Raw genomic sequence first — 57,671 nt, forward strand, 5'->3', positions numbered from 1 at the left:
GGTCGGCAACACTCTATCTACAAATTTAAGTATCTCATAAAAATAGATACTCTTGGGTTTATAGGTACATCCCGTCCCTAAAAAACCTAACTTAATCATACGAGGAGGTGAAAAAAGTGGGAAGTTAAACTTTTTAATATTTTCTTTACCTACCATAATCTTTAGGAGTTATTTGTAAACTATTCATAAAAGGGGAGTTGTAGAAATGGGTAATTTAAAAAATATTAAGGCTGCTGATTTTAATTTAGAAGAGAGTTTTGAAGATGATATTTTTATGGAAGTAAACGGTGGAGGAACTTCTTCAGCGGAATGGGGTACAAATTTACCAAGTATTATAACTGGGCTTACTGCACTAACTGGAAACTCTAATGCATCTAATACTTATACGGAATTAGGTTGCTGCAGAGCATAATGAGGATACTTTGTGTTGTTGAAGTTGAATATTAATATTCAACTTCAACAATTACATGAGGAGGGGGAAAAAGTGAAAATAGTAGTATTAACACATTCAAGCTATAGTCATATTAAAGCAATTCAAGAATTTTTAGACGAATTAGTAATAGATAATGAGGTTTATTGTTTTTTAGACAAAGATTATGATTCATTTTGCCGAAATGAAAAGATAAATTATAAATTTTATAACGAAAATTGTGAAAAAGAATGTAATAAAATTATACAAGAACATAATAAAATGCTATGGTCATATATCGATCCTAATGAGAAAAAAGATATAAATGAATTGTTGATTGAAGTGGAGAAACCTCTTGAATATATGTTAAGTGGTGCAAAGGTGTATGAAAAATACTTACTTCCATTGATTCAGGAAATTAATCCGGATTTAATTATTCGAGATGCTTGTGCACTTTATGGAAGATTTATAGCTGATAAATTGAATGTAAAATTAATAGGATATGCTACAAGTATGATATATAATCATGATCACCTGATAAATAATCCAAGAGAAATTTTATCGGGCTATTTCCATTGGAATTTAGATCATTTTATGGATGATGAAGTTCAAGAGTTATTGTTAAAAACTGAAGAAATTACATTAAATTTATGCGAAAAATTTAATGTAAGGCCATTTTCCCCACTTTGTACCACTGACCCGGGAGAAGAATTTAATTTCTGTTTTGGAGGTACTCTGCTTCAGCCTGAATTAAATGAATCGAATACTATGATTGTACAACCCATGAAATTTAAAAATATTAGAGATTTTAATGACTCTAAAGAAAATGTTATTTTGATTTCGTCTGGTACTGTAGGTGTAAATAAAATGACATTTTATAATTATGTAATTAATGCTTTTGCGAACACAGATTATGAAGTTATTATTGGTTTCCACTATGCAAATGCTCCATTTATAAAAACAAAAACATTGCCAAATAATATTAGAATAGAATCTTTTGTTAATCAGGAGGACATTTTAAGAAAAGCAAAATTATTTATCACACACGGTGGCTATAATAGTATATTGGAATCTTTATACTATGATGTACCGATTCTTGTTAATCCTTTAATGAGTGAACAGTTTCTAAATGCTCAACAAATTAGTGAAAAACAAATCGGTATAAATTTAAAAACATATCCAATTAACTCCAATAGTTTGTATTCTATCAGTAAATTTTTAATAGAAAATGATGATTTAAAAGAGAATATTAAATTAATAAAACATAATTTGGAAGAAAGTCATAGTGTTAAATATTTAGTATCGCATATAAATTCATTGAACGAAGGAATGAATTAATTTATGGTTAAAAAGATTCTCCAACAGGATAGTCGAGATTGTGGTCCGGCGTGTTTAGCAATTATTTGCCGTCATTATGGCTTAAAAAAGAGTATATCCTTTATTAGAAGTATTGCTGGTACTGACCGAATGGGAACTAGTGGTTACGGGATGTTAAAGGCTGCAAAAGAGTTGAATTTTAATACGAAAGGGTTATTTATCAAAGATAAAAATCAGGTAACTGATTTGCAGTTCTACCCTTTTATAGCACATTTAGAACCATTGAAAGGTATGAATCATTATGTAGTGATTAATAAGATAAAAAATAATAAAGTGTATATTTCTGATCCGCAAGTTGGATTAAGAATCCTCTCTCTTACTCAATTTAATGAGTTATGGACAGGTTATGTTTTACTATTGGAACCGGATGCTAATTTCAAAAATCAAAAAGATGATAATAGTATATTTAGCTTATTTTTTGAGCTTATTGTTGGAGAGAAAAAAATATTATTTTTAATTTTTTTATTTTCAATTATTTCTACAACATTAGCCATTGTTAATTCTTTTTATTTTAAATATTTAGTGGATAAAATATTACCTTTAAATCAAGTTAACAATCTGAGATTTTTATCTTTAGGTATAATTTCTGCAGTAGTTGGTAAAGCGATAATTGATTTTAGTCGCCAGTATATGATTTTTATTTTTTCAAAGCGTATTGATATTCCTCTTATGTCAAAGGTTTATAATCATGTTACTAATTTACCAATGAATTTTTTTTCAAACAGAAGGGTAGGAGAGGTAATTTCAAGGTACCAAGATGCATCCGTTATTCGAGATGCTCTTTCTTCAGCAGCTATTGGATTCATGATGGATACAATTCTTTTAATTAGTGGTGGAATTGTGCTCTATCAGTTGAATTCATCCCTTTTTTATGTATCCTTGATTCCTATTATTTTGTATATTGTTTGTATTATTTCTTTTAAAAAAGTATTAGAAGTGAAAAATAGGGATACTCTTATTTCTGAATCTGAAGTCAATGGGTATTTGGTAGAAACCCTTAATGGTATTGAGTACGTAAAATCTTTTAATATAGAAAATAGTGTTATTGCAGATTTAAAAATAAAATATAGAGATTATATTAATAAAGTCACTAAATTTGCAGCAACTGCTAGTTTACAGATAACGATACAGCAATGTATAAAAGGTGTTTTTACTATTATTATATTATGGATAGGGGCTTTAAAAGTCATAGATCATCAAATATCTTTAGGAACATTAATTACATTTAATTCATTGTTAATTTATTTTTTTAGTCCTATTGAAAGCTTATTAGGTTTACAGCCGAAAATTCAAAGTGCATTGGTTGCCGGAGATAGACTTAAGGAAATGTTGGATTTAGAAATAGATAAGATAAATGAGAACTCGCTTCAATCTTTAAACACTATTAAATACATTGAAGTTAAAAATGTGGATTTTAGATATGGATCAAGAGATTTAGTCCTTTCAAATGTAAGTTTTAAAATTAAGTCTGGCGAAAAAGTTGCTTTTGTAGGTGAGAGTGGTTCTGGTAAAACAACGATTGCTAAGCTGTTGTTAAATTATTATTCAATTGAAAAAGGGAATATATTGATTTCAGGGAAACCAATAAACAATTTTAAAAAAACAGATCTTAGAAACCAAATTGTATATATGTCACAAGAAAACTTTTTCTTTAGTGGAACAATTAAGGAAAACTTGAAAATGGCGAATAATGATATTACCGATGAGGAAATTATTGAAGTATGTAAAAAGGTGGCTTTAGAAAATGTTATAGAAAAATTACCACATAAATATGACACTTATTTAGAAGAGAAAGGTGCAAATTTATCGAGTGGACAAAGACAAAGGTTAGCTATAGCTAGATGTTTGTTAAAAAAACCTTCTATATTTATATTGGATGAGGCGACATCTAATTTAGACTCTATAACGGCAAAAAAAATAAATGATTTATTGGACAATCTTGATGATTCTATTACTACTATTAATATAACCCATTCATTAAGGTTTGTTACTAATTGTTCAAAAGTTTTTGTAATGAAAAATGGTTGTATTATTGGGGAAGGAGATCATCAAAGTTTATTGAAAACGAATTCGTATTATACAGAATTATGGAGGGAACAAAATTATTTATAATAGAAAAGGTGTTTGTTATGAAGGAGTTTTTTAAGCAGGAAGTTATACATAATGTTATTAATGATACTGTGAAGAAAATTTTATTAAATAAAATACCCAGTAATGATTTATTATCAGTTTGCTTACTATTTAATGAATTAAGCAGTATTAATAGCGAATTTAATAAAATAAACATTCAAATTTTATCACGTGTAATGAATCCTAAAAACAAAGCTATTAATGGCATATCTTTTTATAGTGGCTTACCTCTTTTAAACTTTTGCTTATATAATGTGAATGGAGAGGTACAATTAGTAAAAGATATGAATAAGGTAATTATAGAGAGTGTTATTAAATCAAATAATTATAAAAAATTTTCTATGAAGAATCTTGAGTTAGTAAATGGTTTGACAGGTATTGCAAGATATTTGTTACATTTTAAAAGGAATGATGAGTCCTTAAGACTTTTAAAAGACATTTTAAATAGGATAATTTCTATATATCATGATTTTAATTCAATAAATTCGATAAAAAATTCTGAGATAGCCAGTTCAGTTAATAAAAATTTTTGGGGGGAATATGTTGATATAGGTATATCTCATGGTATATCTGGCCTGATGAGTTTACTTGCTATTTGTGGCCAACAAGGTGTTGAAGTTGCTAATCAAAAAACTGCGCTTAAAACATTAATTAATTTTTTAAGACAGATAAAGTACGATGATAATACCTGGCCGGAAAAAGTTATCTTATCGGAAGGTAATAATTATAATAAAGATAATACTTACAGGCCTAGTTGGTGTTATGGGAATAGTGGAATTGCAAGTACATTATATTTGAGTGGTAGGTATCTCGGAGAATCTACAGTAAAAACATTAGCTCTAAATGCTCTTTTATGTAATGCTCCATCACAGAGGAAAGAGAATATTAATTTTGATTCTCCCATGTTTTGTCATGGCTATGCTGGTTACATGCATATAGCATTAAAGTTATATCAAGAAGAAAAGGATGTTAGATTATTAGAAATTATAAAATTTTGTTTGTCTAAAATTTTAAGTTATTATGATGATTCTCTGCCTATGGGGTTTAAATCTGATGATGCACCTATAGTTGATTTATCTTTTGTAACGGGTATAGTCTCAATTTTATTACCTCTTTTAGATTTATTAAAATCCGATACAAATAAATGGGACTCAATATTTTTATTAAGCTAAATGAATATTACTATACTTACTTATATAGCTAATACCTTTCATATATCATGAGATTTGTTAATAGTTTGTGTAGAAATGGATATAAATACTCATTTTATAAGATGAATTCTTCTTTGATTTTAAATTATGTGATAAAAAGTATTAGTCGTCTTTTTAACGTGTGAACATTTCGTATATTTAATAATATGGATACCTAATTTCATGTTAGATATTTCCAGGTTGATTGTCAGTAGGATTATTTGATAAGTATACTAATAATTTTGATAGCATAAGAAATATTTTTGATTTATATTATTGATTCTGGTAAATATGAAATGATTAATTTTATAGAGTAATTTTCTTTTTTCCTATAAGGAGGTTTATAGGGGGAAAGAAAATTACTCTATATTTTTTTGAATAATATCAAGTGATTTTTATATAAAGTACATTCTTATCTATTTGTTTTTAGAGATACCAAAGTAAGTACATTTTTGTTAAATATTTTAAGAAACGCAAGGGAGAATTTTTTTAATGTTTATCATATTAAAGGTAAAAATAAGTTGTAAAAGGAAAAATAAAGGACGCCTAATGGAAGTAAGGGAAATATTGAATTTATAAATAAGAAAGAATACTATTGTACTTGCAACTAAACACTAATCTATTTTCATACAGTTATGTGTTAAAAGTGTGTTGTTTTATAACACACTGTGTGATTTTTGAACGACACACCAATTGAAAACGTTAACACACAAAGAAAATGCTTGGAAAAGCACTGATTTTATTGATTTTAAAAAGTTGGCACGCTAATTGCATTGGTAAATAGCGTAAAGAAAAATAAATAACATAAATTTTTTATACTATACAAGGGGGATTTTCAAATGAATATTTTATTATGTTGCTCAGCAGGGATGTCTACAAGTTTACTAGTTACAAAAATGGAAGCGGCTGCAAAAGCTCGCGGTTTAGAAGGCAAGATTTGGGCTGTATCTGGGGATGCAGTAAAAACGAATATCGATCAAGCAGATGTATTATTACTAGGACCACAAGTTCGTTACATGCTCTCTTCAATGAAAACGCTTGCTGATGAGAAAAACGTTGGAATCGACGTTATCAATCCAATGCACTACGGCATGATGAATGGAGAAGCAGTTTTAGATCACGCATTAACACTTAAAAAATAATTAGGGGGGAAGCGAAATGCAAAAGTTTATTGCATTTATGGAGAAGTATATTGTTCCTGTCGCTGGCAAAATCGGATCGCAACGTCATTTAGCTGCGATCCGAGACGGATTTATTGCAGTTATGCCACTTATTTTAGTAGGTTCGATGGCAATATTGGTTAATGGTTTACCAATTCCGGCGTTCCAAGATTTTATGAAAGATTTATTCGGTGAAACGTGGAAACAAATTGGTGGTGGCATGTGGACAGGTTCCTTCGGGGTATTAGCTTTGATGGTTGCGGTAACTACGAGTTACAATTTAGCAAAATCATATGGAGTTGACGGATTGTCAGCGGGGCTTATTTCATTTGGTGCGTTAATTATTTTTACACCAACAACTCCTAAAGAAGGTGGACTAAGTTTTCTTTGGACAGGTGCACAAGGGTTATTTGTATCATTAATTGTTGCAATTTTTGTTACAGAGGCGTTTCGCTTTTTTGTACAAAGAAACTTTACAATAAAAATGCCAGAGGGTGTTCCACCTGCAGTAATGAAATCATTTGCAGCGTTAGTACCAGCATTTGTTATTTTAACTTTGGTTGCAAGTATTCAATTAGCGGTGAAATTATCAGGTACTAGTGTTCATGAATTTATTTTTAATACACTACAAGTACCATTACAAGGTTTAGTGGGAACATTACCAAGTGCAATTGTAATTGCTCTATTACTACATCTTCTTTGGTTCTTTGGTTTGCATGGACCCAATATTGTTGGAGGGATTATCGAACCGTTATATTTGCCAGCATTGGAGAAAAATATAAGTCTATTCCAAAGTGGGACATCCGCATTTGAGGTTCCCAATATTGTTACAAAACCATTTTTTGATACTTTTGTATACCTTGGTGGTTCGGGTGCAACATTAGCATTTCTGGTAGTAATATTAATTATAGCTAAAAGTGCACAACTACGTGGGGTATCAAGGTTATCGCTTGGACCAAGTGCATTTAATATTAATGAACCAGTCATCTTTGGTACACCAATTGTCTTAAACCCAATTTTGTTTATTCCATTTATTTTAACACCAGTTATTTTGGTTATTACTTCTTACACAGCAATTTACTTTGGTTGGGTGCCAAAAACTGTTGCAATGGTTCCTTGGAACGTGCCACCGATTATTAGTGGTTATCTTGTAACAGGTGGACATATTTCAGGTGCCATTTTACAAATATTTAATTTTATACTTGCAATGATAATCTATTTCCCATTTGTTGTCGCATGCGATCGTTCAGTTATCCGTACTGAGAAAGCAGCACAAGGAAACAACAACTCTGTACCTATGTAACATAGTAATTGTTCTCACAGGCAACAGTGTCTGTGAGAACAATTACCTTTATATCATGTTCAAAAAGATGAAAAACATCTATATGAATACTAAACTATCATTAATAAATTCATACTTTAATAGACATGTTCAAACTGAAGGGGTATTTAAATCGGTTGAACCTTATAGAGAGGGCGGTAATTATAATGACTACAGCAGAACAAATTCCATTCCAATTGATTTTAAATAGTGGTAACGCACGAAGCTTTGCGATGGAGGCACTTCAATTTGCCAAACAGGGGAAAATGGTAGAAGCAGATGAAGCGATGGTAAAGGCAAAAGAAGCGATTAATGAAGCGCATCATTTCCAAACAGAGCTCATACAATCAGAAGCAAGAGGAGAAAAAACAGAGGTTAGTGTTCTTTTAATTCACGCACAAGATCATTTAATGAATGCGATTACAGTGAAAGAATTAGCAGCAGAGTTTATCGATCTTTATAAAAAACTTGAAGCGAAAGGGGAATAAAGCATGACTGGAATTAAAATTGCTACAATCGGCGGTGGATCTAGTTATACACCAGAGTTAATTGAAGGATTTATTAAGCGTTATGATGAGCTTCCTGTTCGTGAAATTTGGTTAGTAGATATTGAGGCAGGAAAAGAAAAGTTAGAAATCGTTGGTAACTTAGCAAAACGTATGGTAAAAAAATCAGGTTTACCAATCGAGGTACATTTAACACTTAATCGCCGTGAGGCATTAAAAGATGCTGACTTCGTAACAACACAACTTCGCGTTGGTTTATTAGAAGCACGTGCAAAAGATGAAGCAATCCCGTTAAAATATGATGTAATCGGTCAGGAAACAAATGGTCCTGGTGGTCTATTCAAAGCGTTGAGAACGATTCCTGTTATTTTAGATATTTGTAAAGATATGGAGGAGCTCTGTCCGAATGCATGGTTAATTAACTTTGCAAATCCAGCTGGTATGGTAACAGAGGCTGTCCTTCGTTATACAAATATTCAAAGAGTAGTTGGTCTATGTAACGTTCCAATCGGAATCCGCATGGGTCTTGCCAGATTACTTGAAGTAGATGCAAGTCGTGTTCACGTTGATTTCGCAGGTTTAAATCATATGGTATACGGACTAGATGTATACTTAGATGGCGTAAGTGTAATGGATCGTGTGTTAGAGCTTGTGACAGATCCAGAAAAACAAATTACGATGGAAAATATCGCAGCGCTTAACTGGGAACCAGACTTTATTCGCGGCCTTCGTGCAATTCCATGTCCATACCATCGTTACTACTACAAAACACGTGAAATGTTAGAAGAAGAGAAAGAGGCTTCTGTTGAAAAAGGTACACGTGCAGAAGTAGTAAAACAATTAGAAAATGATTTATTTGAGTTATATAAAGACCCGAACTTAGATATTAAACCACCACAATTAGAAAAACGTGGCGGAGCTTATTATAGTGATGCAGCATGTAGCTTAATTACGTCTATTTACAATAATAAAGGTGATATCCAGCCTGTTAATACACGAAACAACGGAACAATTGCAAGCTTACCACATGATTCAGCTGTTGAAGTGAACTGTATTATTACGAAAGAAGGCCCAAAACCAATTGCAGTTGGAGATCTTCCAGCACCAGTTCGCGGTTTAGTACAACAAATTAAATCATTCGAGCGCACAACAATTGAAGCTGCTGTTACAGGGGATTATCATAAGGCGCTGCTTGCTATGACAATCAATCCACTTGTACCATCAGATAAAGTTGCAAAACAAATTTTAGATGAAATGTTGGAAGCACATAAAGAGTATCTTCCACAGTTCTTTAAAAAGGTAGAGAAGTAAAAGCGGCGCTATTTAGCCCGCTTTTTTTATTCTATTAGGAGGTATTATGATGATTAAGTTAATTGTAAATGCAGATGATTTCGGTCTTACAGAAGGTACAAATTACGGCATTATTGATGGGCATATAAATGGACTTGTAAATTCAACGACGATGATGATGAATATGCCAGGAACAGAGCATGCGGTACGCTTAGCGAAAGAGTATAACCTACTCGGAGTAGGCGTACATCTCGTATTAACAGCAGGGGAGCCACTTCTTGGAGACGTACCATCACTTGTAGGTAGCGACGGATCGTTTCATAAACAAAGTGTTGTAAGGGAAGGGAATATAAATCCAGAAGAAGTTGAGAGAGAGTGGACTGCTCAAATTGAGAAATTCCTATCTTACGGATTAACACCAACTCATTTAGATAGTCATCATCATGTACACGGATTACCGATCTTACACGATGTTCTTGAGAGATTAGCAGCTAAATATAATGTTCCAATTCGTCGTTGTGGGGAAGATAGAGCGGTGCATCCATTTTCTGATGTATTTTACAGTGACTTTTATGCGGATGGTGTGACGGAAGATTACTTTGTGAAGTTAATAGAAAGAGTACAAGGTGAACAAACGGTAGAAATTATGGTTCATCCAGCTTATATTGATCCAGAGCTTGTGAAGCGTTCTTCTTACGTAATGGATCGTGTGAAGGAATTGCGTATTTTAACAGAGAGTGAGTTGCCTGAAGGGATAGAACTTGTGAAGTTTTAATAGAAAAACGACGGCTACATCATGCCGTCGTTTTTTATTTACAAAATGGATAGAATATATCCGCCAAAAGCTCCAAGTATAACGATAACCGAAGGCGGTGCTTTCCAAAAAGCTAGTAAGCAAAAAAGAAGCGAAGCGAAAACGAAATCTGAAGCATTTATAATTGTACTCGTCCAAATGGGATCGTAAAAAGCGGCAATTAAAATACCAACAACTGCGGCGTTAACACCAAGTAGTGCGCCTTGTATGAATGATATTTTTCTCACATTGTTCCAAAATGGTAAAACACCAATAACGAGTAAGAAAGCAGGGAGGAAAATCGAAATTGTTGCGATTATTGCCCCAAGCGTCCCGTTTAACACTGCTCCTATATAAGAGGCGAATGTAAATAGTGGTCCTGGTACTGCTTGTGTTAATCCGTATCCAGCTAGGAACTGTTCTTTCGTCATCATTCCGTTTTGTACGAACTCACCTTCAAGAAGGGGCAGCACGACGTGTCCTCCTCCAAATACAAGTGCGCCAGAGCGATAGAAACTGTCAAATAAAGCGATGTAATAAGAGAACGGTCTTAATATTGGTAGCAGTAGTAATAGTCCAAAGAATAAGACGAGGCAAGAAACTGCTATCTTTTTTGAAATAGGTACTCTTATATTTTGAGATTGGCTAATTGGTTGGTTGCGATATAAAAACCAACCGATAAAGCCACATATTATAATAAGGATGACTTGTGTCCAACTACTTGGCCATAATAAGGCGATTGCGGCAGTTAGAATCGCAATCGTTGCACGATTTCGATCTGGAGTTAACTTTCGCGCCATTCCCCATATGGCATGAGCGACAATAGCGACTGCTACAAGTTTTAGTCCATGAATCCAGCCAGCACTTCCAAGATCGAACTGATTAAGGAATGAGGCGAAGAAAACTAAAACAAGCACAGACGGTAAAGTGAATCCAATCCATGAAATAATAGCTCCTAAAAGCCCGCCCCTTAATAATCCAACCCCCATACCGACTTGACTGCTGGCAGGACCAGGAAGGAATTGACATAGCGCTACTAAATCTCCATAGCTTCGTTCATCCATCCATTTTCTTTTTTGCACGTATTCGTGGTGAAAATAGCCGAGGTGAGCGACAGGACCGCCGAATGAAGTAAGTCCTAATTTAAATGAGACGAGAAAAATCTCTAATAATGCGTGAAAGATGTGTTTGTTTTTTTTCAAAATAACCTCCTATAATGTTTTTCTATGTGCATTATACAAGAGACTTTCAATCTACAGGAACGATTTTAATGTAAAGATTTTGTGAATCTTTTCTTTGTAATTAAAATTGAAAAAGTCATAAATGATTATGTCTAAACCATAAAGTAGTAGAAGTAGTACTGGGAAATTTATATAAGGAGAATGCCTTATGACAACACATTTCTTTGCTAGGTTAACAGGTAAGAGGGAAGTGCCTCCTGTAAATACAGAAGCTTTTGGGGTAGCAGAGTTTATTTTTAGTGATGATTTAACGAAATTGCATTACAGAGTAATACTAAAAAATATAGAAAAGGTTACATCGTGTCAAATTCATTTAGGGAAGTCTACTCAAATTGGTCCTGTTGTTTTATATTTGTATGGTCCACTGGAGCAAGGAATTAGCTTGAACGAGGGAGGTATTACTGGTGTAGTGAATGTAGAGGATTTTGAGGGACCTTTACAAGGGAAATCATTTGTTCATTTACTTCAAGAAATTATTCAAGCAAATGTATATGTTAATGTCCATACGAAATCACAAAAAAGAGGAGAAATAAGAGGGCGAGTTAGAAAAGTAAAGAAGTAGAGGAAAAGGCTGTCCATATGTTGGAACAGCCTTTTCTCATTATATAAGGTGCTAGTTTTAGCGATTATTGTCGGTAAATCGATATATTTTGAAAATCGCTGATATAATCTGGGTTGCGCCGATATATTTTGAAAATCGCTGATATAATCTGGGTTGCGCCGATATATTTTGAAAATCGCTGATATAATCTGAGTTGCGCCGATATATTTCAATAATCACTGATATAACTCACGTTACGGTCGATATTTTTAAAAACGGCCTCGATTAATTTTTCACAGGCTGATTTTTAATAAAGAAGTCCATAACATAAAATACTTCGTCATCAGGTATTTGTATTTCAAATGTGTTTTCAATTGGTTGCAACGCTTTTTTTACTTTCATATACATCCAGTACTCATCTTGTCTTCTTTTCTCTTTATCAGGGTGAGGAAGAAGGCTTTCTCCTTTTTGAAGACGGTCAACCATACAGCTCATATGCAGAATAACACCCATTAAGCTATCAGGAGTTAGCTGTAAGGAAATTAATTCCTGAATTGTATTTAATGCGTAACGAATTGTTTTGATAAGTAATGCTCCATCGTTACGCTGCATTTGTTGTTCAAGAATATCCGCCATTTTTGCATATGTTTCTTCATACGTAATTAATTCTTGAATTGGCTGAATCGCTGTGTAGTTTACGATGTCTTGGAAATGATATGTTAAGCATGGTACTTGCACATCGAAATTCGTGACAATACAAATGATGTTACGCTCTTTTTTTATGTTCTCAATCATTTTCGTTAAATCTTTTTCATGGACGATACTAATTGGAATAATTTCAATTAAGTCTTTATCAAATCGTAAATAGTTCTCTAACATTTTTTGAATAGCTAAAGCACTTCCTTCACCAGTTAAGCAAGCTGTTAAAATAACAGATTTCATTGGAGAGAGAGGTTTTTTCTTTTCTTCTTGTACGTTTAAGTAAAATGGTGTTAAATTTTTTACTGTTTCATACAGCGCATCTAATGAATAACCGAGCTGAGCTTTTCGAGCTGCTTCTAGTGCGTGTGGTGTGCTCGTCATCGAGAGAACACGTACAGGGATTTTGAACTCCGTTTCTAATATGTCACCGATATAAGCAAGTGACCCCATATCGACAAGTAAGAGAAGCCCATTTACATTTTGTAGTGTTTTCATATACACTTTCACACGTTCCAAGAAATCTTTCGGTGATTCGTGTAACGGCATATCAATACCGGTTACTTCCTCAATGCCGAGAAGTTCGTTTGCGACGTTTGCCATTTCAGTTGCGATGCCATTACCGTGTGCTAATATTAATACTTTTACTTCTGTTTGTGAGGCAGGAATTGGATCAACAACGAAGAACATTGTTAAAAAGCCAGCTTCATCAATAGGCATTGTTATTTGTAATTCTTCCTCCAGTAGTTGAATGCATTGCATAGCTACGGAAAAAGTTTCTTTATATTTCGTACGAATTTGATTTAATTGTGGGTGATGTATTTGTTTGCCGCTTTGTAAACGTTGTAGAGTTGTCTGTACATGTAAACTTAAAGCGAGAAATACTTTTTCATCAAACGTCTTAGATAAATGCTTTTCAGCAAGTTCCGCTATTTTTTCACATACGGAAACGATATTACGATCCACAATTTTAAAAACATTTTCATGGCTTGTTTTTTTTGATATTTGGTTAAAATATTGTACGAAAAAGCTTTGAACATCATTTTCTATTAGTAATTCTAATTCTTCCTCTTCAATACCACGTGCTTGAAGTTCTTCGTATTTATAATCAATATAATCGTAAATAGAAGAGCGTTTTTCATCTTCTGTTTTATGATTACTCCAACCTTCCTCACCTGTAAATACAAATGTTTCATTTGGTATTTGGTATAAGTGACGGCTCTTCCTTTCAATGAACAACCCTTCTTTCATATACCAAGGTAAATCTGTACTTGAAACATAGACAGAATCACGTTTCTTTGTGACCAAATCAGAATAGGCTTTCGCACAGGCAATTTGAACATCTGTTTTTAATTGACCAATGTTATTGGGACAATTGTAAAAGACGAAAGCACGCATTGCATTTGGGCTAACGTGAATGTCTTTTCGCAGACGAATTGCTTCATTTGTGAAAAATCGCTGTAGTAAAGCAAAGCGCTCTTTATGTGTACGCTCACGAAGTGGTGGCAGCGTAACAGTCATTGGTATACGTCTTGTAAATGTTTTTAATAAAAATGAATTTGGTTCTTCTGTTGTTGCAGTAATGATTAATACTTGTGCTTTACGTTCGTTCTCTGTTTCTCCAAGGCGGCGGTACACTCCGCGGTCAATAAAGGTGAAAAGCATTTCTTGTCCCTCTGGAGGCAGGCGATGTACTTCATCTAAGAAAAGAATTCCTTCATGTGCTTTTTCAATTAACCCTTTTTGATCACTTGCTCCTGTATAAGCTCCTTTTTTAATCCCAAATAATTGCCCGAGTAGTAACTGTGGATTATTTGCATAATCAGCACAGTTAAATACGATAAATGGTGCATCTTTTGGAAGCTGTTCAACTTCAATTGCATATTCGTGCATTAAAGAAGCAAACATAGACTTTCCGACCCCTGTTTCTCCCAGTAGTAAAGTATGCATACCGTTTGGAGGATAGAGAATAGAAGCTTTCGCTTTTTCAATTGCAATTTTAAGGCTCGTATTTTCAATTGCAAATGTATCTAATGAAGTTATGTCTTTTGAATGCGTTTCCAACGAAGTGTTCGTTTGTATGTAAAAACGAACAGGTCGCGTATTTGTTTTTAATAAACGTTTATCTTTTACAAGTTTGTTTAAATCGCTACTTACATTGGCGCGATCTAGTTGCAGAAATGTAGCGAGTTCTGATGCGGTTACACCTTCTGTATAATTGCCTTTTTGTATTGCGTTAAAAATGAGATCTATTCGTTTCATTTCTATTCACCTCGAAACTTCATCACTATTTAAAATTTTACACAAAAATGGGAAGGGTGGGAAGAGAAAAATAAAACAGCTTTAGCACATAGGTGCTAAAGCTGTTACAATCTTGTGTCTTTCCAAAAATTCACTTTGAGATGAGAAGAAGGATTATAGGGAAGAAGTTTGTATCCTTGTGACTGTAAGTAATCAATTACTTTTGGCAGTATTTGTACGGTTACACTCGAATCATGCATTAAAATGACTTCGACTTGTTCATCACTTTGATTACGTACTCTTTCGAGTATGGCAGAAGGATTGTCATAGCTTTTCCAGTCGTATGTATCGATCGTCCAATCCCACATTTTATACTGGGCCGATACAAGTGCGTCACGGTAATTCTTTTTTAAATAAGGCATACTACCATATGGAACGCGAACGAGATGTGTATTTAATTTCGTAACTTGCTGGACAATGCTTTGTGTTTGCTCCATTTCTGCAATTAAAGTGGAAGGGTCACCAGTGTAAAGGCGTTTTACATCATGTGACATGCTGTGGAGCCCGATATAATGTCCTTCTTTAATTAATCGTTGCATCGTTTTTGTGTAATGTGGCACTTTTCCGCCAATAACAAAGAAAGTTGCTTTTCCGTTCTTTTCTTTTAAGATGTTTAAAATTTGTGTAGTATATTTGTTTGGCCCGTCATCAAATGTTAAGTACGCAATTTTTTGTGTAGGAGAAGTTGTTTCAGTATTTGGATGATATTCAGCAGGAATAACAGTTGTTGCTTCAGTATTAGATGATACGTACATAGTAATCGTTAAAAATAAAATAATACATTGAAATACTCGCTTGATCATAACATTCACCCTCAGTTTGACAATCAAGATGTAAAAAAGAAAACTTGATACTTTTCTTATTATGTATAGCTTTCTCCAATAGAGGAACTCTCAAACAATCTATATTTTGGAAATATAAAATGAGAATAAAAAATAGCATCCTCTTATAAGAAAGAGGATGCTATTTGAATATTTCATAATTGAAAAGGCTATACTACAATTAGTCTTCGCGTTTTTTCACTTTTTTATAAAAGGAAATGATTGGTTTGTAGCGTTCATGTACAAGCCCGATTATTTCAGCGATGATTTCTGTGAAGAAAATCAAAGCGAAAAGAAGAATAATGGATAACCATAACGTTGCACTAGTGAAAATAATGGCATTTACACTAAAGAAAATACCGAATGCGTATATAATTAGTACCGTTTTGCGATGAGAGAATCCCATTGCAAGTAAGCGGTGATGTAAATGTGATTTATCTGGTGCTGAAATAGGTTTTTTATTTACGATACGACGGATGATTGCAAATATCGTATCAAATATAGGTACACCTAAAATGATAATTGGAACGATAAAACTGAATAACGTTACACTTTTGTATAATCCAAGTAACGATATAACAGAGATACAGTATCCTAAAAATAGTGCTCCTGTATCTCCCATGAAAATTTTTGCTGGATGGAAGTTGTAGAATAAAAATCCAATTGTACTTGCTAATATAATTAATGCAAGTGGCAAGATAATAGCTGTTCCAGTACCCCATGGGCTAGTGAAGGCCATATATGCTAGCGTTGCAAGTACGATAGATGAAATCCCAGCAGATAATCCATCTAAGCCGTCAATTAAGTTGATTGCATTCGTAATACCTACAAGCCAAAATACTGTAATTGGATAAGCAAGCCATCCAAGTTCAGTATCCCCAAGGAATGGGATATATAATACTTGCACTAATAATCCACTTTTTACAATCATAATGGCAACTAACAGTTGCCCACCGAATTTTACTCTCGCAGATAACTCGTACATATCATCTAAAATTCCGATGATTACAATGATAATCGCACCTAGCGTTATCGATAACATTCTTTGTTCATATAAGCCGCCGACAACAAATCCTACAGCTACACCAATAAATATTGCCAACCCGCCAAGACGTGGCATAATCTTTTGGTGCACTTTACGTGCGTTTGGCTTATCTGTCGCTCCTATTTTAAAAGCTAATTTAATAACTAAAGGAGTAACGACGAGTACAGTGATGAATGATGCCAAAATGGCATAAATCACTTGTGAGTCCATTAATACCCCACCCTTTATAGTCTAACGTAATTTTTTTTGAAAATATATTTATCTGAAAATTATGATGTTTATTTACAGGCTCATAACATATGGTATCACAAAAAGATTAGAATTCAATCTTTTTTTCTTTTTACGGTTAATGGAAACGGATAGAATATATGACAATTGTATATAGAATGTTGAATCATATAAGAAGGTTAATTGTACTGGGCTTTGGAATGTAACATTTCCTCTTTTTCTTCAATAGTGAATACTTTTATTTCAGTATTATAAGTGTTGCACGTAGAAATGAGTAAGTTTCGTGTTAAAATGTGGGAATTTATCACGCGTGAACGGGCAGCCGGATTCTCATTGATTAAGTTTTACTTTATAGTGCATTTAATTTTACAAAAACTTTAAAAAAAATAAGGGAAGTAATTCATATAATGAAGAAGGAAAAGGGTTTTCTCATTTTTAATATGAGAGGGGGAAGCGCAGGGAGAGTTCTATATTTCATATCTTTTCTATTGTAAATTCCTGTGCGAAAAGGAAATGAAAATTACGATAGTAGGTACTGGATATGTTGGATTGATTACAGGAGTAGGATTGGCAAAATTAGGGCATTCAGTTACATGTTTTGATATAGATGATGAAAAAATTGAACGGATAAAACAAGGGGATTTACCTATTTATGAGGCCAGATTACATGAATTAATAAATTATGCATATGAGAATAATGCTTTAACTTTTACATCAAATAAAGAAGAGGCATTTGATGATGTAGAGTTTATATTTATTGCAGTTGGAACACCACCTTTATTAGATGGGACGGCAGATTTAACGTATATTCAGAGTGCTTGTAATGATATTGGATTATATGCGACGAACGATATTATTGTTGTTACAAAAAGTACAGTTCCAGTAGGTACAAATGATGTAATGAAGGGATGGATTGAGGAGAAGTTAAAAGGGAGGCATACAGTACATATCGTATCGAATCCAGAGTTTTTGCGTGAGGGTTCAGGTATTTATGATTTCTTTCATGGAGATCGTATTGTAATTGGAGCGGATAGTAAGGAAGTAGCAAGAAGAGTAGAGAGTTTGTATAGTCAATTATGCTTAGAAACGTATGTTACAGATATTAAAAGTGCGGAGATGATTAAATACGCGTCGAACGCCTTTTTAGCTACAAAGATTAGTTTCATTAATGAAATTTCAAATATATGTGAGAAGGTAGGCGCGAATGTATTGGATGTTGCCAAAGGGATGGGAATGGATAAGAGAATCGGTGCATCTTTTTAAATGCGGGCATTGGCTACGGAGGGTCGTGTTTTCCGAAAGATACGAAAGCACTGGTACAAATTGCGGGAAATGTTGCTCATGATTTTCGTTTGTTAAAAGCAGTTATTGAAGTAAATAATAAGCAACAGTTGCTATTGATTGAAAAAGCGAAAAAAGTTATGAACATGAATAAAAAGCGGATTGCAGTTCTTGGCGCATCCTTTAAACCGAATACGGATGATATTAGAGAGGCATCATCTCTTATTATAATAGAAGCATTAATTAATATAGGTGCAGATATTGTTCTTTATGACCCAAAAGCAATTCAATATGTAAAGAATATATTTGGAGATGCTATACAATATAGTAGATGTATAGATGAATCGATTAGAGATGCGAGTGCGGTTTTTATCGTAACAGAATGGGGAGATATTCAAACTTATCCGTTAGAAAAGTACGTACAACTTATGAGGGAGCCTATTTTATTTGATGGGAGAAATTGTTATACTGATGAAGATGTTAAGAAACAAAAGATAGATTATTACTCGGTGGGAAGAAAAAGTATTTGTAATAGAAAAGTTTCTGTTATGCGTTAAAAAGGGATGTACTCATGTATATTTTTATATGTCATAATAGAAGCTGTAATTAGTGAAAGAAAAGAGGCAATCACATGACTGAACGTTTAAAAGTAATGACAATTTTCGGGACACGTCCAGAAGCAATTAAAATGGCACCTCTTGTATTAGAGTTGCAAAAACACCCAGAAAAAATTGAATCGATTGTGACTGTAACAGCACAACATCGCCAAATGTTAGATCAAGTATTAAGTATCTTTGGAATTACGCCAGATTTCGATTTAAATATTATGAAAGACCGCCAAACTTTAATTGATGTTACAACGCGTGGTTTAGAAGGTTTGGATAAAGTAATGAAAGAAGCGAAGCCGGATATTGTACTTGTACATGGTGATACAACAACAACATTTATTGCAAGTTTAGCTGCTTTTTATAATCAAATTCCAGTAGGTCATGTTGAGGCGGGCCTTCGTACATGGGATAAGTATTCTCCATACCCAGAAGAGATGAATCGTCAATTAACAGGTGTAATGGCGGATCTTCATTTCTCACCGACAGCAAAATCAGCAACGAACTTACAGAAGGAAAATAAAGATGAGTCACGTATTTTCATTACAGGAAATACAGCGATTGACGCACTACAAACGACTGTAAAAGAAACATATAGTCATCCTGTACTAGAGAAACTTGGAAATGATCGTCTTGTACTTATGACAGCTCACCGCCGTGAAAACTTAGGTGAACCGATGCGTAATATGTTCCGTGCAATTAAGCGTCTTGTTGACAAACATGAAGATGTACAAGTTGTGTACCCTGTTCATATGAACCCTGTTGTTCGTGAAATAGCAAATGAAATTTTAGGTGAACATAACCGTATTCATTTAATTGAGCCGCTAGATGTAATTGATTTCCACAATGTTGCAGCTCGTTCATACTTAATGTTAACGGATTCTGGTGGTGTACAAGAAGAAGCTCCATCACTTGGTGTACCAGTTCTTGTTCTTCGTGATACAACAGAGCGCCCTGAAGGTATTGAAGCAGGTACGCTGAAATTAGCAGGAACAGACGAAGAGACAATCTTTGGTCTTGCTGATGAGCTGTTATCAGATAAAGAAGCTCATGATAAGATGGCGAAAGCATCTAACCCTTACGGTGATGGTCGTGCATCAGAGCGTATTGTAGAAGCAATTTTACAGCACTTTAATAAGTAAATAAAAAAGGCCCAATCGCATAGATTGGGCCTTTTTGTTACGGCTGATTGCGCATAATCCACTCTGCATGAGCATTTGTAGAAGGTGGCGGATCAGTTGGTGTTTTATTTTGGTTTGTTGCTTTTTTTGTTTGTTCGTTAGAATTAGAACTTGAATTTGAATCAGGATTTGAATTGTTTTTTGTAGTTGGATTTTTTGCTTTTTCTCCTAATTCTTTTTCAATTTCGTTACGCACCGTTTCGACACTGATTGGATCTGGAAGGAAGTAATAAATACCGCCTATCTTTTTGTCTTCGCCTTCAAGCTTTAACGTTTGTATTGTAGAAGGATCAAATCCAGAGAGTTTATTGTAAAGAGCAAGTCCGTCTGAAATAGGAATGTCGGTTTTTATATATTTTCCAACTACAGTCGTTAAATCTTTAATTTTAAATACAGTAGAGGTGGAGTTTAGCTTTTGGGCAACAGCGGCCAGTAATTGTCTTTGTCTAGCAGCACGACCATAATCGCCATTTGGATCTTGCTTTCGCATACGGACGTAAGCAAGTGCTTCTTCACCGTTTAAGTTTTGCTGTCCTTGCTTAAATTGAATTTTTTTGTAGTAATCCACGTCAGAGCGCTCCCAAAAATCGAAGGGTACGTCAACGGTAACACCGCCAACAGCATCAACGATACCTTTAAAGCCTTGGAAATCAATTTTAATATAATGGTCTACAGGAACTTTTAGAAAACCTTCTACAGTTTTGATTGCCATTTCCTCTCCACCGTAAGCATGGGCGGCATTAATTTTGTCTTCTTTTCCCTTTCCAACAATCGGAACGCGGCTATCACGAGGAATGCTCATAAGTGAAACCTTTTTAGTTTTCGGATTGACTGTTGCAAACATTAATGAGTCTGTACGACCATTTTGACCATCTGTCGCATAATCTTCTATACCCATAATGAGAATTGTAAAAGGTTCCTTTGTAATTTCTACATCTTCGTTTCTTAAATCCGATTTTTCACGAGTAAAACCACTATACATCCCCATAAGAGAAGAGTAAGAATTTAACACATAAACTCCTATACTGCCAAATAAAAATGCGAAAATAAGGAAGAAGAAAAGTTTCCTTCTTCGCTTCTTTTTTATTCTGCTATTTTGGAGATGATAATAACGTTCTTCCATATATAATCTCCTTAGTTCGTTAGTTCATTTGTAGGGAAGTAATTCACTACATTAATCTTTGAAGGTGATAAATGGGTTATGCTTAGATAACATCTTGTTCTAAGTACAACATATCTCCTTCTGTAATTGTACATTTCCCGTTTGTTAATTCAATCATCCAATCTGTAAATGCTTGTTTGCCGTCTTCTTCTACATACGTATCAAATGTGACATTTTCTAGATAATGAATATCTTTAATGGCATATTTTGAATTGCGTAATTCATTTTCCACTTTGCCAAGTAATGTGTAATCAATCTCGGTTTGCATCACACGCATTAGTTTTCGCTGGACAACACCGACATGATTAATGCCTTCGCTTGTACACTTTCCATATGCACGAATTAATCCACCTGCGCCAAGTTTAATGCCACCAAAATAGCGTGTTACGACGACGACGGTATCTTTTAGTCCGCGTTTTTTTAGTACCTCTAACATTGGTACGCCAGCTGTACCGCTAGGCTCACCGTCATCATTTGCCTTTTGAATATGATCTTGTTCGCCAATTAAATAAGCGGAACAATTATGTGTTGCATTCCAGTGTTGTTTTTTTATTTTTTGTATAAATTCTTGAGCCTCTTCCTCAGTTGTTGCTCGGCTAATATAACAAATAAATCTTGATTTTTGAATGACGATTTCGTGTTCGCCGTAGTCTTTGATTGTAAAATATTGTAATAGCACTTGTGTACGCCCCTATCTATCAAAATGACTAGTACTTTCCATTTTAAAAGCGAGCCTTTTTATATTCAAACATTTTTTCTAAATATGCTGAAGTTTTTGGTGAGTATTTTATCTTTTTGTTGTAATTTGTCGAGATGGTAGGTATAATTTCAACCGGCATTTTCATGTATGGATGCACCATTTGTAGTTTTCGTGTAAAATTAGGAAATAAAACTTTTTATAAGGCAGGTACGAAAATGAAAATAGCTATTGTTACTGATAGTACGGCATATATACCGAAGCAAATTCGTGATGAACTCAATATATATATGATTCCATTAAACGTTGTGTTTGGAACAGAATCTTATCAAGAAGAAGCTGAAATTTCAGCAGATGATTTTTATGTGAAAGTACGTGAACAAGAGGAACTTCCAAAAACTTCTCAACCAGCAATCGGAAAGTTTGTTGAGCTATATGAAGAACTAGCTAAAGATTATGATGCAGTTATTAGTATTCACCTATCAAGTGGAATTAGTGGTACATATCAAACATCAACAACAGCTGGACAGATGGTAGAAGGTATTGATGTATACACGTATGACTCTGAAATTAGTTGTGAAGTACAAGGATTTTATGTGCGTGAAGGTGCAAAGTTAGCAAGTGAAGGAAAGAATCCAAAAGAGATTATCGCTCGTTTTGATGAAATGAAGAAAACGATGGACGCCTATTTTGTAGTTGATGATTTACATCATTTACAACGTGGTGGTCGATTAAATAGCGCGCAAGCTTTCATCGGCAGTCTGTTACAAGTGAAGCCAGTTTTATATTTTAGAGATAAAATCATTATTCCGTTTGAAAAGATTCGTACACGTAAAAAAGCATTAAAACGTATCATTGAAATTTTTGATGAGCAAGCAAGTAAAGGTGTACCTATGGAAGCAGTTATCATTCATGCGCAACGTGAAGAGGAAGCGCATGAATGGAAGAAAGAATTAGAAGCAAAATATCCTCACGTCACAATTCGTACAGGTTATTTTGGAGCTGTAATTGGTACGCACTTAGGTGAAGGTGCATTAGGTCTTGGATGGTATACGAAGTAATAAAGATATAAAAAGCTCTCTTTTTAAGAGGGTTTTTTTACGGGTATGTTACGTTTAGTTGACAAGTTAATATTTGGAAATGGTAAAATGTACGTAAAATAAAATAATGAGGAAAGTTTTATAACTTACTTTTTACAAGAAACTATATTATAATGGAAGAGAGGTGAAACATATGGAGCATAATTCTTGTTTATGTCCAAAGTTTGAGTCAGCTTTTACTCTGCTTAGTAAGAAGTGGACTGGCTTAATTATTAAATCTTTGCTTGAAGAGTCGAAACGTTTTAGAGAAATCGCAGATATTATCCCAAATATGAGCGATCGTATGTTGTCAGAGCGTTTAAAGGAATTGGAAAGCGAGGGCATTGTAGTTCGTAATGTCTATCCAGAAGTACCAGTTCGAATCGAGTATGGCTTAACTGACAAGGGAAAAGCGTTAGAAAGTGTTATGGATGAGGTCCAAAATTGGGCTGAGAAATGGATGAAGTAGTATTTCATTTGTATTCGTATATTTAATAAAACGTAAGGGATTCCTTACGTTTTTTCTTTGTTTATAGAAGTGAGAAAATTATATAAATTTCTACACATACATACAAAAATATACGCATTTTGCGCTAGAGCTACATATAATATTACATTTGTTTTACAAAAACGTAACATTAGCAAAAAAAATCCCGAATTATGGTATAAATTTTATAGGTTATATACGGAAAAAGAAAAAAGAAAGCGGTGTAAAAAATAAAATGAAAAAGCTAAAAATGGCATCTTGTGCATTAGTTGCAGGATTAATGTTTTCTGGGCTAACACCAAATGTATTTGCAGAAGATAAAATTTCTGACGTGAAATCACAAATTAACACACAAAATGACACTTTACATAAACAACAACAAGAACGTGATGAATTACAAAAGCAAATGAATGACTTAAACAAAACAATTCAAGGTTTAGATAAATCTGTTCAAGAGAATGCTGCAAAGCTTGATGAAACAATGAAAAAAGTTGCTGATACTGAGCAATTAATTGAAAAGAAAAATAAAGATATTGCAGAATTACAAACAAAGATTGCAAAACGTGAAGAGCTATTAAGAAAGCGTTTAGTCGCACTTCAAGAACAACCAAATACAAACGTTGTAACAGAAGTTCTTGTAAACTCTAAAAACGTTGCAGATTTAGTTGATCGTTTAACTTCTGTTTCTAAAATTCTTGAGTCTGATGAAGATATCATGAAAACACAACAAGAAGACCAAGCTAGTGTGAAAAAAGATGTTGCAACGGTAAAAGAGAAACAAAAAGAATTAAAAGAAGCACAAGCTCAAATTGAAACTGCTAAGAAAGAACTTGACGCTGAAAAAGAGAAAAAAGCAACAGCGGTAAACGATTTAAGCGGTAAAATGGATACAGTTGTAACTTCAATGACAAGTACGGAAGGTCAATTGAAAGAGCTTGAGAAACAAGCGTTACAATTACAACGCATTGCAGAAGAAGAAGCACAAGCAAAAGCTGCACAAGAAGCTGCTGCTCAAAAACAAGCAGAGCAAGCTGCTAAAGCTGCGCAAGCTCAACCAGCACAAGCACCTGCAGAGCAAGCTGCACCAGCAAACAATGGTGGACAAGCTCAAAAAGAAGAACCTAAAAAAGAGGAACCAAAAAAAGAAGAGCCTAAGAAAGAAGCACCTAAACAAGAAGAGAAAAAGCCAGCTCCAACACCAGATTCAAATCCGACTCCGGGCGTAATTGGTAAGGCAAAGCAATACTTAGGTATGCCATATGTTTGGGGAAGTGCATCTCCATCAAACGGTGGTTTTGACTGTAGTGGATTCATTTCTTACATCTTTGGTGTAGGTCGTCAAGACGTTAGGGGTTACTGGAACTCAGTTTCTAAAGTAGATAGCCCACAACCAGGAGACTTAGTATTCTTCCAAGGTACTTATAAAGCAGGTCCATCTCACATCGGTATTTACGTTGGTAATGGCCAAATGATCCATGCTAGTGATAAAGGAATTGCGTACGGTGATATTAACAGTTCGTATAACCAAAAACATTTCTTAGGATACGGTCGATTCTAGGATTTATAAAAGAATAAAAAACGTGTATAAAGTCGATAGCTTACTATTTTATAAGTAGGTTATCGGCTTTTTTGAGTTTTTACGAGATGATGAGAAAGGTTTATAGTAGTGCTGGAGGTGATTGTTGATGCTAGCGGGGAAACAGTTGCTATTAGAAGAACTTTCTTCAGATTTACAGAGGGAATTAAACGATTTGAAAAAGAGGGGAGAGATCGTATGTGTACAAGGTGTAAAAAAGAAGAATTCTAAATATATGTGCCAACGCTGCGGAAATGTAGATCGGCGGCTATTTGCGTCGTTTTTATGTAAAAGGTGCAGTAAAGTGTGCGCATATTGCCGGAAGTGTATAACGATGGGGAGGGTAAGTGAATGTGCTGTACTTGTTCGCGGGATTGCTGAAAGAAAGAGAGAAAAGAATTTAAACTTGTTACAGTGGAACGGTACGTTGTCTACTGGCCAGAATTTGGCGGCGCAAGGAGTTATAGAGGCTATTAGGCAAAAAGAATCATTTTTTATTTGGGCTGTATGAATAGCCGGAAATGAATACATAAAATAATTACTTAAAAACGCCAAATAATTTTGACGTTATTTTGATTAATGTAAATTTTTTCTATGAAGTTGTTGATAATAACTTGTTTTTCTTTAAAATCTAATGTTTCAAATGCATCATCTATAGCAGTTAAGGTTACTTCATGAGAAATAGATTCTTCTTCAGAACGTTGTTGTTTAAGAAGGAGCTTTTCTTTTTCTAAATTCAGTTTCTCCATTTGCTGTTCTAAAAGGTTTTTACTGATGTTTGTAGTATTCATAAATAAATCAAGCAAGCGTTCCATTTTCTTATCTATATCTTTAATTAGTTTTTCATAATTTACCTTTTTCTCTTTTTTATTAGTCTGTTTTTTTTCTTCGGTTAAACTTTTTAATTCAGAAATAACAACTTCTTCAAGTTTTTTTCTGGACCAGGTTTTATTCATACATCTTTCTTCATATTCAGCTGGGAATCTCTTGGCTCTACAAATGTAATAATAATATCTTTTGGATTCAGTATCCTTAGATTTACCTGTACTGTATGCTACATAATTCTCTCCACAACAAGAACAAGCTATTAGCCCTGATAACAAGCTTTGCTTAGCTTTATGGGCATTATGTCCCTTGTGACGTTTCAACAGCGTCTGTACACGTTTAAACTGTTCTGATGTAACTATAGGTTCATGCTGACCTTCGTATTCTTTTCCTGAAAAGGTTACACGCCCTATATATAATGTATTAGAAAGAATGTCCCTATATCTTCGAAATCTCCAAATAGGATAGCCTTCCTCTTTTAAAACTTCCTGCACTTTAGTAATTGAATAATATTGCTCATATAAATCAAAAACTCTTTTAATGTGAGTAGCTTCGTCGTCTTTAATTATTAATTGTCCATCTTTCCTAGTATAGCCAGCTGGATCATAGTCTCCACCGTTACCTCTTAAACCGTTTTCCGCTCGTTTAACATGTCCCATTCTCATACGTTCTGCAATTGTTTCACGTTCTAATTGAGCAAATACAGATAGAATACCGATCATTGCTTTACCGAATGGTGTGGAAGTATCTAATGTTTCTGTAATAGATACAAAGTCTACCTTGTTTTTCAAAAAATGTTCTTCAATAAGTTCTAATGTATCTCTTTGAGAACGAGATAACCTATCCAATTTTAATACAACAACTGCATCTATGTTTTTTAAATCAGTTATAAGTTTTTTTATACCAGGACGCTCTAAATTTGAACCTGAATAACCGCCGTCTATATATTCATCATAGATGTCCCAATTTTTAGCTTTGCAAAACGCTCTTATTCTTTCTCTTTGAACCTCTATACTATAGTTTTCAATTTGGTCTTGCGTACTAACACGAATATATATAGCTGCTTTAGTCAAAATAATCACCTTTTACATTTAAAATTTAGCGTTAAGAGGTGCCATATACCAAACTAATTTTCCTTTTACTACAACAGGAGTGTGTTCTTGTGTTTTAGAATCATAAAATTGTGTTTTATATTCAGGATTATAACTTTCGGGTTCTAAAGTAATTCCATCTTGGAACTTATAAAATCTTTTTAGAGTTGCATCGAATCCATTAACTGCAACTGCAGCAATATCTCCATTTTTAATTTCAACATCTGGATCTATCAACGCTAACATATTTGGTGGTATTACTTTACTCATGCTATCGCCAACTACTCTTAATAAAAAGGCATGAGGGTGACAGTCAGTTATTTCTACTGGAACGTTAATCCATTCTTCAACAGTAACCATTTCAAGTGGAGTTCCAGCAGATATTGCTCCAAGTAGAGGTACAGGTTCACAGTTATTTTTAATATTTGGCTGATTAGGTCTGATGTGAGTAACATTAGAATCTTTATCTTCGATGATGTCACTTTTTAAAATTCCGAAATGATCAGCTATTTTTTGAAGTGATCCCATTCTTGGTTCTTTTAGCCCTTTTTCCCAAGTGGATACTGCCTTATCTGAAACACCAGCTATTTCCCCAAATTCCTTTTGTGAAAGATTATGCTTGTCCCTTAATTTTTTAATATTTTTTCCTATGCTCATTTTAGTGACCTCCGTCAACTTTATATTTATAATATTAAACTAAAAGTAGAACTTATTCAATATAATGTCGAAAAAATTCTACTTTAAATTCGGTATTTTAATATAAAGGTAGATTAAAAGAGTTTTTTTGGTGTTGACATTCTACTTTTAGTAGATTATTATGAGTTTACAAGCGAATAGAAATGAGGTGAAAGTGATGATTCTCACTATTAAACAAGCGCGATTAATAAAAGGGTTTACTCAAACTGATATGGCGCAGCATTTAAAAGTCCATGTTCAAACATATAGAAATATGGAAAATCATCCTGATGAGGTGACTGTAGGAAATGCAAAGAAAATTTGTGATCTACTAGAAATTAGTTATGATCAAATTTTTTTTAATGTCAACTCTACTTTAAGTAGAGTTGAGGGTGGAGTCACTCTTGAAATGTAGAAGGTGGAAGAAATGATAATTAGGGAAGGTATTGAGGTGACTAGAATAACCTTAGATGGTTATGAGTTACCGATTCCAGAAGGATATTCTGAGTTTCTACTTCGTGCTGGATATTGGAGGTACGGTGAAAAAGTAGAAAAAATCAATCACGAAGAAATTTTGTCGAATTATGAAAGAGAAGTAGTAATAGAAGATGGTAAGTTGTGTACTAATTTGACTTATATCGGAAAACAAAAATAGATAAGGAAGGTGACCAATCATGAACGGAGTATTATCCGCAAGTAAATTAATGAAAGCATCAGAAGTTGTAAAAAGATGCGCTGAAATGAGACATAGTCCCGCGTTATTACTTATTACTGAATTAGAAGCAAAGTGTCAATTAAGAGAAATGAACCGTAAGGTTTCAACTTGAAGGGATGTGAGTTAAATGAGAAATACGCTAGGTGACTTGAATAATCATTTATTTGCTCAACTCGAGCGTTTAAGTGATGAGGACTTAGTGGGAGATAAATTAGTCGAGGAAATAGAAAGGGCTCGTTCTATAACAAGCGTAGCTAATCAAATCATTTCGAATGGAACTTTAGTGTTAAACGCTCAAAAGTTTCATACAGAATACAAATCAAAGGATCTTACCAAACCAAAAATGTTGGAGGGGTAAAGGATGGCGAAACTTTTTAACGATGAACAAGTGGCTTTTATTCGAGAAAATGCAAAAGGATTGTCTAATCAGGCTCTAACGAACTTAATAAATAAAGAATTTGATTTGAGTATTTCAATAAAACAAATAAAAACATTTAAGAAAAATAATAAAATTTCCAGCGGTTTAACTGGTCACTTTGAAAAAGGTCACGTTCCTTTTAATAAGGGTAAAAAAGGCCTTACGAGGGGTGGAGTTGAGACGCAATTTAAAAAAGGACAACAAGCAACAAATTATAAACCAGTCGGTAGTGAACGAATCGATCGTGATGGTTACGTACTAGTCAAGGTTTCGGATAAAGGGCCTTGGCACAAACGGTGGAGGCACAAACACAGAGTCTTGTGGGAAAAGGAACATGGTCCCATACCAAAAGAACATTGCCTTATTTTTTTAGACAGCAATAAACAAAATATTATATTGGATAACTTGCAATTAATTACTAGGGCCCAACTGACTCGAATGAATCAGAATCATTTAATATCAAACGATGTTGAACTAACTAAAACAGGTTTAATCATCGCTGAGATTTACAGCAAAATGGGAGAACGTAAGCAGTCTAAATGATGCATATGAAGGGAGGTGAGTTAAGTGAAAGAAGTAACGTTAGTTTTTAAATCAGGTGCCAAAGCAAGTTTTACAGTAGAGCAATTTAAAACATTTAAAAATAGCTTTGGATTTTTATCAGGAATTGAATATGAAGGTGCAACTCCGACAGTACCATTCCATATTAGTGTGAGTAATATCGATGCAATATTTGTGGAAGACATCGCCGAAAAGGAATCGATTAAGAAAACTGATCATCCAGGTGAAGATTTCTATGGTTGTGAAATTAAGCAAGATGATAGGTATTTTATGTTCGGACAGAATGCCGTACTTGAAGGGAATCTAACAAATTACTTAATTGCGGAACAAAATGTTGAATGCTTTCGAGCTGTATAAAAAGAAAAACCACCTGCGCCAACAGGTGATTTAGAAAAACAAAATTCACAGTCATTATAGCATGAATTGATTTCATGTAAAGGAGCGTTTTATTGATGGATATTAAAACAATCACTGAAAGTGTGCAAGCCATCCACAATGCATATGACAAAGGAATTATCAGTGTTCGTGATAAGCAAGTACATGTAACTCACAAGGTATTTGAATTCTTGCTACAGGAAGCGGAAGTACAACCTATGATAGTAAGTCGCGTATCTAAGGATTATCCTTTTGAAGTTTCTTTTGATAATAACGGTTTTACATATTATTCGCTGTATAGCGCACAGGAAAAGAAAAATAAATTTGGAGGTAATATCGATGAATGCATTACAACAAAATGAATTATTAGAAGTGGACCAATTGCAAGATGCGGAGCAACAATTTGAAATTACGGATATTAATGGCCTGAACTGGGCATTCCGTAAACTATCTGCTCTTAAATCAAAGGAAAAGGAAATTAACCAATTAGCAAATGTTGAACGTGATCGTATTGCTGAATGGGAAAAAGGCGAATTAATTTCCGTCCATAATAGTATCACCTTCTTTGAAAGCCATGTTCAACGTTATCATGCGGAACAACTTGCAGCAGATCCAAAGCAGAAAACGATTAGTACGCCTTATGGTAAATCTAAAACTCGTAAGAGTAAGGAAACGCCGGATAAAGGTGATGAAGCATTACTTTTAGATTATGTCATTCAAAATGACCTTGCTGAGTTCATCAAAAATAGTGTGAAATGGGCCGATTTAAAGAAGACACTCAAGATTGTAGAAATCAGCGGTGAAAAGGTTGTTATCGATGATACAGGTCAAATTGTTCCAGGCGTTACAGTTAAACCTGAGTCTATCTCTTATAGTGTGGAGGTTTAAAAAATGGCTAAAGTAAAAATTGAAGTAGATGTAGATTGGTTAGATGAAGACGAGAATCTTGATGATGTAATCAAAAGTAAAGTTATCTCGGGCTTACAGGACAGATTGATTCAAAAAGTAGAACAAAAGGTTTTATCGAAAATTGAACGTGAAGCTGAAGAAAAAGCAAATGAGGTTGTAGATACTTTTATTCATGGAGCCTTAGAAAAGAAAATCGATGAATTAAAAATACCATATAAGAAAAATGGTTGGGGATCAGAAGTGGAATTAATACCGATTAGCGAGTTTATTGGTATGAGATATGAACGGTACCTAACAGAAAAAACGCTTGATGAACATGGCCGAGAGGCTAAGTATTCAAGCGATAGAAAGTTATCTATAAGTGAGTATTTCATTCAAAATTATCTTGCTAAGGAGCTTACTTCTAAAGTTAGCACGATGATTCAAACTGCAAGAAAAGATGCAGAAGAAACAATAGTCAAGGCGCTTGAAAACAATCTGAAAGAACAGTTATCCGTTGATATTATTCAAAGGCTTAATATCCCACAAATGTTGGAGAGTCTGCAAAATAAAGCTACAGAATTGGATATTAAAGAATAGGTTTGGAAAAGGAGCGTAAAACATGTCGTTAAAAGTAACAGATGCACAACGTGAAAAGCTGAAAGCTTGTATAGCCTTATTCGGTGCCAGTGGTGGAGGTAAAACATTAACTTCTTTAATCCTGGCATATGGAATGATGAAAGAAGCTTATCCTGATTTACCAGAAGAAGAATTGTGGAAGAAGATTGGTGTTATCGATACGGAGCACAAACGTTCACTTCTTTATGCAAACAATACAATTAAAGGTTACAAGATTGGTAGTTTTAAATATGTTGAACTCGATGCTCCATATTCTACAGTGCGATACCAACAAGCGATTGAATTATTAAAGAAAAGTGGTTGTGAGGTTGTTATTGCAGATAGTCTTTCACATGCTTGGGAAGGTATCGGAGGTATCTTGGACCAGCAACAAGATTTAGGTGGGCGTTTTCAAGATTGGAAAACAATGAAGCCGGTTATTAAAGGGTTCATTAAATCACTTACAGAAAATGATGTTCATATTATCGCTACGTTACGTACTAAACAAGAATATCAAGCTGAGCGTGATGATAATGATAAGCTTCAAATTCGTAAGTTAGGATTAAAACCAATTCAGAAAGATGATTTGGAGTACGAATTCATGATTGTTCTACGTATGGAGCAAAATCATACAGCTACACCAACTAAAGATAATTCTAATTTAATAAATGAAAATGGTGAATTAATTAAGCCGGAGCATGGTGCAATCATTTATAAATGGTTAGAACTTGGTGTAGATGTAAGAGCGGAGCGAGAAAATGAAAGAAATGCTCTTATTACAAAAATTATAGAGATTGTTGAATCCAGTGATGAAGCAGCGAAGATGCTAGATGAAATTGAGTTTAAAACAAAACAAAAACTCCAAGATTTCAATCTTAAATATTTAAGTGCTGCTTTAGATAGATTACAAGTTTTTAACAACAAGGAGGAAAAATAATGTTTACAGTAGATCATGAACAAGCTAAAGGATTTGAGCAAGTTAAGCCAGGAGAATATGAGGTAACAGTTGTTAATTATGAATTAAAAAAAGCTGAATCCGGAAACAACATGATTGTTGTGGATTATGAAATTCGTAGTGATGTAGACCAGGCATTCCAAGGACAGAAGCTTTTATTCGATAATTTTGTTGTAACTGAAAAATCACTGTGGAGATTACAAGCAATTTCTAAAGCTGCAGCATTTCCAACAGGAATGAAATTCGCTTCTTACAAGGAATGGGCAGATACTCTTTTAAATAAACATCTTCGTGTAGTAGTTGGTGAGCGTGAATATAACGGTAAAAAATATCCGCAAGTAAATGGGTTTAAAGAATCGGAAGCATCGGCTCCAAGTACTGGATTTACAGTTTCGGATGAGGATGTTCCGTTCTAAAAGTTAATTAACAAGATTCAAATAGGAGGGAGCTACTAATGGCTCCCTTTTCCAAAGGGAGAAAATCAAATGAGATATAAATTTAATCAAATACCGGCAGAGCTTAAAAACACTCCTCATTGGATCTTATGGCGGTCAGAAGTAAGAAACGGTAAGAAAACAAAAGTTCCTTATCAAATCAATGGGGAAATGGCTCAATCGAATAATAGACGGAGCTGGTCAACGTTCCCAACGATCATAAAATTCTATGAACAAGGAGATTATGACGGAATTGGATTCATGTTTTCAAAGGAGGATCCATTCATTGGAATTGATATTGACCATTGTATTCAAGAAGGTGCTGTTACAAGTTTAGCTGAGGATGTTATTGAAACTGTAAATAGTTACACGGAATATTCACCAAGTGGTGATGGCATCCACATTATTGCAAAAGGTAAGCTGCCATTAAAAGGACCAGGTACAGGACGGAAAAATGTCGATATAGGATTAGAAGTGTACAGACATGGACGGTATTTTACTTTCACCGGTGATTGCTTAGATCAAGTTCCTGTGGAAGAGAGAACGAATGAATTAAAAGTTTTATTTGAGAAGTATTTGAAAGAAAAGCCAAAGCCTGAAAAGAAGCAAAGCGCTACTTCATTTGAACGAGAAGATATTACTAGTTTATCGAATGCTGAATTATGGGAGCGAATGTTTGATAGTAAAAGCGGTGCAGCCATTAAAGATTTATTCCAGGGCATGTTGATTAATGGTGATCATTCTTCAACTGATATGGCCCTATGTAATCATTTAGCATTTTGGACGGATAAAGATGCTGCAAAGATGGATTCAATGTTTAGAGAGTCTTCATTACTTCGTGAGAAGTGGGATAAACCGCATTCCAGTGACGGCCGTACATATGGACAAATGACAATTGATACGGCAATTCTTTCAACTCCTTCCACAATAGCTGATTATGAACCGCCTGAAGAGAAAAAGTATGAAGTTTACATTTCTGATAACTCAATTGAAGATACTGAGGAAATTATCGATGAAGCGCCAAAGTTTCATTTAACTGAGTTAGGAAATGCTGAACGTATCGCATATTATCATGGCGAAAATGTTCGTTATTGTAATGAGTTGGAATGGCTCATATGGAATGGTAAGCATTGGCATGAAGATAGTAAAAGGCAGATTGAAGCTATCACTGCCAAAACATTAAGAGCCATATACGGAGAAGCAAAGGCTACAGAAGATAAATATCAATCAAAGTTGCTGCATGATTGGGCAAAGAAATGTGAAAGAAGGTCTATCCGGATAAATAGCATCTTGGATGTACGACCGATGGTATCGGTGAAAAAGAAAGAATTAGATGCTCATAACTTTTTATTTAACTGTGATAACGGAGTTATTGATTTAAAGACCGGTGAATTATTACCGCATGACCGTGACTTGTTATTAACAAAGATTTCTCCAATCAAGTATGACAAAAATGCTGAGTGTCCAAACTGGAAAGCTTTCTTGGAGAGTATTTTTAAAACACCTGCAGGTGAAGCGGATTATGAATTAATAAATTACCTGCAGAAAGCAATTGGTTATTCATTAACCGGTGTAACAAAAGAGCAAGTAATGTTTTTCTTATTTGGTAATGGCCGTAATGGTAAGTCTACTTTTATTAATATTATCCAGGATCTACTCGGTGATTATGGGAGACAGACAAACAGTGACACCTTCTTAAAAAAGAGAAATGATTCAGGAATCAATAACGATGTGGCCAGATTAGATGGAGCTCGTTTTGTATCGGCTGTTGAGAGTGAAGAAGGGCAACAATTATCTGAAGCCCTAGTAAAACAAATCACTGGTGGAGAGAAAATGTCAGCACGTTTCTTACGCCAGGAATATTTCGAGTTTACACCTGAATTTAAGGTTTTCTTCACTACCAACCATAAGCCAATTGTAAAAGGTTCGGACGAAGGTATTTGGAGAAGGATTATGCTTATTCCATTTACCGTAACTATACCTAAAGACAAGATTGATTATGATCTACCAGATAAATTAGCAAAAGAAATGCCAGGTGTTTTGCGTTGGGCAGTGGAAGGCTGCATGAAGTGGCAGGCCGAAGGGTTGCGTGCTCCTGAAGCCGTGAAGGCAGCGACAGCAGAATATCGTGAAGATATGGATATACTCGGACCATTTATCGATGAAAATTGTGCGGTGTATTCGACAGCAAGAGTTGAAGCAAAGTTACTTTATGAAAATTATACAAAATGGTGCTATCAAAATAACGAGATGGATTTAAAGAATCGTGCTTTTTATCGTCAGTTAGAAATTCGTGGGTTTAAAAAAGAAAAAGGATCAAAAAATAAAACCTTTATTCATGGAATGACATTAAACGAATTTGCAGGAGCTAGTCTGTTTTCTGGTGAGGAAAAAGAAGAGAAGAATAACATAACTCCTATAAATAGGAAAAAAGTTTGATTTTGGGTTACTAAGGGTTACTAAACTATTTTTTTAATAACCCATATAAACGTTGTTATATCAAGGTTTATAGACTATGGGTTACTGAGGGTTACTGAATTTTCTATAACAGCCTATAAGAAAATAAATAAATAAAAAAATAATATATATATAGGGCTTTAATAGATAACCAAGTAATCTTAGTAACCTTGATGACTAAAAAAAGCCTTGAACCCTTGATACGACTGGTTTTGTAGTGGGTTACTGAATAAAAAACTTAGTAACCCTCGATAACCCTTTAAAAAAAGAGGTGTAATATGCATCCAAAACAGATATGTGTTGATGTTCAATCGATGGGAGCGAAGCTCGTTCTTGATGGAAATGATTTATACATTGAGAACCATGAAAAGGTTGCTCCTGAAATTGAATCAGTTATTAAAGAATATAAGCTACGGATTATTAAATACTTGCAAGGTAATTATTCGGACCAGGATCATGCAGTAAAACAAACGATAGATAAAATTATTAATTTTTTTATCGGTGTTGAGCAAGATATGAATCCAAAAATAAATGATTGGTTTAATCATGATGAAGCTGCAGCAAGGTTAGTTATGGAATTAACATTAAACTTTTCACTTAATGGTTGGTTATATGTAAAAGAATCTGTGGCCAACTATGAAAATAAATTAACAGATGGGCTTTCACAAGAAATATTCAATCGTGCAATGTCGCACTTTAAGAAAGGAGCATGAAAATGAGATATCAATTCAGGGTCTGGAATGTAATGAGTAAAAAGATGCTGGGTTGGGGAGAAATCTTTGATTTACCAGCATGGGAGATTTTCCCCGGAACACCTGAACAACGCGCATTTAATGTTATGCAATACACAGGGTTAAAAGACAAGAACGGTAAGGAGATTTATGAAGGGGATGTTCTTGATTTATCTTTAGGTGACGATAGTGTCCTTCGATGTGAAGTTATTTATGAAGCTCCTTCATTCTGTCGGAAATGGTATAACGCAAATACAATTCGCTTGAGACAAAGAGAGATAGAACCTATGGCATGGAATACTCATATTGTTTATGAGGTAATCGGAAACATATACGAAAACCCAGAGTTATTGGAGCGATAAATATGAGTGCTATACATTATCGATACTCAGAAAAAGAGTTAAAGGAAATCCTGGATAAATTAGAAATCATGGTGGATACAAGGGAACAGAAAAATCAACATGTACTTGATTATTTTCGTAAAAAGGATGTTAGATTCAGACTTAGAAAAATTGATACGGCTGATTATTCAGCAGTAATTCCTAAGAATCCTGAAATGGGTATTACACGAGATATTTATTTAAGTGCTGGGGTAGAACGTAAAAATGGTGTAGATGAATTAGTTCAATCGATTAAAGATCGTACAAGGTTTGAAAATGAATTGATTCGCGCCGCTAAACATCCATTTGTGCTACTTGTGGAGGATCTAAAAGGTTATCAAAAAATATTAAAAGGTGAGTATATAAGTCAATACAAACCTGAAGCGTTACTTGGTAGTTTAAAAACATTTGAAGTGCGATATGGCTTTTCAACAGTATTTATTGAGCCTGCTACAACCGGTAATTACATATATCATCATTTCTTATACATGGCTCGTGAGTATCTAAAGAAAGGCGTCATATGATGAAAACCAAAACAATTAAAGGAGAAATAAATCATGACTAAAATTCAATTGAACGTTTTATTCAAGAAAATGCAAAAGGATGATAAAAAGGAAGTTTTAATGTTTCATGTATTAAGTGATGAATTACCACATGCTGACGAATTATTAAAAATGCCAGGTACTATTGTTCATCTAACTGTGGAGAAAAGTGAAGTTGAACCAATCGGTGCTGAATTTGTTTCTATTCAACGTGATAGCAAGAAAACAGTTCTTAAATTCAATGTAAAAGGTGATACGAAAGATAAGATTAATAAGCTTTATCCATTTGCTGGTGAAAATGTTTCTATTACTCTTGAGCCTTCTCAAATGTCTATTGATGAATTTTACGAAGAGTAAATATAAGTCCTGGGCTTCGGCTCAGGATATTAATCTTGTCGACATGTTTCGACATAAAAATGACCGTCAGAATCATAGTAATCTGAAGTTGTTTTTCTTTTTTAATACAAATAGGTGTATAAGTCTTAAGACGTCTAATAAAGGAAGATAAACGTGTTTTATGAGATTTGAAGTTTCGTAGTAGAAATGGAGGCGATTAAGTGACTTATTTACAACAGATTAATGAAATAGCATCTAAATTACCTTTACCAGTATTACAAGATATCAATAATCGTATAAGAGATTGGATTGCAAGTGGTGGAGAAGAAAATGATGAATATATTGGCCAACAATTACGATTTGCTCAAAACTATTTGAAAATGCATGGCGAGTAAAAATAATTGTGGAAGATCCAAAGAAAGTAGGTGAATCATCATTTGTTTAACTGGCTAAAGGTATATCAAGAATTAGAACAGGATATTGCGTATCTAGATTACAACTTAGAAAAAACAAAAGCTGAATTAAAACGCTGGGTCAGTGGTGATTTGCGAGAAGTACGTTTAACTGCTGAATCGGAAGGTGCAAAGGTAGAAGAACGTATTGAAGCAATTGAATATGAATTAGCGTACAAAATGAATGACATGTATAAACTGAAAGAATTAATTAATACCTTCAAAGGGTTGGAACATAAAATTGCATATCTTAAATATGTGGAAGGCATGACATTAGAAAAGATTGCTGAAGAACTTAACTACAGTTCACAGTACATTTACAACAAACATGCTGCCATGAGAGAAAAGGTTGAGTACTCAAATAGAACTTAACATTTACTTAAGGTAAGTAATCATTATACAAACCCTTGAAAAAATGAATTATAGTAATAACATAAGAAATTGACGAAAGGGCAACTGGTGCACGGTTGCTCTTTTAAGGGTTTTATTATAGTTTTATATTGTTTTAATTTTGAAGTAAATGATAAAATTGTATTAAAACAATATGGGGGATAAGTTATGGATAATCCAAATAAAAATAAAACTTGTTTTATTATCACACCGATTGGTGATGATCAATCTGATATAAGAAGGGCTGCTGATGGAGTAATAGATGCAGTAATTACACCAGAATTATTAAAAATTGGGTTTTCTGAGGAGAATATTAAAGTTGCACATAGAATGGCAAATCCAGGTTCTATAAATCAGCAAGTTATTGAATGCATCCTAGAATCAGATTTAGCCATAGCTAATCTTACTACCTTAAATCCAAATGTAATGTATGAGCTTGCAATTAGGCATGCTGTTAGAAAACCTGTTATTCAACTTATTCAAAAAGGAACAAAGAAATTACCTTTCGATATTATTGAAGAACGTACAATTTTTTATGAAGATGATATGTCAGGTGTAATGGAGTTATCTAAAGATTTAGGAGCAATGTTACCTTTTGCTCTTGAAGATAAAGAACCGGATAATCCTATTTATAGGGTTGCAAAGCAAAAAGAAATTATGAAAAAAATTACTACAAATGAAGAACCAATGCAATACATAATTGAACAAATGAACAGTATACAGAGTCAAGTATCAAAATTGGCACCGTTAGTAAATAATAATAAAAATAAATATATTAGAAATGGCGTTGTAATAGATGGTGGTGCGAGACAACAAATGTTTAGATTTTCAGTTGACGATGCTGTAATAAGCCATTCTGAAGTGATGGGTAAACTAAAGGAATTTAAAGAAAATAATCGTGATATGGAGGTAACTTACAGTATTAGTGGCAATGTGTTAACTGTAGTAGGTTCTGGATATCGTACAATAATGCTTGATACATTGCTAAAATATGTACTAAATATAAATGGAGTACAACTATTGAGTACCTCGAAAGTTCTGTTTGATGCATTAGTTTGATGATAATAAATTTAGAAACAAAGCATTCCTTATGGAGTGCTTTTTATTATATAAAATTTACATAGGTGGTGTAGTGGAAAATGATTACTGAAATAAGAAAAACAATATCAGGTACAGAGTATTGGGATAATGAAGAAAAGCGAAGTCTATTTGTTCCAACTGGTGAAGAACCAGAATTTGAGGTAACTGTGAAGCCTAAGAGTATGATTGCTAAATTTGCTGATGATAAAGTAATTGATGTTAAAGTAACTGAATTAGATGATATGACGGTGAAAGAGTTACGTGATTATGCTGCATCGATTAATGTTGAGATTCCAGCTGATGTTAAAAAGAAAGAAGATATCATTAAGTTACTATCATGAAGTACTGTGCTGAACAAGGCTGCAAGACATTAATCGATAAAGGACGATATTGTCTCAATCATAAACGTAAACAGAAGAAGACAGTTGTGTACTCAAAGAACAGATCATTCTATCGTACAAAAGCCTGGCAAGATTTAAAGTCATTCTGTTATCAAAGAGACAAAGGATTGTGTCAACGATGTGGAAGGTTTGTGTTTGGTAAGCAAGCACATCATCATCATATTGTTCCAATTAAAATCAATCCTTCATTAAGATTAGATCCAGATAATATCGATACACTTTGTTCTAGGTGTCATCCGATTGTAGAAAGAGAAACAAATGAAAAATACCAGGAAAAGAAAAAGTTCGACTGGAAACTATAAGCCCCCCTATCAAAAAAAGAAAAGCTGGCCTTATGGGGGGATAGGGAGTGGGGGTGCAAACGCGCACCTCAAAATGGTTTTTTGAAAAAAATTCGTTTTTTTAGGTGGTGATTTAAGGAATGGCCAGAAAATCGAAGGTCGTAATTGAAGCTGAAAAGAAAAAAGAATTAGAAGCGCAGCGTATTATGGATGTTTTGGTTGAAGCCGGAACTTATTCGCCAGCGCTTGATCCATTGATTGAAGTTTATCTTGATGCAGTCGAGATATATAGCGTCAAATATGGATTGTGGAAGAATTCCAACTTTCCAACGGTCCAAAAAACAAAGAATGTAAATGGTGATGTGAAAGAATCAAAGCATCCATTGGCTCAACAAGTTGAAGTCTGGTCTAAGCAAAAAGCGAAATATTTGGGGCAATTAGGACTGGACGGAAAGAACAAAGATTTAATCAAAAAAAGTGGGGTTCTTCTGGAAAAAGGGAAAACAGAAAAAGAGTCCACGGAGCCTAGTGATAGCAATAAATTAGTGCAATTTAGGAAGATGAAAAGCCGATGATTGATTTTGAAACAAATTACGCTGATATATTCGTTTCGGAAGTAGATGCAGCCCCTCACTTATATCCTGATTCTATTAAATTGGCAATCAAACGATATAAGAAATGGAAGAAACGAAAAGATATTTGGTTTGATGTTGAAAAAGCAAATGCAATGATTTATTTCACAGAAACATTCTTAAAACATGCAAAAGGAAAATGGGCAGGGCAGCCATTAATTTTAGAGTCCTGGCAAAAGTTTTACTTTGCTAACATTTATGGTTGGCAAAAATATAATGAAGATGGTAAAGCGGTGCGAGTAATTCGTACGGCTTATTTGCAGGTACCAAAGAAAAACGGGAAAACAATTATGGGCGGTTCACCAGTCATTTATGCGATGTACGGAGAAGGTGTAAAAGGCGCAGATTGTTATATTTCCGCTAATACTTTTGAACAATGTCAAAATGCAGCCGGGCCAATTGCTTTAACGATTGAAAATAGTCCTGATTTACGTCCGGATACGCGTATCTATAAAGGTAAAGAGGATACCATTAAGTCAATTAAATACACATTTGTGGAAGAAGATATTAAATATGCAAATGTAATTAAGGTTCTGACAAAAGATAACGCAGGTAACGAAGGTAAAAATCCATATATCAATTATTTTGATGAAGTTCATGCTCAAATGGACCGCGAACAATACGATAACTTACGTTCAGCCCAAATTGCTCAAGAAGAACCACTCAACATCATCACTTCCACAGCAGGAAAGAATACCGGCTCGCTTGGAACCCAAATTTATACCTATGCAAAAGAAGTTTTGAAGGATGATAAAGATGATTCCTGGTTCATGATGATCTATGAGCCGAACAAAAAGTTTGATTGGACAGACCGTGACGTTTGGCGAATGGTTAATCCAAATATGGATGTATCGGTTAATATGGAGTTTCTTGAGAATGCATTTAAAGAAGCTCAAAACAATAGCTTTAATAAGGCGGAATTCTTATCAAAGCATTTGGATGTATTCGTTAATTATGCCGAAACATATTTCGATAAAGACCAACTGGATAAAATGCTTGTGGACTATTTAGGTGATATTGAAGGATTAACTTGTGTTGTCGGTGTGGACTTATCAAGACGCACGGATTTAACTTGTGTATCAATAAATATTCCAACATACGATGATGAAGGGAATGCGATATTAATCGTTAAGCAAATGTATTTTATCCCGGAGTTTGGAATTGAAGATAAGGAACAGCAAAGGAATGTCCCATATCGAGCGTTAGCTGAAAAAGAATTTGTGACAATTTGTCCTGGAAAAACAGTTGATGAAGAAATGGTAAATCAGTATGTGGAATGGGTATTTGAGAAGTTTGATTTACGTCAAATAAACTATGATCCAGCTCTTGCTGAAAAACTCGTTGAAAAGTGGGAAATGCTTGGGATTCAATGTGTAGAGGTTCCGCAGTATCCAACGCACATGAATGAGCCGTTTGATGACTTTGAAATTTTATTACTCCAGGATCGAATTAAAACAGACAATCCTTTACTTATTTTCTGTGCAAGTAACGCAAAAATAATTACAAACATTAATAATTTAAAAACACCATCTAAACGTAAATCACCGGAGCATATCGATGGGTTTGTGGCCATGTTAATTGGTCATAAAGAAACATTAAATATGATGGAGGATGCTATTCCAGATGAAGATTACGATGAATATTTAGATGACATTTATAGATAATATTTCTAATTCATCAGTTATACTAAATATGGATATTAACTGATAAGGAAGTGTTTTCATGAAAGAAATTAAAGAACTAATTCAAGCTTTAAGTCCAATTTTAACAGTCGTGAGTACATTGACAGCTGTGTGGTTAACTCAGAAATGGAATAGACAAACCCAAAATGATTTATTAGAGCAACAATTAATGAGAGATGAAATTAAGGAAAAGAGAAATGAAATCAAAGAAACTTTAGAAGTTTATAATCAGGTTCTTAAGCTAGATGGTGAATTTACAATGATAACATATATCGGGGGACCTATTGTAGAATTTGATTTGGATAAATATCAGAAAGAAATTAGACCTATAATTTATGAAAAATATCATTTATTACATGATAATGTTGCAGAAATTGTAACCCGAATAGATGACCATATAAAAAGGTGTTCATATTATGAAGATACTACAAGAGATGATCATACTGAGTTTTGTGATGAATACACAATGTTAATTGGTAACATAATGGTCCATATTCATGAGTTCCGCAAAGGAGATGCGGTTTAAGAAAGGCGGTGAGAAATTGAGTTTAAGAGATAGATTTTCAAATTTTTTATTTAGACAAGCTGAAAAGCGTGGTTATCTGGATGATGTTTTAGGAAAAAGCATTCGTTACGGCGGTGTGTATGTTACGGATTCAAACATCTTGCAATCTAGTGATGTATATGAATTGTTACAAGACATCAGTAATCAAATGGTATTGGCTGATATTGTTGTGGAAGATGAATTTGGTAATGAGATTAAAGATGATATTGCACTTCGTATTTTAAAGAATCCTAATAATTACTTAACACAATCAGAATTCATTAAATTAATGACAAATACCTATTTACTCGAGGGAGAAACGTTCCCTATATTAAATGGCACTCAAATACATTTAGCTTCAAATGTGTTTACAGAGCTAGATGATAATTTAGTAGAACATTTTAATATTGGTGGTCAAGAGGTTCCCTCTTTTATGATTCGTCATGTAAAAAATATTGGCGCAGATCATTTAAGAGGAAAAGGTCTTCTTGATTTAGGAAGAGATACACTTGAGGGTGTTATGTCAGCTGAGAAAACCTTGACCGATAAGTACAAAAAAGGTGGATTACTAGCATTTCTATTAAAATTAGATGCGCATATCAATCCACAGAATGGTACACAGTCAAAATTAATTAAAAAGATTTTAGATCAGTTGGAATCAATTGATGATGCAAGGTCAGTTAAGATGATTCCTCTAGGAAAAGGTTATGAAATAGAAACGCTTAAAAGCCCGTTAGACGATGAAAAGACTCTAGCATACCTAAATGTATACAAAAAGGATTTGGGTAAGTTTTTAGGTATAAATGTGGATACATACACAGAGTTAATCAAAGAAGATATTGAGAAAGCAATGATGTATATCCACAATAAAGCAGTTAGACCAATAATGAAAAATTTTGAAGACCATTTGAGTCTTCTTTTTTATGGACAAAGTTCGGGGAAACGAATCAAATTCAAGATTAATATTCTTGATTTTGTTACTTATAGCAACAAGACAAATATCGGTTATAACCTGGTACGTACCGCTATTACTTCGCCTGACAATGTTGCCGATATGCTTGGATTCCCTAAACAAAATACAAAGGAATCACAATCTATTTATATTTCAAATGATTTAACTGAAATCGGTAAGAAAGAAGCAAACGATGGTTCATTGGGGGGAGGTGAAGAGAATGAAAATTGAGGTTCGAGGGAATCAAGTCATACTTGATGGTTATGTGAATGTTGTGGACAGAGAAAGTCGAATGTTGCCTTCTCCAAGGGGATATTTCAAAGAGAGAATTGTCCCAAAGACGTTTGAAAAAGCGTTAAAGAAAGCAAATAATGTGGACTTGCTGTTTAACCATGATAAAAATAGAAATCTCGGTTCTATTGAAAACGGAAATCTGGAATTGTATGAAGATAATATTGGTTTAAGAGCCATTGCTACGGTTACAGATGAACAAGTGATTGAAAAGGCAAGGAATAAAGAATTGCGTGGCTGGTCATTTGGTTTTGTTTCTGAAAAGGACTCCTGGGAAGAGGGCGAAGCTGGTGTTCAAAAACGATCTATTGAAGAATTAGAACTCTTAGAAGTTTCTATTTTGGATATGACACCAGCCTATGTTGCCACTTCCATTGAAACCAGGGGCGAAAATGCAACCATGATTGAAATGAGAAGTACAGAAGCAGCTGTAAAAACAGTTGTGGAAGATGATACAGAAGAAAGAAACAACATTATTAAACAAATAAAAAAAGTCCTGGAGGAAAATTAACATGAATTTAAAAGAAATCTTAAAAGCATCTCAAGCACGAAATAAAGCTCGCTTAGCAGAATTAAAAGGGAAAGTAGAGAAGGGTGAAGTCCGTTCAGAAGAATTAGCGGCAGTTAAGGCTGAAGTAGAAGCATTAACAGAAGAAGCGAAAACTCTTGCTAATGAATTAGCGAAATTAGAAGAGGAAGAAAAAGAAGATCCAGACAAAAAGAAAGATGAAGATCCAGAGAAAAAAGAAGACCCAGCAGCAAAAGAAAATCCAGATGTAAAAACGGAGCTGTCAGAAGAGCAACGTTCAGCTATTTCAGCATCTATCGCAGCAGCTCTTTCTACTAAAGGTCATCGTACGAATAAAGAAACAGAAATTCGTTCCGTATTTGCTAACTATATTGTAGGTAATATTGATGAAAAGGAAGCACGTGCATTAGGGTTAGTTACTGGTAATGGCTCAGTTACAATTCCAGATTTCTTAAGTAAAGAAATTATTACGTATGCCCAAGAAGAAAACTTCTTACGTCGATTAGGAACAGGAGTAAAAACAAAAGAAAACATTAAGTATCCTGTTTTAGTTAAAAAAGCAGAAGCACAAGGTCATAAAAATGAACGAACAAATAATGAAATTCCAGAAACAGATATTGAATTCGATGAAATCGAACTATCCCCAACAGAGTTTGATGCGCTTGCTACAGTAACGAAAAAGTTATTGGCACGTACAGGCTTACCGATTGAACAAATTGTTATGGATGAGCTGAAAAAAGCTTATGTTCGTAAAGAAACTCAATATATGGTTAATGGTGATGAAGCTAATAATATCAATGATGGTGCATTGGCAAAGAAAGCAGTTGAATTTAAAACTGATGAAAAGAATCTTTATGATGCATTAGTAAAAATGAAAAATACACCCGTTAAAGAAGTGCGTAAAAAAGCACGATGGGTGTTAAATACGGCAGCACTAACAAAAATTGAAACGATGAAAACAGATGACGGCTTCCCATTACTTCGTCCATTTAATCAAGTTGAAGGCGGAATTGGCTATACGTTATTAGGCTTCCCTGTTGAGGAAGAAGATGCAATTGATATTCCAGATGCACCAGATACACCAGTATTCTATTTCGGTGACTTCTCTAAGTTCTATATTCAAGATGTCATTGGATCATTAGAGGTACAAAAGTTAGTTGAGTTATTCTCACGTACAAACCGTGTAGGTTTCCGTATCTGGAACTTACTAGATGCTCAATTAATTCATTCTCCATTTGAAGTTCCAGTTTATAAGTACGTCTTGAAACAGCAAACTACTCCAGGTGCTTAATATGGATGATTTAATTAGCAAATTTAAAGAACATATAAGATGGGATGAGGGTATGGATGATTCTATGCTCTCATTTTATTTGAAACAAGGACAAAATTATGTTCTCAAGGCAACTGGTGAGCAAACAGAATATCTAGTTATTATGTGTGCTGGTATCTTTTATGAGTATCGTGTATCCGAAAAAGAATTGAGTGCAGCTTTAGATGCAATGACACCTTTCTTTGTCCAGGAGGTATTTAGTGATGCCGAAGAGATTGAGTAATAACAGAAAACATCGAATAACTTTTATTAAAACTGAGACGAGTAAAGATGACTTAGGGCAGGTTATCGATGAGAAAGATGTTGATTATGCTATTTGTTGGGCAGATATTAAAACAATGCTAGGAAAAGAATATTTTGCGGCGGCAGCATCTCAAGCGGAAAGAACGTACCGTTTTATTATTCGATATCGGCCTGACATTGAAACAACTATGAAAATTAAGTTTAAAGGACGTATTTTTGACATAACACATCCTCCAATTAATGATGGCGAAAGTAATGAAACGCTCACTATTATTGCTCAAGAACGTGTGTGAGGTGAAGTTTAATGGGAAGTATCGATAGTCTATCAGCTGATATTGCAAGAGAGTTGCAGCGATATGCGAATGTTGTTGAAGAGGAAATTGAGGTTGCAAAGGAAAAAGTAGCAGATGCCCTAGTAGAAGAATTAAAGCAAAAAAGCCCTAAAGATACGGGTAAATATGCTAAAGGGTGGCGTAAAAAGAGAATGAGAGATGCAATTATTGTTCACAATGCAACGAAGCATCAGGTTGCACATTTATTAGAATTTGGCCATGCGAAAGCCAATGGAGGGCGTGTTCCACCAAAAGTTCACATTGCTCCAGCTGAAGAGCATGCGATTAATGATTTTGTTGAGCGTGTGGAAAGGGCGGTTCAACAATGACATTAGGTGAATTAAAGAAGATTTTAGATGCTACAGGATATCCTGTGGCTTATTCGCATTTCACAGCAACACCAACTAATCCAGTTCCAGCGCCACCTTATATTTGTTTTCTTGTGGACGGATCAGCAAATTTAATGGCCGACAACAAGGTCTATCACAAGATAAATGACTTAAACATAGAGCTTTATACAACTAGAAAAGATTTAGTTGCAGAAGCCAAACTTGAAAAGGTCCTTGATGATAATGAAATACCATACGATTCGCCATTCGAAGGGATTATTGAATCTGAAAAAATGTATCAAAAATTTTATGAAATGAGGTTGATATAAATGGGTGAGAACAAAGTTACTTTCGGTTTAAAAAATGTTTATTATGCATTGTATGAAATTTTAGATGGGGTAGTAAAATTTAAAACTCCAATTCCGATTCCAGGAGCTGTTGAACTAACATTAGATCCACGAGGGGATTTAATTGAGTTCTATGCTGATGACATGCTTTACTACTCTGCAAGTAATAACCAAGGATATGATGGTGCATTAAATATCGCTACAATTCCAGAAAAATTTGCTGTAGATGTTTTAGGTGAAGAGTTAGACGAAGTAGACGGTGTACTAAATGAACTAGCTGATGCCAAAGGAAAACAATTTGCATTGTTATTTGAATTTGATGGAGATGAAAAAGCGACTCGTCATGTTCTATTTAACAATTCAGCAAGTCGTCCTACAGTTGCATCTAAGACGAAAACAAATTCAGCTGAACCAAATACGAATGAACTTAAATTTGTTTCTAGTCCAATTGATATTAATGGTAGACGTATGGTTAAGACAAAAACTACATCTAAAACAACACAAGCAGTTTATGATAATTGGTTCAAAGAAGTATATACAAAAAAATCAGTAGAGATACAAAAGGGAGCGTAAGTGAGTGGAAAAGACAATTACAATAGACGGAAAACAAGTCCGATTAAAAAGTACAGCAGCTACTGTTAAACGATATAAAGCGCAATTCAGACGTGATTTATTTGCTGATATGTTTAAGTTAGGAATTTTGTCTCCTTCAAATCCTCAAGAGGGTTCGCTAGGCACTATTGATTTAGCAAATATTGATTCAAGTAAACTGGATTTTGAAGTTGTTTATGATTTAGTTTGGTTATACGCAAAAACAGCAAATCCAGAAATTGCTGAGCCAATTACATGGTTAGACGGTTTTGATGAATTCCCTATCTCAGAGATTATTCCGGAAATTATGGATATGATTCAAAGTACGATGGGCGCAAAAAAAAAATAAAGAAAAATAATGGAGAGCAAGGAACATTCAGTGATGAAGAATTAACCACTGATACGTTCCTTGCTCTTTGTTATAAAGCGAAATTAACGCATTGGGATCTGGACGTCATGACAATTGGTGATTGCTTTGATTACATTGCTGAATTCGCTGAAATGGAGAATCCAGACAAAGAAAAAGTAAGAAAAGCAAACCAAAAAGACTTTGATTCATTCTAAGAAAGGGGTTAGATGATGGCCGGAAGAATTAAAGGGATTACGATTGAAATTGGCGGCGAAACCACAGGTCTTCAAAACGCTTTAAAAGATGTAAATAAGCAGAGTGACAACTTGGCCAAAGAATTAAAAGATGTAGAACGTCTTTTGAAATTCGATCCTGGCAATGTTGAAGCTTTAGCTCAGAAACAAAAGTTATTGACTCAACAAATTGAAAATACAACAGAAAAGCTAGATAAATTGAAAGCAGCAGAACAACAAGTTCAAGTACAATTTCAAAACGGAAAGATTTCTGAAGAACAGTACCGCGCGTTTAGGCGTGAAATTGAATTTACACAAGGGTCACTTGATGGCCTGAAAAATAAGCTCGGTAACATGAAAGCTGAACAAGAGAATGTAGCGAGTTCAACAAGACAACTAGAAACGTTGTTTAGTGCTACAGGAAAAAGCGTTGATGATTTTGCAGGCGCATTAGGTAATCGTCTTGTAAATGCAATTAGAAGCGGTACAGCAACAAGTAAACAATTAGAACAAGCAATTGGAATTATTGGACGGGAAGCATTAGGAACAGAAGCTGACATAGAAAAATTACAACGTGCTCTTCGATCTGTGGATGCTGGAAATTCAATTCAACAAGTTCGAAACGAGTTAAGGGATTTGCAACAAGAGGCTGAGAGAACGGAGAAGAAGTTTGAAGGGCTCCAAGTAGGACTCGAAAACGTCATTGGTGGGTTGGCAGCTGGTGGCGGTATTGCTAGTGCAGTTGAAAAAGCAATGGATATGTCAAAATTGAAAACTAAGATTGATATCACTTTTGATGTTCCAGAGTCTTCGAAAAAATCAGTGGAAGAAGCTATTAGGGGCGTTAGTACTTATGGTATTGACGCTGAAGAAGCATTAGAAGGTGTTCGCAGACAATGGGCATTAAATAAGGATGCTTCTGATGAAACAAATGCCGCTGTGGCTAAAGGAGCAGCGACTATTGCAGCATCCTATGCCGGAATTGATTTTAATGAACTTATACAAGAAACCAATGAGATTGGTGCAACTTTAGGTATTACTAACGAGGAAGCATTGGGGCTAGTTAATACATTATTAAAAACAGGATTTCCACCAGAACAATTAGATATTATCGCTGAATATGGGGATCAAATGATTCAAGCTGGATTTTCGGCTAAAGAAGTCCAAGGAATTATGTCAGCAGGAGTAGATACTAAGAGTTGGAATATCGATAACCTTTTGGATGAAAAATTGTCCCTATGAGTGGTGACATTCATAGAAAACTCCTTTAATTCAGTGAAACTCTCAAATGAGACAATACTGAGCGAAGCCTTTAGCAAAGGAACGTGCAACGACTAGCTGAAAAGCGTAGGGTGTAAGTTAATGACATCCGAAATGGGGAGCATCTTATATAAAAGATGATGATATAGTCTGGTCTGTATAGTGATATACAGAAGTTCATAAGAGAACTGGCAGGATGTTGCGAGTCCTGTTGAACATATCGGGTGTTAAAGAAGGGCGTATCAAAATGGCTGAGTTTGGTGCAGGTGTAGATAAATCTATGCAAGCGGTTTTAGATAAAACAAAAATTTCGGCGGATCAGTTTGAAAAATGGGGTCAAGCTATCGCTCAAGGTGGCGAAGGTGGACAAAAAGCGATGCTTGAAGCCACCAAAGCTTTAGCTGGTGTTGAAAATGCAACAGACAGAAATGCACTTGGCACGAAGATGTTCGGTACTCTTTGGGAAGACCAAGGGAAGAAAATTATCGACACCATTTTGAAAGCGGAAGGTAAACAAGTCGATTTAAAAAAAGGAGTAGAGGACTTACAGGGTGCTACTTCTAAAATAGATGCATCTCCAGCGGTTAAATTTCAACAAGCAATGCAAGATTTACAAGTTGCTCTTCAGCCTGTTCTTGAAGTTATAGCAGATCTTGTCTCTAAATTCGCTGAATGGATTTCTAATAATCCGGAATTAGCAGCAACATTAACAGCGATTGCTGTTGCTATTGGTGTAATTGCAGGGGCGTTCATGGCTTTAGCACCAATAGTTGTCGTCATAACAAGTATAGGATGGGCGATGACAGGATTGATTGCTCTTATTCCAATAATTGTAGCAGCTGTTGTCGCTCTAGGTGTTGCAATTTATAAAAATTGGGATGATATCAAACAATGGACCATTGATGCTTGGAATGCAATTGGAGAATTCTTAGTAGGAATATGGGATGGGATTGTACAATGGGCAAGTGAAACCTGGAATAGTATTAGTGAATCTACATCGGAAGTTTGGAATTCGATTAAAGAATATTTAATGGAGTTATGGAATGGGATAGTTGAGTCCTTGTCTGAAATATGGAGTTCTATCGTTGAAACTACTACAGAAACCTGGAATTCCGTTGTGGAGTATTTGACTGGAATATGGGATGGAGTAGTTGAAACACTATCAGAAGTTTGGAATAGTATCAGTCAAACCACTTCTGAAGTGTGGACGGCGATTAGTGAGTTCTTCCAAGAAACTTGGAATGGATTAGTTGCCTTTCTAACTCCTATTTTACAGGGGATTGCTGATTTCTTCTCTATGATTTGGAATGGCATTTCCACAGTGATTCAAACTGTATGGGGTTTTATTACTCAATACTTACAAGCAATTTGGACGGCTATTTTATACTTTGCTACGCCAATATTTGAAAGTATCAAGAATTTCATTTCTGAATGTTGGAATACCATTAGTTCTACTACAAGTTTTGTATGGGAAACAATTAAGAATTTCTTAGTTTCCTGTTGGAATGGACTTGTAGCGTTTGTTATGCCGATTTTTGAAAAAATCAAGTCCTGGATCATTGCTGTGTGGGATACAATCAGTTCAGCAACAATGTCTGTATGGAATGCTGTTAAGAATTTCTTACAATCATGCTGGAACGGGTTAGTAGCTTTTGTAACGCCAATATTCACCTCAATAAAAGATTGGATTGTGAATACATGGAATACGATTAGTTCCACAACAAGTGCAGTGTGGAATACGATTAAAAGCTATCTATCTAGCTTATGGAACGCAATTGTTTCCACAGCAAGTTCTGTATTCAATAGCATCAAAGAAGCCATTTCAACGGTTTGGAACATGATTAGTAGCGCAAGCAGTAGTATTTGGAATGGTATAAAATCTACACTTTCAAACATTTGGGAAGGTATCAAGTCAACCGCATCTTCTGTCTGGAATGGATTAAAAGAAGCAATTATGACTCCTGTTCGTTGGGTAACTAATGCTGTTAGTGGAGCGTTTGAAGGCATGAAATCAGCAGTATTAGGCGTATGGGATGGTATTAAAAGTGGTATTCGTACAGCTATCAATGGAATCATTCGTATTATTAATAAATTTATAGATGGCTTTAACACACCAGCAGAATTATTAAACAATATACCAGGAGTTAGCGCTCCAACTATTCCACATGTACCAATGCTTGCTAAAGGCGGTAAGCCTGTTGGTGATGGCTCTTTTATAACTGGTGAAGCTGGTCCTGAGCTCTTTACTAAGAGAGGGAATTCAATTACAGTTACGCCATTATCTTCAAAAGAAAGATCTCTCGGTATCACTGGAACTATGAATCAACTAATGAGTGATATGAGCCGGATGATGGCTAGTTCCATGAATCAATTATCAGGGTTAAAGAGTGTTATGAGTGGTGTGTATGGAAATATGTCAAATAGTAGACAAGCTATGGCAGCTGGTGTTGCGAATCCAGTGATTCATTATTCTTCAGGATCATCTGGTGGTGGAGTCATTCCAATGCTTGGTGGAGATTTCGTTGTGGAGGTTCCTGTTGTTTTAGAGGGACGAGATGTAGCGCGTGGTACATATCGCTATACAACCGAATATCAAGAACGAGAAACACAGAGGGATTCAGACTTTTAAGTTTGAGTCTCTTTTAATTTGAAAAGAAATGAGGTGGCAACGTGAGCTCTTTTACATTTAACAATATACGCAAGGATTTTATTCAAATCGAAAAAGGGTGGAAAAAACCAGCGTGGGCGCCGTTAAAACGGAACTTTTTAAGCGTTCCAGGTTATCCAGGTGCAAGATTATTAACGACAGAAACTGAAATGCGAGTTTTACCTGTTCCAGTCGGAATTATTGTTTCTGATGGATCAGACTTAGAAACAGTAAAAGAAGAAATAGCAGAGTGGTTAATTACAGAAAGACCTGTTGAATTAGTCTTTGATGTAACACCTGATAGGACATACCTAGCGGTTATTGATGAAGATTTTGATCCAGAGGATTTTGTTACGTTAGGTAAAGGTATTTTGAACTTTGTTTGCCCAATGCCTTATAAGTTAGGAAATGAGAAAACGGTTGATTTTGAAAATGACGGCCAGGGGTTAATTGCCAATGTCCAAAACAAAGGCTCTGTGCATTCCAATCCGATTATTGAAATTGATATTAAAAAGCCACATACTTTTTTAGATGTATGGTTTGAAGATAAATATGCAAAGGAACCAGATTATTTTCGTATTGGAATGCCATTAAAAATGGAGCAATTGCCTGTAGAAAGAAATCAACGTCTTATATGGGATGATATGTCCACAACTGTAGGGTGGAGTAAGGTTAGTTCTATGGAAGATGGTAATCCAGTTGGTGAAATGAAAACAGATAGTTACCAATTCTATTGTTCTGACTATGGCTCGGGTAATGGATGGCATGGGGCAGCTGTTAAGAAGAGTATTCCTGGTGGGCCAGTACAAGATTTTATTATGCAAGCCCACGTTACATGTAAAAGTAAAACGATCAATGAAATGGGACGAGTTGAGATAGCGATACTCGATGAAAACAGCAAAGTTCTTTCAAAAATTGCCATGAATGACCTCTATTGGCAAGCGGAACAAAATTTTGGAACGATGGTAATTGGATATGATAATAAGCCTGAAAAAACAGGTTTAATTTATGAGAGTGGTGATTATCCCAATACGTGGAATCAGTATTATGGTAGGTTGTGGATTGCTAGAACGGGTAATGATTGGGAAGCGTATATTTCAAAGTTTCTTCCTGGAACAGAAAAAGATGATGCAGAGCGCTTTGCAAGATGGACTGATAAAGACAATAAACATATGGAAAAAGCAGCTCAAATACAGATTAGTATCATGCGGTGGCAAGATGTTCCTCCAGTAGAAGCGATGACCGTTTCTGATTTGAAATTTTGGAAAGTGAATTTAAATAATCAAAGTACACCGCCATATATAGTCGATGTTGGTGACAAAGTCGTGATTGATACAGAAAGCAGTCATGTCAGTATTGAAGGGAAAAACGCTATTAACATAAAAGATATTTTTAGTAATTTTCCTGTTATCAATAAAGATACGAATAAACTTGAAATTATACCTTCCGATATAGGAACAGCAAAGGTTACATATAGGGAGCGATTTAGATGAGAACACCAAGTGGAATATTACATGTTGTTGATTCACAAACAGATCAAATTATCGGAGCGATTCAATCAAAGGATTATTGGAATGACAATAGGCATTGGGAGATTAAAAATAATGTTGATAAGCTAGATTTCACGGTTTTTGATGGTACAAAAGAAGCCGCAGCGCTTACGCAACAAAATTTGGTCTTAAAAGAGGTAAGGGGTGGACGAATTGTTCCATACACAATTACTGAAACAGAAAAAGATTCTAATAATAGATCCCTTACAACTTACGCGTCTGGTGAATGGATTTTACTTGGTAAAGCGAATTATATTGATCCGCAAAAGTTTGAAGCAAAAACAGTAGCGGAGTATGTAGATATAGCTCTTAAGGGAACGAAATGGAAAAAAGGAAATATTTCTTATGAAAGTTTCCGTTCTATGACCGTTGATAAATTTATAGATCCATTAAGTTTTTTGAAAAAGATTGCTTCTCTATTTGAACTAGAAATTCAATATCGAACTGAGGTTGTAGGGAATCATATCGAACGGTATGTTGATATGGTGAAAAAACGCGGGCAGGATACAGGGAAAACAATTGAATTAGGGAAAGATTTAATTGGAATTAAGCGAATTGAGAACTCGCAAAATATCTGTACAGCTTTAATTGGTTTTGTGAAAGGTGAAGGCGATAACATTATTACGATAGAAAAAATTAATAATGGTCTTCCGTATATTACTAATATTGATGCTTTTCAACGATGGAATGAAAAAGGTAAACATAAATTCGGTTTTTATAGTCCGGAAACTGACAATGAAAACATGTCTCCTGAACGTCTGAAAACTTTAATGGAAATTGAAATGAAGAAATGTGTAAATGCGTCTGTTTCTTATGAGGTAAAAGCGGCATCCATAGGACGTGTATTTGGATTAGCGCATGAATTGATTAATGAGGGGGACACAATTCGAATTAAAGATACAGGTTTTACACCAAAACTTTATTTAGAAGCAAGAGCAATAGCTGGAGACGAATCTTTTACTGATCCTACACAAGATAAATATGTATTTGGAGATTATCGAGAAATTGTAGATCCTAACGAAGAATTACGAAAGATTTATAATCAAATTCTTAGTTCGTTAGGTAGTAAACAAGAAATGCTAGATCAGCTAAACAAACTGGTAAAACAGAATGAAAAAACAATTGAAACCATACGAAAAGAATCTCAAGCAGCTAAAGAGTTGGCAGAAAAAGTTCAAGAAAATCTAAAAAATAATACGGTAAATATTATTGAAGCTAAAAATGCACCAACTGATAACCTTATAGTAGGCAAGACCTTATGGCGAGATATTAGTAACGGTAAACCTGGTATTTTAAAAGTGTGGAATGGTAAAGGGTGGGAGCTTCTTATTCCTGATGTGGAATCAATTAAAAAAGATACACTGGAGCAGGTAAGTAAGGATATTAAACTCACAAAAGAAGAGTTAAATAAGAAAGTGGAAGAAGCGCAAGAAGAAGCCACTGGACAATTTAATACAGTAACAGAGGGGCTTTCAAAAGTTACAAGAACTATTTCTGATGTACAAAGAGATCAAGGTGAAATTGATAAAAAAGTAACCAAGGTTGAACAGGATTCTGAGAAATTTAAATTGTCTATTGAAACATTAACGAAAAATAGTACTGATACTACAAGTAAAATCAATACATTAGAAAGTGATGTGGACGGAAATAAGAAAGTTATTTCAGCAGTTAAAGAAAGTGTAGCAAACTTTAATGACGATGTAAGAAACTTGGTAGTCGGTTCTAAATCTTTTGATGGAGCTTTGACCATTGCACAAGCAGACAATCGTTGGTGGCTTAAATCAGCAGATAAAGTTAAAATTTCGAAGGATGTTTTTCAAGGTAATGCAGTCGTAGAAACTCAAACATCATGGACTGCTTTAGCTTATAACTTCAAGGATTTAGTAGATCGAAAAGTTGTAAAAGTAGGAGACAAAGTAACCTATTCAATTTTTACTCGTGTAAAAGGTTTACCGAATGGCCAAGATTTACAACACACTTTCTATTTTGCACCAGGTGCTACTGGAATTCATCCAAATAAATCTACTAATCAATGGCAAAGAGTAAGCGTTTCGTTCACAGTGACAGCAAGTATGATGTCATCACCGGGAACGGATAACGAGAGTCATTTTCGTGTAGAGCCCGATGCAAACCCTCCTGCTGGTTGTTGGTATCAGCAAAGCTCACCGCAATTGATTATAGGTAGCAAAGAATATTCTTGGCGGCCAGCTCCTGAAGATCTTGCAGATGGGAATGTTTTAACCAAGGTAACAACAGAGATCAAAGAAGTAGCAGGGAAGATTAGTGAAAAGTTAACAAAAGTAGAAACAAAGGTTAATAACGATAAATCTGGAGGACGTAATCTGTTATTAGATTCAAATGCTAAATACGAAAAAATAGATTATCTAATTAATCCATATTCTCTAACTGAAAATTTTGTTGCAGGTGAGGAATATACTTTTGTAATTAAAGGAAGTGTCCCGCAGGGCCAACAATTTGGAATTTGGCAGAATGGTGGTACAAATCATGTTGGATATGCAACAAGTGCCTATGCTAACGGAATAACTTATGTAACTTTTAAAGCTGTTGCAACTACAAGTGGGAATGAACGGAGATTAAACTTATATAATTATCCAAATAATGCTACAAAGGCAACTGTAGAATGGGTGGCTTTATATAAAGGGAATAAGCCACAGGATTGGACACCAGCTCCAGAAAATCAAGTAACAAATGATGAATTCACTAAGAAAACAACAGAGATTGAAAAAAGTGTGGATGGTATTAAAGAAAGTATTAAAACGGTAGAAAAAACACAAACCTCTTTTGATGAACGTGTTAACACTGTAGAAAAGAATGCAGAAGGAACAACTGCAAGTGTTAAGAAATTACAGGAAACACAAACTGCGCAAGGGAAGACGATTAGTGAGGCTACTACAACAATAGGGCAACATTCTGAAGCATTAAAGTTAACAATGAAAAAGAAAGATGTTGAGGATTATGTTGGTGGGTTGGGTTCTATAAATGATCTACGGAACGCTTCATTCGCTCAAGGCTTCAAATACTGGACACAAAATGGTAATAGTGCTGTTATTGATTCTTCTGTAACATACAGAGGCTATACAACAGCTAAATTATATGCGACTGGATTGAATGAAGATAAATGGTATAGCCTTCATCAAACGATAGACGTAACTGCTGGTGAAGACATTGTAGCTTCAGGTTACTTTATGTCCAATAACATAGGACAAGGTTTCGTGTTAGAAATTGAGTATCTAAATGCCCAAGGTAGCCGAGTTTCACAATCATCAATTGGTATCGATGTAACTGCAAATTCTAATTGGATTAGAGCTGTTATTGCCGGAACAGTTCCAGTTGGAGCTGTTAAAGCGCGTTATAAACCATGGGTGAGAAGAAATGGGACCTTATGGATTGCGTTACCTATGTTACAGCGTGGTAAAGTAGCTACAGAATTTTGGCTACATCCGAAAGATCAAACGGATATTGATAAAATGATAGATGATATTGCTAATAAAGTAGCTACCGAAAAATACAATCAGAAAGTTACAGAGTTAGAAAGAAGTATTAGTGCTACTGAAAAAGGCGTTTCAATCATCTCTGGAAAACAAGAAACGTTTATAAATGAGACTTATAATGCCTATGTAAAGAAAACGGAATCTAAGTTAGAAGTGTTAGATGAAGGGATTTTAGCGCAGATTTTAAAGGACGGTATTGTCACTGCCATCAATATGTCCCCTGGGAAAATTACAATCAATGCTGCAAAACTAGATATTAATGCAGATACAATGGTCAAATGGCTAACAGCAAAAGGCATTGATACGAATCTTATTAGAATTAGTGGAGATAAAATTACGATTGATGGTGAAGAAGGCGTAATAGTTAACATGTTAGATTTTCTATTCAAAGACGAATGGGGAACAAAAACAACTGCGGTATCAAGACGAAACCTAATAGCAGATCCAGACTTTTCTAGTGTTACAAAGAAAAACATTGGACATTCAGATTATTATGGGTTTGAAGGTGGATACGGTCTTACCTGGAAGTCGTGGGGCAATGTAGTAATAGAAAAGAATACACATATATTCGATTACGAGCAAATGGTGAATGC

Annotated in this window: 58 protein-coding genes and 3 pseudogenes (1 of these 61 running past the window's edge); 53 read left to right on the forward strand and 8 right to left on the reverse strand. The window is 34.7% G+C overall.

Annotation, left to right across the window (positions count from 1 at the left end):
* Positions 1 to 205: 205 nt before the first annotated feature.
* The 9 genes from ACS2CR_RS05765 (at position 206) to chbG (ending at position 10,158) form a co-directional block, all read left to right on the forward strand.
* Positions 206 to 412 carry a hypothetical protein gene (locus ACS2CR_RS05765; protein ID WP_000527384.1) on the forward strand — a complete coding sequence of 69 codons (207 nt, stop codon included), beginning with the start codon at positions 206 to 208 and terminating at the stop codon, positions 410 to 412.
* 72 nt (positions 413 to 484) lie between these two features.
* Positions 485 to 1,747 (forward strand): glycosyltransferase, encoded by a 1,263-nt coding sequence (locus tag ACS2CR_RS05770; protein ID WP_053513798.1) that lies wholly within the window; start codon positions 485 to 487, stop codon positions 1,745 to 1,747.
* Between the two features lie 3 nt (positions 1,748 to 1,750).
* Entirely contained in the window at positions 1,751 to 3,898 is a 2,148-nt protein-coding gene (locus tag ACS2CR_RS05775) for a peptidase domain-containing ABC transporter (RefSeq protein ID WP_002062627.1), read from the forward strand.
* Positions 3,899 to 3,915: 17 nt separating this feature from the next.
* Positions 3,916 to 5,088, forward strand: coding sequence for a lanthionine synthetase C family protein (locus tag ACS2CR_RS05780; protein ID WP_053513800.1), 1,173 nt, complete (start codon positions 3,916 to 3,918; stop codon positions 5,086 to 5,088).
* A gap of 857 nt (positions 5,089 to 5,945) precedes the next feature.
* Complete coding sequence (locus tag ACS2CR_RS05785) at positions 5,946 to 6,248, forward strand: PTS sugar transporter subunit IIB (RefSeq protein WP_001023567.1); 303 nt, start codon at positions 5,946 to 5,948, stop codon at positions 6,246 to 6,248.
* Between the two features lie 16 nt (positions 6,249 to 6,264).
* A complete protein-coding gene (gene celB, locus ACS2CR_RS05790; RefSeq protein WP_001168838.1) occupies positions 6,265 to 7,569 on the forward strand; it encodes a PTS cellobiose transporter subunit IIC in 1,305 nt (434 codons plus the stop codon).
* A gap of 182 nt (positions 7,570 to 7,751) precedes the next feature.
* Positions 7,752 to 8,075, forward strand: a complete 324-nt coding sequence (locus tag ACS2CR_RS05795) for a PTS lactose/cellobiose transporter subunit IIA (RefSeq protein ID WP_000989059.1) — start codon at positions 7,752 to 7,754, stop codon at positions 8,073 to 8,075.
* Between the two features lie 3 nt (positions 8,076 to 8,078).
* Entirely contained in the window at positions 8,079 to 9,404 is a 1,326-nt protein-coding gene (gene celF / locus ACS2CR_RS05800; RefSeq protein WP_153602852.1) for a 6-phospho-beta-glucosidase, read from the forward strand.
* A 49-nt stretch (positions 9,405 to 9,453) separates the two neighbouring features.
* Positions 9,454 to 10,158, forward strand: coding sequence for a chitin disaccharide deacetylase (gene chbG / locus ACS2CR_RS05805; RefSeq protein WP_053513804.1), 705 nt, complete (start codon positions 9,454 to 9,456; stop codon positions 10,156 to 10,158).
* Between the two features lie 38 nt (positions 10,159 to 10,196).
* Here chbG and ACS2CR_RS05810 read toward each other — a convergent pair whose 3' ends face one another.
* Positions 10,197 to 11,378, reverse strand: a complete 1,182-nt coding sequence (locus ACS2CR_RS05810) for a chromate transporter (protein WP_053513806.1) — start codon at positions 11,376 to 11,378, stop codon at positions 10,197 to 10,199.
* 187 nt (positions 11,379 to 11,565) lie between these two features.
* Between ACS2CR_RS05810 and exsM the strand changes: the two genes are divergently transcribed.
* Positions 11,566 to 11,979 carry an exosporium regulatory protein ExsM gene (gene exsM, locus ACS2CR_RS05815; RefSeq protein WP_153602853.1) on the forward strand — a complete coding sequence of 138 codons (414 nt, stop codon included), beginning with the start codon at positions 11,566 to 11,568 and terminating at the stop codon, positions 11,977 to 11,979.
* A 264-nt stretch (positions 11,980 to 12,243) separates the two neighbouring features.
* Here the strand turns inward: exsM and ACS2CR_RS05820 are convergent, their stop codons facing one another.
* From ACS2CR_RS05820 to ACS2CR_RS05830, 3 genes are all read right to left on the reverse strand, one after another.
* A complete protein-coding gene (locus ACS2CR_RS05820) occupies positions 12,244 to 14,919 on the reverse strand; it encodes a PRD domain-containing protein (protein WP_053513807.1) in 2,676 nt (891 codons plus the stop codon).
* 104 nt (positions 14,920 to 15,023) lie between these two features.
* Positions 15,024 to 15,761, reverse strand: coding sequence for a polysaccharide deacetylase family protein (locus ACS2CR_RS05825; RefSeq protein ID WP_000597152.1), 738 nt, complete (start codon positions 15,759 to 15,761; stop codon positions 15,024 to 15,026).
* Positions 15,762 to 15,960: 199 nt separating this feature from the next.
* Entirely contained in the window at positions 15,961 to 17,034 is a 1,074-nt protein-coding gene (locus tag ACS2CR_RS05830) for a glycosyltransferase family 4 protein (protein ID WP_000378319.1), read from the reverse strand.
* Between the two features lie 531 nt (positions 17,035 to 17,565).
* On the opposite strand from ACS2CR_RS05830, the pseudogene ACS2CR_RS05835 reads away from it, so the two are divergent.
* Positions 17,566 to 18,890 (forward strand): annotated as a pseudogene (locus ACS2CR_RS05835) (UDP-glucose dehydrogenase family protein).
* 74 nt (positions 18,891 to 18,964) lie between these two features.
* Positions 18,965 to 20,080, forward strand: a complete 1,116-nt coding sequence (gene wecB, locus ACS2CR_RS05840) for a non-hydrolyzing UDP-N-acetylglucosamine 2-epimerase (protein WP_000140145.1) — start codon at positions 18,965 to 18,967, stop codon at positions 20,078 to 20,080.
* Between the two features lie 37 nt (positions 20,081 to 20,117).
* Here the strand turns inward: wecB and ACS2CR_RS05845 are convergent, their stop codons facing one another.
* Positions 20,118 to 21,242, reverse strand: a complete 1,125-nt coding sequence (locus ACS2CR_RS05845; RefSeq protein WP_000392787.1) for an LCP family protein — start codon at positions 21,240 to 21,242, stop codon at positions 20,118 to 20,120.
* A gap of 82 nt (positions 21,243 to 21,324) precedes the next feature.
* Entirely contained in the window at positions 21,325 to 21,960 is a 636-nt protein-coding gene (locus ACS2CR_RS05850; RefSeq protein WP_000926665.1) for a YigZ family protein, read from the reverse strand.
* Between the two features lie 236 nt (positions 21,961 to 22,196).
* On the opposite strand from ACS2CR_RS05850, the gene ACS2CR_RS05855 reads away from it, so the two are divergent.
* From ACS2CR_RS05855 to ACS2CR_RS05870, 4 genes and pseudogenes are all read left to right on the forward strand, one after another.
* Positions 22,197 to 23,039 carry a DegV family protein gene (locus tag ACS2CR_RS05855; RefSeq protein ID WP_002103834.1) on the forward strand — a complete coding sequence of 281 codons (843 nt, stop codon included), beginning with the start codon at positions 22,197 to 22,199 and terminating at the stop codon, positions 23,037 to 23,039.
* Positions 23,040 to 23,211: 172 nt separating this feature from the next.
* Positions 23,212 to 23,526: a winged helix-turn-helix transcriptional regulator gene (locus ACS2CR_RS05860; protein WP_000400857.1), complete on the forward strand. Its 315-nt coding sequence runs from the start codon at positions 23,212 to 23,214 to the stop codon at positions 23,524 to 23,526.
* 148 nt (positions 23,527 to 23,674) lie between these two features.
* The gene (locus tag ACS2CR_RS05865) at positions 23,675 to 25,102 is read left to right on the forward strand and encodes a C40 family peptidase (RefSeq protein WP_053514254.1); all 1,428 of its coding nucleotides are present in this window, start codon (positions 23,675 to 23,677) and stop codon (positions 25,100 to 25,102) included.
* A gap of 127 nt (positions 25,103 to 25,229) precedes the next feature.
* Positions 25,230 to 25,628: pseudogene (locus tag ACS2CR_RS05870) on the forward strand (DNA/RNA helicase); the annotation flags it as partial.
* A 34-nt stretch (positions 25,629 to 25,662) separates the two neighbouring features.
* Here ACS2CR_RS05870 and ACS2CR_RS05875 read toward each other — a convergent pair.
* Together ACS2CR_RS05875 and ACS2CR_RS05880 are read right to left on the reverse strand one after the other, a co-directional pair.
* Positions 25,663 to 27,018 carry a recombinase family protein gene (locus ACS2CR_RS05875; protein ID WP_153602923.1) on the reverse strand — a complete coding sequence of 452 codons (1,356 nt, stop codon included), beginning with the start codon at positions 27,016 to 27,018 and terminating at the stop codon, positions 25,663 to 25,665.
* An 18-nt stretch (positions 27,019 to 27,036) separates the two neighbouring features.
* Positions 27,037 to 27,693: a LexA family protein gene (locus tag ACS2CR_RS05880; RefSeq protein WP_153602924.1), complete on the reverse strand. Its 657-nt coding sequence runs from the start codon at positions 27,691 to 27,693 to the stop codon at positions 27,037 to 27,039.
* Between the two features lie 160 nt (positions 27,694 to 27,853).
* Between ACS2CR_RS05880 and ACS2CR_RS05885 the strand changes: the two genes are divergently transcribed.
* The 37 genes and pseudogenes from ACS2CR_RS05885 to ACS2CR_RS06065 all read left to right on the forward strand — a co-directional run.
* Positions 27,854 to 28,126, forward strand: coding sequence for a helix-turn-helix transcriptional regulator (locus ACS2CR_RS05885; RefSeq protein WP_309567725.1), 273 nt, complete (start codon positions 27,854 to 27,856; stop codon positions 28,124 to 28,126).
* A 12-nt stretch (positions 28,127 to 28,138) separates the two neighbouring features.
* Positions 28,139 to 28,366, forward strand: coding sequence for a hypothetical protein (locus ACS2CR_RS05890; RefSeq protein ID WP_063676117.1), 228 nt, complete (start codon positions 28,139 to 28,141; stop codon positions 28,364 to 28,366).
* Between the two features lie 19 nt (positions 28,367 to 28,385).
* Complete coding sequence (locus ACS2CR_RS05895) at positions 28,386 to 28,538, forward strand: hypothetical protein (protein WP_309567726.1); 153 nt, start codon at positions 28,386 to 28,388, stop codon at positions 28,536 to 28,538.
* Between the two features lie 15 nt (positions 28,539 to 28,553).
* A complete protein-coding gene (locus tag ACS2CR_RS05900; protein ID WP_098213900.1) occupies positions 28,554 to 28,784 on the forward strand; it encodes a hypothetical protein in 231 nt (76 codons plus the stop codon).
* 3 nt (positions 28,785 to 28,787) lie between these two features.
* Positions 28,788 to 29,387, forward strand: a complete 600-nt coding sequence (locus ACS2CR_RS05905) for an HNH endonuclease signature motif containing protein (protein ID WP_153602925.1) — start codon at positions 28,788 to 28,790, stop codon at positions 29,385 to 29,387.
* 24 nt (positions 29,388 to 29,411) lie between these two features.
* Positions 29,412 to 29,762 carry a YqaI family protein gene (locus ACS2CR_RS05910; protein WP_309567727.1) on the forward strand — a complete coding sequence of 117 codons (351 nt, stop codon included), beginning with the start codon at positions 29,412 to 29,414 and terminating at the stop codon, positions 29,760 to 29,762.
* 95 nt (positions 29,763 to 29,857) lie between these two features.
* Positions 29,858 to 30,142: a hypothetical protein gene (locus tag ACS2CR_RS05915; RefSeq protein WP_153602926.1), complete on the forward strand. Its 285-nt coding sequence runs from the start codon at positions 29,858 to 29,860 to the stop codon at positions 30,140 to 30,142.
* A complete protein-coding gene (locus ACS2CR_RS05920; protein WP_153602927.1) occupies positions 30,120 to 30,668 on the forward strand; it encodes a host-nuclease inhibitor Gam family protein in 549 nt (182 codons plus the stop codon). The genes ACS2CR_RS05915 and ACS2CR_RS05920 overlap by 23 nt, the downstream gene beginning before the upstream one ends.
* A 3-nt stretch (positions 30,669 to 30,671) precedes the next feature.
* Entirely contained in the window at positions 30,672 to 31,268 is a 597-nt protein-coding gene (locus ACS2CR_RS05925; RefSeq protein ID WP_153602928.1) for a hypothetical protein, read from the forward strand.
* A 22-nt stretch (positions 31,269 to 31,290) separates the two neighbouring features.
* Entirely contained in the window at positions 31,291 to 32,223 is a 933-nt protein-coding gene (locus ACS2CR_RS05930; RefSeq protein ID WP_325839017.1) for an AAA family ATPase, read from the forward strand.
* A complete protein-coding gene (locus tag ACS2CR_RS05935) occupies positions 32,223 to 32,657 on the forward strand; it encodes a DUF669 domain-containing protein (protein WP_016109502.1) in 435 nt (144 codons plus the stop codon). The genes ACS2CR_RS05930 and ACS2CR_RS05935 overlap by 1 nt, the downstream gene beginning before the upstream one ends.
* Positions 32,658 to 32,726: 69 nt before the next feature.
* Positions 32,727 to 35,114, forward strand: a complete 2,388-nt coding sequence (locus tag ACS2CR_RS05940; RefSeq protein ID WP_153602774.1) for a phage/plasmid primase, P4 family — start codon at positions 32,727 to 32,729, stop codon at positions 35,112 to 35,114.
* A gap of 296 nt (positions 35,115 to 35,410) precedes the next feature.
* Entirely contained in the window at positions 35,411 to 35,845 is a 435-nt protein-coding gene (locus tag ACS2CR_RS05945) for a hypothetical protein (protein WP_153602773.1), read from the forward strand.
* 2 nt (positions 35,846 to 35,847) lie between these two features.
* Entirely contained in the window at positions 35,848 to 36,225 is a 378-nt protein-coding gene (locus ACS2CR_RS05950) for a YopX family protein (RefSeq protein WP_176543497.1), read from the forward strand.
* 2 nt (positions 36,226 to 36,227) lie between these two features.
* Positions 36,228 to 36,767: an ERCC4 domain-containing protein gene (locus ACS2CR_RS05955; RefSeq protein ID WP_153602772.1), complete on the forward strand. Its 540-nt coding sequence runs from the start codon at positions 36,228 to 36,230 to the stop codon at positions 36,765 to 36,767.
* Between the two features lie 33 nt (positions 36,768 to 36,800).
* Positions 36,801 to 37,139: pseudogene (locus ACS2CR_RS05960) on the forward strand (hypothetical protein); the annotation flags it as partial.
* A 203-nt stretch (positions 37,140 to 37,342) separates the two neighbouring features.
* A complete protein-coding gene (locus ACS2CR_RS05965; protein ID WP_199717429.1) occupies positions 37,343 to 37,516 on the forward strand; it encodes a DUF6877 family protein in 174 nt (57 codons plus the stop codon).
* A gap of 42 nt (positions 37,517 to 37,558) precedes the next feature.
* Positions 37,559 to 37,945, forward strand: a complete 387-nt coding sequence (locus tag ACS2CR_RS05970) for a hypothetical protein (protein WP_153602771.1) — start codon at positions 37,559 to 37,561, stop codon at positions 37,943 to 37,945.
* A 186-nt stretch (positions 37,946 to 38,131) separates the two neighbouring features.
* On the forward strand, positions 38,132 to 39,022 hold the full coding sequence (locus tag ACS2CR_RS05975; RefSeq protein WP_153602770.1) for a hypothetical protein: 891 nt from the start codon (positions 38,132 to 38,134) through the stop codon (positions 39,020 to 39,022).
* 80 nt (positions 39,023 to 39,102) lie between these two features.
* Complete coding sequence (locus tag ACS2CR_RS05980) at positions 39,103 to 39,384, forward strand: hypothetical protein (protein WP_016084501.1); 282 nt, start codon at positions 39,103 to 39,105, stop codon at positions 39,382 to 39,384.
* Positions 39,381 to 39,746, forward strand: coding sequence for an HNH endonuclease (locus ACS2CR_RS05985; protein ID WP_098286567.1), 366 nt, complete (start codon positions 39,381 to 39,383; stop codon positions 39,744 to 39,746). The genes ACS2CR_RS05980 and ACS2CR_RS05985 overlap by 4 nt, the downstream gene beginning before the upstream one ends.
* A 119-nt stretch (positions 39,747 to 39,865) precedes the next feature.
* Entirely contained in the window at positions 39,866 to 40,300 is a 435-nt protein-coding gene (locus ACS2CR_RS05990) for a P27 family phage terminase small subunit (RefSeq protein ID WP_016125179.1), read from the forward strand.
* Positions 40,297 to 42,021, forward strand: coding sequence for a terminase large subunit (locus tag ACS2CR_RS05995; RefSeq protein WP_153602769.1), 1,725 nt, complete (start codon positions 40,297 to 40,299; stop codon positions 42,019 to 42,021). Before ACS2CR_RS05990 ends, ACS2CR_RS05995 begins: the two co-directional genes overlap by 4 nt.
* A gap of 58 nt (positions 42,022 to 42,079) precedes the next feature.
* Complete coding sequence (locus ACS2CR_RS06000) at positions 42,080 to 42,565, forward strand: hypothetical protein (RefSeq protein WP_098843059.1); 486 nt, start codon at positions 42,080 to 42,082, stop codon at positions 42,563 to 42,565.
* A 16-nt stretch (positions 42,566 to 42,581) separates the two neighbouring features.
* Entirely contained in the window at positions 42,582 to 43,766 is a 1,185-nt protein-coding gene (locus ACS2CR_RS06005) for a phage portal protein (protein WP_153602768.1), read from the forward strand.
* On the forward strand, positions 43,756 to 44,337 hold the full coding sequence (locus ACS2CR_RS06010; protein ID WP_153602767.1) for an HK97 family phage prohead protease: 582 nt from the start codon (positions 43,756 to 43,758) through the stop codon (positions 44,335 to 44,337). The genes ACS2CR_RS06005 and ACS2CR_RS06010 overlap by 11 nt, the downstream gene beginning before the upstream one ends.
* Position 44,338: 1 nt before the next feature.
* Positions 44,339 to 45,646, forward strand: a complete 1,308-nt coding sequence (locus tag ACS2CR_RS06015; RefSeq protein ID WP_153602766.1) for a phage major capsid protein — start codon at positions 44,339 to 44,341, stop codon at positions 45,644 to 45,646.
* A gap of 1 nt (position 45,647) precedes the next feature.
* Positions 45,648 to 45,908: a head-tail connector protein gene (locus ACS2CR_RS06020; protein WP_086405524.1), complete on the forward strand. Its 261-nt coding sequence runs from the start codon at positions 45,648 to 45,650 to the stop codon at positions 45,906 to 45,908.
* Positions 45,889 to 46,221 (forward strand): phage head closure protein, encoded by a 333-nt coding sequence (locus tag ACS2CR_RS06025; protein ID WP_016125172.1) that lies wholly within the window; start codon positions 45,889 to 45,891, stop codon positions 46,219 to 46,221. Before ACS2CR_RS06020 ends, ACS2CR_RS06025 begins: the two co-directional genes overlap by 20 nt.
* Positions 46,222 to 46,232: 11 nt before the next feature.
* Positions 46,233 to 46,589, forward strand: a complete 357-nt coding sequence (locus ACS2CR_RS06030; protein ID WP_438906059.1) for an HK97 gp10 family phage protein — start codon at positions 46,233 to 46,235, stop codon at positions 46,587 to 46,589.
* Positions 46,586 to 46,918, forward strand: coding sequence for a hypothetical protein (locus tag ACS2CR_RS06035; protein WP_060851549.1), 333 nt, complete (start codon positions 46,586 to 46,588; stop codon positions 46,916 to 46,918). Before ACS2CR_RS06030 ends, ACS2CR_RS06035 begins: the two co-directional genes overlap by 4 nt.
* Positions 46,919 to 47,509, forward strand: a complete 591-nt coding sequence (locus tag ACS2CR_RS06040; RefSeq protein WP_098506942.1) for a major tail protein — start codon at positions 46,919 to 46,921, stop codon at positions 47,507 to 47,509.
* A 4-nt stretch (positions 47,510 to 47,513) separates the two neighbouring features.
* Positions 47,514 to 47,876, forward strand: a complete 363-nt coding sequence (locus tag ACS2CR_RS06045; protein ID WP_144641230.1) for a hypothetical protein — start codon at positions 47,514 to 47,516, stop codon at positions 47,874 to 47,876.
* Positions 47,877 to 48,103: 227 nt separating this feature from the next.
* Positions 48,104 to 49,351: a hypothetical protein gene (locus tag ACS2CR_RS06050; RefSeq protein ID WP_153602764.1), complete on the forward strand. Its 1,248-nt coding sequence runs from the start codon at positions 48,104 to 48,106 to the stop codon at positions 49,349 to 49,351.
* A gap of 265 nt (positions 49,352 to 49,616) precedes the next feature.
* Positions 49,617 to 51,998: a hypothetical protein gene (locus tag ACS2CR_RS06055; RefSeq protein WP_153602763.1), complete on the forward strand. Its 2,382-nt coding sequence runs from the start codon at positions 49,617 to 49,619 to the stop codon at positions 51,996 to 51,998.
* 41 nt (positions 51,999 to 52,039) lie between these two features.
* Complete coding sequence (locus ACS2CR_RS06060; RefSeq protein WP_325839021.1) at positions 52,040 to 53,509, forward strand: distal tail protein Dit; 1,470 nt, start codon at positions 52,040 to 52,042, stop codon at positions 53,507 to 53,509.
* A protein-coding gene (locus tag ACS2CR_RS06065; protein ID WP_153602762.1) for a phage tail spike protein crosses the window boundary here: on the forward strand, positions 53,506 to 57,671 show its 5' portion. Its footprint extends 682 nt past the window's final position; the window shows 4,166 of its 4,848 coding nt (coding positions 1-4,166); the start codon lies at positions 53,506 to 53,508; its stop codon lies beyond the right edge, outside the window. Before ACS2CR_RS06060 ends, ACS2CR_RS06065 begins: the two co-directional genes overlap by 4 nt.

This window comes from Bacillus cereus group sp. BceL291, assembly GCF_051776705.1.
Taxonomy (GTDB): Bacteria; Bacillota; Bacilli; order Bacillales; family Bacillaceae_G; genus Bacillus_A; species Bacillus_A cereus.

Bases quoted from the DNA above. Each gene is read 5' to 3' on its own strand.
- ACS2CR_RS05940 (WP_153602774.1), top strand. From the start codon at position 32,727: ATGAGATATAAATTTAATCAAATACCGGCAGAGCTTAAAAACACTCCT.
- ACS2CR_RS06015 (WP_153602766.1), top strand. From the start codon at position 44,339: ATGAATTTAAAAGAAATCTTAAAAGCATCTCAAGCACGAAATAAAGCT.
- ACS2CR_RS05890 (WP_063676117.1), top strand. From the start codon at position 28,139: ATGATAATTAGGGAAGGTATTGAGGTGACTAGAATAACCTTAGATGGT.
- ACS2CR_RS06000 (WP_098843059.1), top strand. From the start codon at position 42,080: ATGAAAGAAATTAAAGAACTAATTCAAGCTTTAAGTCCAATTTTAACA.
- ACS2CR_RS05845 (WP_000392787.1), bottom strand. From the start codon at position 21,242: ATGGAAGAACGTTATTATCATCTCCAAAATAGCAGAATAAAAAAGAAG.
- ACS2CR_RS05820 (WP_053513807.1), bottom strand. From the start codon at position 14,919: ATGAAACGAATAGATCTCATTTTTAACGCAATACAAAAAGGCAATTAT.
- celF (WP_153602852.1), top strand. From the start codon at position 8,079: ATGACTGGAATTAAAATTGCTACAATCGGCGGTGGATCTAGTTATACA.
- ACS2CR_RS06040 (WP_098506942.1), top strand. From the start codon at position 46,919: ATGGGTGAGAACAAAGTTACTTTCGGTTTAAAAAATGTTTATTATGCA.
- ACS2CR_RS05855 (WP_002103834.1), top strand. From the start codon at position 22,197: ATGAAAATAGCTATTGTTACTGATAGTACGGCATATATACCGAAGCAA.
- ACS2CR_RS05880 (WP_153602924.1), bottom strand. From the start codon at position 27,693: ATGAGCATAGGAAAAAATATTAAAAAATTAAGGGACAAGCATAATCTT.
- ACS2CR_RS06020 (WP_086405524.1), top strand. From the start codon at position 45,648: ATGGATGATTTAATTAGCAAATTTAAAGAACATATAAGATGGGATGAG.
- ACS2CR_RS06055 (WP_153602763.1), top strand. From the start codon at position 49,617: ATGGCTGAGTTTGGTGCAGGTGTAGATAAATCTATGCAAGCGGTTTTA.
- ACS2CR_RS05985 (WP_098286567.1), top strand. From the start codon at position 39,381: ATGAAGTACTGTGCTGAACAAGGCTGCAAGACATTAATCGATAAAGGA.
- ACS2CR_RS05955 (WP_153602772.1), top strand. From the start codon at position 36,228: ATGAGTGCTATACATTATCGATACTCAGAAAAAGAGTTAAAGGAAATC.
- ACS2CR_RS05975 (WP_153602770.1), top strand. From the start codon at position 38,132: ATGGATAATCCAAATAAAAATAAAACTTGTTTTATTATCACACCGATT.
- ACS2CR_RS05785 (WP_001023567.1), top strand. From the start codon at position 5,946: ATGAATATTTTATTATGTTGCTCAGCAGGGATGTCTACAAGTTTACTA.
- ACS2CR_RS05895 (WP_309567726.1), top strand. From the start codon at position 28,386: ATGAACGGAGTATTATCCGCAAGTAAATTAATGAAAGCATCAGAAGTT.
- ACS2CR_RS05825 (WP_000597152.1), bottom strand. From the start codon at position 15,761: ATGATCAAGCGAGTATTTCAATGTATTATTTTATTTTTAACGATTACT.
- ACS2CR_RS05900 (WP_098213900.1), top strand. From the start codon at position 28,554: ATGAGAAATACGCTAGGTGACTTGAATAATCATTTATTTGCTCAACTC.
- wecB (WP_000140145.1), top strand. From the start codon at position 18,965: ATGACTGAACGTTTAAAAGTAATGACAATTTTCGGGACACGTCCAGAA.
- ACS2CR_RS05905 (WP_153602925.1), top strand. From the start codon at position 28,788: ATGGCGAAACTTTTTAACGATGAACAAGTGGCTTTTATTCGAGAAAAT.
- exsM (WP_153602853.1), top strand. From the start codon at position 11,566: ATGACAACACATTTCTTTGCTAGGTTAACAGGTAAGAGGGAAGTGCCT.
- ACS2CR_RS05945 (WP_153602773.1), top strand. From the start codon at position 35,411: ATGCATCCAAAACAGATATGTGTTGATGTTCAATCGATGGGAGCGAAG.
- ACS2CR_RS05990 (WP_016125179.1), top strand. From the start codon at position 39,866: ATGGCCAGAAAATCGAAGGTCGTAATTGAAGCTGAAAAGAAAAAAGAA.
- chbG (WP_053513804.1), top strand. From the start codon at position 9,454: ATGATTAAGTTAATTGTAAATGCAGATGATTTCGGTCTTACAGAAGGT.
- ACS2CR_RS05995 (WP_153602769.1), top strand. From the start codon at position 40,297: ATGATTGATTTTGAAACAAATTACGCTGATATATTCGTTTCGGAAGTA.
- ACS2CR_RS05860 (WP_000400857.1), top strand. From the start codon at position 23,212: ATGGAGCATAATTCTTGTTTATGTCCAAAGTTTGAGTCAGCTTTTACT.
- ACS2CR_RS06025 (WP_016125172.1), top strand. From the start codon at position 45,889: ATGCCGAAGAGATTGAGTAATAACAGAAAACATCGAATAACTTTTATT.
- ACS2CR_RS06010 (WP_153602767.1), top strand. From the start codon at position 43,756: ATGAAAATTGAGGTTCGAGGGAATCAAGTCATACTTGATGGTTATGTG.
- ACS2CR_RS05930 (WP_325839017.1), top strand. From the start codon at position 31,291: ATGTCGTTAAAAGTAACAGATGCACAACGTGAAAAGCTGAAAGCTTGT.
- ACS2CR_RS05980 (WP_016084501.1), top strand. From the start codon at position 39,103: ATGATTACTGAAATAAGAAAAACAATATCAGGTACAGAGTATTGGGAT.
- ACS2CR_RS05765 (WP_000527384.1), top strand. From the start codon at position 206: ATGGGTAATTTAAAAAATATTAAGGCTGCTGATTTTAATTTAGAAGAG.
- ACS2CR_RS06030 (WP_438906059.1), top strand. From the start codon at position 46,233: ATGGGAAGTATCGATAGTCTATCAGCTGATATTGCAAGAGAGTTGCAG.
- ACS2CR_RS05925 (WP_153602928.1), top strand. From the start codon at position 30,672: ATGGCTAAAGTAAAAATTGAAGTAGATGTAGATTGGTTAGATGAAGAC.
- ACS2CR_RS05915 (WP_153602926.1), top strand. From the start codon at position 29,858: ATGGATATTAAAACAATCACTGAAAGTGTGCAAGCCATCCACAATGCA.
- ACS2CR_RS05920 (WP_153602927.1), top strand. From the start codon at position 30,120: ATGAATGCATTACAACAAAATGAATTATTAGAAGTGGACCAATTGCAA.
- ACS2CR_RS05935 (WP_016109502.1), top strand. From the start codon at position 32,223: ATGTTTACAGTAGATCATGAACAAGCTAAAGGATTTGAGCAAGTTAAG.
- celB (WP_001168838.1), top strand. From the start codon at position 6,265: ATGCAAAAGTTTATTGCATTTATGGAGAAGTATATTGTTCCTGTCGCT.
- ACS2CR_RS06050 (WP_153602764.1), top strand. From the start codon at position 48,104: ATGATGGCCGGAAGAATTAAAGGGATTACGATTGAAATTGGCGGCGAA.
- ACS2CR_RS05830 (WP_000378319.1), bottom strand. From the start codon at position 17,034: ATGGACTCACAAGTGATTTATGCCATTTTGGCATCATTCATCACTGTA.
- ACS2CR_RS06035 (WP_060851549.1), top strand. From the start codon at position 46,586: ATGACATTAGGTGAATTAAAGAAGATTTTAGATGCTACAGGATATCCT.
- ACS2CR_RS05885 (WP_309567725.1), top strand. From the start codon at position 27,854: ATGAGTTTACAAGCGAATAGAAATGAGGTGAAAGTGATGATTCTCACT.
- ACS2CR_RS05775 (WP_002062627.1), top strand. From the start codon at position 1,751: ATGGTTAAAAAGATTCTCCAACAGGATAGTCGAGATTGTGGTCCGGCG.
- ACS2CR_RS05950 (WP_176543497.1), top strand. From the start codon at position 35,848: ATGAGATATCAATTCAGGGTCTGGAATGTAATGAGTAAAAAGATGCTG.
- ACS2CR_RS05780 (WP_053513800.1), top strand. From the start codon at position 3,916: ATGAAGGAGTTTTTTAAGCAGGAAGTTATACATAATGTTATTAATGAT.